Source organism: Flavitalea sp. (assembly GCF_035489435.1).
In the GTDB taxonomy this organism is placed as follows: domain Bacteria; phylum Bacteroidota; class Bacteroidia; order Chitinophagales; family Chitinophagaceae; genus DATHKG01.
The window spans coordinates 1-52,611 of record NZ_DATHKG010000034.1 but is presented as its reverse complement, the minus strand read 5'-3'; the positions used below and the strand labels follow the sequence as shown (position 1 = coordinate 52,611).

48 protein-coding genes are annotated in these 52,611 nt (G+C 39.8%); 43 read left to right on the top strand and 5 right to left on the bottom strand.

Annotated elements, in window-relative coordinates; genetic code table 11:
- Positions 1-21: 21 nt before the first annotated feature.
- Together VK664_RS06140 and VK664_RS06135 are read right to left on the bottom strand one after the other, a co-directional pair.
- Positions 22-1,290: an IS4 family transposase gene (locus VK664_RS06140; protein WP_461397745.1), complete on the bottom strand. Its 1,269-nt coding sequence runs from the start codon at positions 1,288-1,290 to the stop codon at positions 22-24.
- Positions 1,291-1,455: 165 nt separating this feature from the next.
- Positions 1,456-2,631 (bottom strand): acyltransferase family protein, encoded by a 1,176-nt coding sequence (locus tag VK664_RS06135; protein ID WP_461397744.1) that lies wholly within the window; start codon positions 2,629-2,631, stop codon positions 1,456-1,458.
- Positions 2,632-3,048: 417 nt separating this feature from the next.
- Between VK664_RS06135 and VK664_RS06130 the strand changes: the two genes are divergently transcribed.
- Entirely contained in the window at positions 3,049-4,590 is a 1,542-nt protein-coding gene (locus tag VK664_RS06130; RefSeq protein ID WP_461397743.1) for a Fic family protein, read from the top strand.
- On the opposite strand, the gene VK664_RS06125 is transcribed toward VK664_RS06130, so the two are convergent.
- Positions 4,571-6,010: a hypothetical protein gene (locus VK664_RS06125; RefSeq protein ID WP_461397742.1), complete on the bottom strand. Its 1,440-nt coding sequence runs from the start codon at positions 6,008-6,010 to the stop codon at positions 4,571-4,573. The two genes, VK664_RS06130 and VK664_RS06125, sit on opposite strands and share 20 nt — an antisense overlap.
- Before the next feature lie 180 nt (positions 6,011-6,190).
- Here VK664_RS06125 and VK664_RS06120 point away from each other — a divergent pair, with 180 nt between their 5' ends.
- Positions 6,191-7,609: a glycosyltransferase family 87 protein gene (locus VK664_RS06120; RefSeq protein WP_461397741.1), complete on the top strand. Its 1,419-nt coding sequence runs from the start codon at positions 6,191-6,193 to the stop codon at positions 7,607-7,609.
- Positions 7,610-7,631: 22 nt separating this feature from the next.
- Here VK664_RS06120 and VK664_RS06115 read toward each other — a convergent pair whose 3' ends face one another.
- Both VK664_RS06115 and VK664_RS06110 read right to left on the bottom strand, forming a co-directional pair.
- Positions 7,632-8,435, bottom strand: a complete 804-nt coding sequence (locus tag VK664_RS06115; RefSeq protein WP_461397740.1) for an FkbM family methyltransferase — start codon at positions 8,433-8,435, stop codon at positions 7,632-7,634.
- A gap of 157 nt (positions 8,436-8,592) precedes the next feature.
- On the bottom strand, positions 8,593-9,420 hold the full coding sequence (locus VK664_RS06110; RefSeq protein ID WP_461397739.1) for an alpha-1,2-fucosyltransferase: 828 nt from the start codon (positions 9,418-9,420) through the stop codon (positions 8,593-8,595).
- Positions 9,421-10,261: 841 nt separating this feature from the next.
- On the opposite strand from VK664_RS06110, the gene VK664_RS06105 reads away from it, so the two are divergent.
- The 41 genes from VK664_RS06105 to VK664_RS05905 all read left to right on the top strand — a co-directional run bounded on the left by VK664_RS06105 (position 10,262) and on the right by VK664_RS05905 (position 51,961).
- Positions 10,262-11,281 carry a Gfo/Idh/MocA family protein gene (locus VK664_RS06105; protein WP_461397738.1) on the top strand — a complete coding sequence of 340 codons (1,020 nt, stop codon included), beginning with the start codon at positions 10,262-10,264 and terminating at the stop codon, positions 11,279-11,281.
- Between the two features lie 31 nt (positions 11,282-11,312).
- Entirely contained in the window at positions 11,313-11,774 is a 462-nt protein-coding gene (locus VK664_RS06100) for an acyltransferase (protein WP_461397737.1), read from the top strand.
- Between the two features lie 18 nt (positions 11,775-11,792).
- Positions 11,793-12,296 (top strand): transcription termination/antitermination protein NusG, encoded by a 504-nt coding sequence (nusG, locus tag VK664_RS06095; RefSeq protein ID WP_461397736.1) that lies wholly within the window; start codon positions 11,793-11,795, stop codon positions 12,294-12,296.
- 73 nt (positions 12,297-12,369) lie between these two features.
- On the top strand, positions 12,370-13,137 hold the full coding sequence (locus VK664_RS06090) for a polysaccharide biosynthesis/export family protein (protein ID WP_461397735.1): 768 nt from the start codon (positions 12,370-12,372) through the stop codon (positions 13,135-13,137).
- A gap of 21 nt (positions 13,138-13,158) precedes the next feature.
- Entirely contained in the window at positions 13,159-15,528 is a 2,370-nt protein-coding gene (locus tag VK664_RS06085; protein ID WP_461397734.1) for a GumC family protein, read from the top strand.
- Positions 15,529-15,742: 214 nt separating this feature from the next.
- The gene (locus VK664_RS06080; protein WP_461397733.1) at positions 15,743-16,609 is read left to right on the top strand and encodes an ABC transporter permease; all 867 of its coding nucleotides are present in this window, start codon (positions 15,743-15,745) and stop codon (positions 16,607-16,609) included.
- Positions 16,610-16,621: 12 nt separating this feature from the next.
- A complete protein-coding gene (locus VK664_RS06075) occupies positions 16,622-17,941 on the top strand; it encodes an ABC transporter ATP-binding protein (protein ID WP_461397732.1) in 1,320 nt (439 codons plus the stop codon).
- Positions 17,910-18,719 carry a TylF/MycF/NovP-related O-methyltransferase gene (locus VK664_RS06070; RefSeq protein ID WP_461397731.1) on the top strand — a complete coding sequence of 270 codons (810 nt, stop codon included), beginning with the start codon at positions 17,910-17,912 and terminating at the stop codon, positions 18,717-18,719. Before VK664_RS06075 ends, VK664_RS06070 begins: the two co-directional genes overlap by 32 nt.
- Positions 18,720-19,082: 363 nt before the next feature.
- Entirely contained in the window at positions 19,083-19,721 is a 639-nt protein-coding gene (locus VK664_RS06065; protein WP_461397730.1) for a CmcI family methyltransferase, read from the top strand.
- A gap of 1 nt (position 19,722) precedes the next feature.
- The gene (locus tag VK664_RS06060) at positions 19,723-20,409 is read left to right on the top strand and encodes a class I SAM-dependent methyltransferase (protein ID WP_461397729.1); all 687 of its coding nucleotides are present in this window, start codon (positions 19,723-19,725) and stop codon (positions 20,407-20,409) included.
- Between the two features lie 6 nt (positions 20,410-20,415).
- Positions 20,416-21,297 carry a glycosyltransferase family 2 protein gene (locus VK664_RS06055; protein WP_461397728.1) on the top strand — a complete coding sequence of 294 codons (882 nt, stop codon included), beginning with the start codon at positions 20,416-20,418 and terminating at the stop codon, positions 21,295-21,297.
- A gap of 76 nt (positions 21,298-21,373) precedes the next feature.
- On the top strand, positions 21,374-22,363 hold the full coding sequence (locus tag VK664_RS06050) for a GDP-L-fucose synthase family protein (RefSeq protein WP_461397727.1): 990 nt from the start codon (positions 21,374-21,376) through the stop codon (positions 22,361-22,363).
- On the top strand, positions 22,360-23,535 hold the full coding sequence (locus tag VK664_RS06045; protein ID WP_461397726.1) for a DegT/DnrJ/EryC1/StrS family aminotransferase: 1,176 nt from the start codon (positions 22,360-22,362) through the stop codon (positions 23,533-23,535). Before VK664_RS06050 ends, VK664_RS06045 begins: the two co-directional genes overlap by 4 nt.
- A gap of 5 nt (positions 23,536-23,540) precedes the next feature.
- Positions 23,541-24,410: an alpha-1,2-fucosyltransferase gene (locus VK664_RS06040; RefSeq protein ID WP_461397725.1), complete on the top strand. Its 870-nt coding sequence runs from the start codon at positions 23,541-23,543 to the stop codon at positions 24,408-24,410.
- Positions 24,411-24,464: 54 nt separating this feature from the next.
- Complete coding sequence (locus VK664_RS06035) at positions 24,465-25,538, top strand: glycosyltransferase family 2 protein (protein ID WP_461397724.1); 1,074 nt, start codon at positions 24,465-24,467, stop codon at positions 25,536-25,538.
- Between the two features lie 50 nt (positions 25,539-25,588).
- Positions 25,589-26,431, top strand: a complete 843-nt coding sequence (locus VK664_RS06030; RefSeq protein WP_461397723.1) for a glycosyltransferase family 2 protein — start codon at positions 25,589-25,591, stop codon at positions 26,429-26,431.
- A gap of 25 nt (positions 26,432-26,456) precedes the next feature.
- Positions 26,457-27,395, top strand: a complete 939-nt coding sequence (locus VK664_RS06025; RefSeq protein ID WP_461397722.1) for an NAD-dependent epimerase/dehydratase family protein — start codon at positions 26,457-26,459, stop codon at positions 27,393-27,395.
- Positions 27,396-27,420: 25 nt separating this feature from the next.
- A complete protein-coding gene (locus VK664_RS06020; RefSeq protein WP_461397721.1) occupies positions 27,421-28,302 on the top strand; it encodes a glycosyltransferase family A protein in 882 nt (293 codons plus the stop codon).
- On the top strand, positions 28,299-29,138 hold the full coding sequence (locus VK664_RS06015; protein ID WP_461397720.1) for a DUF5672 family protein: 840 nt from the start codon (positions 28,299-28,301) through the stop codon (positions 29,136-29,138). Before VK664_RS06020 ends, VK664_RS06015 begins: the two co-directional genes overlap by 4 nt.
- 9 nt (positions 29,139-29,147) lie before the next feature.
- A complete protein-coding gene (locus VK664_RS06010; protein ID WP_461397719.1) occupies positions 29,148-30,038 on the top strand; it encodes a glycosyltransferase family 2 protein in 891 nt (296 codons plus the stop codon).
- 46 nt (positions 30,039-30,084) lie between these two features.
- The gene (locus VK664_RS06005) at positions 30,085-30,930 is read left to right on the top strand and encodes a glycosyltransferase family 2 protein (protein WP_461397718.1); all 846 of its coding nucleotides are present in this window, start codon (positions 30,085-30,087) and stop codon (positions 30,928-30,930) included.
- A gap of 91 nt (positions 30,931-31,021) precedes the next feature.
- On the top strand, positions 31,022-32,041 hold the full coding sequence (locus tag VK664_RS06000) for a glycosyltransferase (RefSeq protein WP_461397717.1): 1,020 nt from the start codon (positions 31,022-31,024) through the stop codon (positions 32,039-32,041).
- Between the two features lie 33 nt (positions 32,042-32,074).
- The gene (locus tag VK664_RS05995; protein WP_461397716.1) at positions 32,075-32,839 is read left to right on the top strand and encodes a class I SAM-dependent methyltransferase; all 765 of its coding nucleotides are present in this window, start codon (positions 32,075-32,077) and stop codon (positions 32,837-32,839) included.
- A gap of 38 nt (positions 32,840-32,877) precedes the next feature.
- Positions 32,878-33,882, top strand: a complete 1,005-nt coding sequence (locus VK664_RS05990) for a glycosyltransferase family 2 protein (RefSeq protein ID WP_461397715.1) — start codon at positions 32,878-32,880, stop codon at positions 33,880-33,882.
- Positions 33,883-34,413: a dTDP-4-dehydrorhamnose 3,5-epimerase gene (gene rfbC, locus VK664_RS05985; RefSeq protein ID WP_461397714.1), complete on the top strand. Its 531-nt coding sequence runs from the start codon at positions 33,883-33,885 to the stop codon at positions 34,411-34,413.
- Complete coding sequence (locus tag VK664_RS05980; protein WP_461397713.1) at positions 34,410-35,333, top strand: NAD-dependent epimerase/dehydratase family protein; 924 nt, start codon at positions 34,410-34,412, stop codon at positions 35,331-35,333. The genes rfbC and VK664_RS05980 overlap by 4 nt, the downstream gene beginning before the upstream one ends.
- A complete protein-coding gene (locus VK664_RS05975; protein ID WP_461397712.1) occupies positions 35,330-36,559 on the top strand; it encodes a class I SAM-dependent methyltransferase in 1,230 nt (409 codons plus the stop codon). The genes VK664_RS05980 and VK664_RS05975 overlap by 4 nt, the downstream gene beginning before the upstream one ends.
- Entirely contained in the window at positions 36,559-37,788 is a 1,230-nt protein-coding gene (locus tag VK664_RS05970; RefSeq protein WP_461397711.1) for a glycosyltransferase, read from the top strand. The genes VK664_RS05975 and VK664_RS05970 overlap by 1 nt, the downstream gene beginning before the upstream one ends.
- Positions 37,789-37,821: 33 nt before the next feature.
- Positions 37,822-38,952 carry a glycosyltransferase gene (locus tag VK664_RS05965; protein WP_461397710.1) on the top strand — a complete coding sequence of 377 codons (1,131 nt, stop codon included), beginning with the start codon at positions 37,822-37,824 and terminating at the stop codon, positions 38,950-38,952.
- The gene (locus VK664_RS05960; protein ID WP_461397709.1) at positions 38,949-39,488 is read left to right on the top strand and encodes an acyltransferase; all 540 of its coding nucleotides are present in this window, start codon (positions 38,949-38,951) and stop codon (positions 39,486-39,488) included. The genes VK664_RS05965 and VK664_RS05960 overlap by 4 nt, the downstream gene beginning before the upstream one ends.
- On the top strand, positions 39,481-40,710 hold the full coding sequence (locus VK664_RS05955) for a glycosyltransferase family 4 protein (RefSeq protein WP_461397708.1): 1,230 nt from the start codon (positions 39,481-39,483) through the stop codon (positions 40,708-40,710). Before VK664_RS05960 ends, VK664_RS05955 begins: the two co-directional genes overlap by 8 nt.
- Positions 40,711-40,718: 8 nt before the next feature.
- Complete coding sequence (locus tag VK664_RS05950) at positions 40,719-42,347, top strand: hypothetical protein (RefSeq protein ID WP_461397707.1); 1,629 nt, start codon at positions 40,719-40,721, stop codon at positions 42,345-42,347.
- A 2-nt stretch (positions 42,348-42,349) separates the two neighbouring features.
- On the top strand, positions 42,350-43,486 hold the full coding sequence (locus tag VK664_RS05945) for a glycosyltransferase family 4 protein (RefSeq protein WP_461397706.1): 1,137 nt from the start codon (positions 42,350-42,352) through the stop codon (positions 43,484-43,486).
- Positions 43,464-44,786 (top strand): O-antigen polysaccharide polymerase Wzy, encoded by a 1,323-nt coding sequence (gene wzy / locus VK664_RS05940; RefSeq protein WP_461397705.1) that lies wholly within the window; start codon positions 43,464-43,466, stop codon positions 44,784-44,786. Before VK664_RS05945 ends, wzy begins: the two co-directional genes overlap by 23 nt.
- Positions 44,773-45,852: a glycosyltransferase gene (locus tag VK664_RS05935; protein WP_461397704.1), complete on the top strand. Its 1,080-nt coding sequence runs from the start codon at positions 44,773-44,775 to the stop codon at positions 45,850-45,852. Before wzy ends, VK664_RS05935 begins: the two co-directional genes overlap by 14 nt.
- Positions 45,853-46,078: 226 nt before the next feature.
- Positions 46,079-46,657 carry a WcaF family extracellular polysaccharide biosynthesis acetyltransferase gene (locus VK664_RS05930; protein ID WP_461397703.1) on the top strand — a complete coding sequence of 193 codons (579 nt, stop codon included), beginning with the start codon at positions 46,079-46,081 and terminating at the stop codon, positions 46,655-46,657.
- A gap of 61 nt (positions 46,658-46,718) precedes the next feature.
- Entirely contained in the window at positions 46,719-47,546 is an 828-nt protein-coding gene (locus tag VK664_RS05925) for a glycosyltransferase family 2 protein (protein WP_461397702.1), read from the top strand.
- Positions 47,547-47,705: 159 nt separating this feature from the next.
- A complete protein-coding gene (gmd, locus tag VK664_RS05920) occupies positions 47,706-48,821 on the top strand; it encodes a GDP-mannose 4,6-dehydratase (RefSeq protein WP_461397701.1) in 1,116 nt (371 codons plus the stop codon).
- 131 nt (positions 48,822-48,952) lie between these two features.
- A complete protein-coding gene (locus VK664_RS05915) occupies positions 48,953-49,891 on the top strand; it encodes a GDP-L-fucose synthase family protein (protein ID WP_461397700.1) in 939 nt (312 codons plus the stop codon).
- A gap of 396 nt (positions 49,892-50,287) precedes the next feature.
- Positions 50,288-51,028, top strand: a complete 741-nt coding sequence (locus tag VK664_RS05910) for a tyrosine-protein phosphatase (RefSeq protein WP_461397699.1) — start codon at positions 50,288-50,290, stop codon at positions 51,026-51,028.
- Positions 51,029-51,073: 45 nt separating this feature from the next.
- On the top strand, positions 51,074-51,961 hold the full coding sequence (locus tag VK664_RS05905; protein ID WP_461397698.1) for a MerR family transcriptional regulator: 888 nt from the start codon (positions 51,074-51,076) through the stop codon (positions 51,959-51,961).
- Positions 51,962-52,611: the final 650 nt, after the last annotated feature.

Genomic DNA, 52,611 nt, shown 5'->3' with positions numbered 1-52,611 from the left:
TCAATGTCGTTTAGTTAAGCCCTAAAGCTGTTTATATTCCATAGATGGTGGTTTCTTCTGTTTATGCTTTCGTTTAAACTTTCGTCCCGGTCTCACTATCTCGCATGTCCTTAATAATACATCATCCATCGCCGCAAGAGCAGCTTTAATTTTGGGTTTTATCCAGAGAGCATTCCAACACTCTTTGCAAAACGCCAGGGCATTTGTCCTGTTAATTTTTCTGTTATGTTTGCGATGTTTTGCGGTTGCTGACTCTTTTCTAACTCGTTGTTCTATTGGATGGGCCAGTATTGCACACATCGTCATCATAAAGACTTTTGCATAAATGTCTTGTTTGATATTTCTTGCTGTTTTACCAGAGAACGCCTCCCATGCGACTCTTTGTTTATATAATTTATAGGCCTCCTCAACATTCCAACGTAAACCATAAAGTTCTTTAAAATCGCTGTACGGGTACTTCTTCTTATCTATCAAAGAGGTGCACAACACTTCTTTTTCACCTGTCTCTAATTCAATCACAACAAGCCTGCAGGTGACAGACGGCTCAGATACCAGGTATTCCTTTTGTAAGTGTCTATCTTTTGGTGGCAGCGTAAACGTAACCACTTTATCGGTCTCTCCATTCATTATCATTTCCTGACTTTCCTTCCATCGGCCAGCTTTCAGTCGAATACAAAATTCTATTCTGCGCTGCTGTAAGGTAAACATCAGTGCCAGACTGGGGTATGCCCGGTCAAGTAACAATAAATCCCCTTCCAAAAACTTTACCCGTGATAAATGCTGCTGCAGCATCTGTTGTTCAGAAGCAGTATACTTATCGATGATAGCATCTACTGTTAATAGGTTCAGTACATCATAAACAATCGAAGTTCTCGCCAGACTGCGTTCCGACTCTCCGTTTGGACCCATCTCATATACACCAAACTCCTCCCGATTTGTCGGATGATTTGGCAGTATTACGACACTGCCATCACCAGCCAACAACCGGTGACCATTCCATTGCAGGTAAGGGGCGTCTTCGTAGAAACTTCTACAACCCTCCTGATTTAAATCCAAAAATGCTTCCGGTATTAGTTTCGCCCGCGCCTGGCTGAGTGCGCCTTTAGTCACCGTTTGAATACTGAAGTCTTTATCCAAAATTTTTGCATAAAACCTGTTCAGTTCCCTTTGAAGTGAGCTCCGCATGCCCTGGCTTATTAAAACAAGTAAATTTTTAAAGGAGAGTTTTCGATCCCGGGTAAATCCTTTCTCGCCGTCTTTGGAACGGCTCTTGTATTGATCTTCATCAATCAGTTGATTTATATTGTTAAGAGATGTTACCCTATAATCCTATCGCTTTTTTCAATGAGCAATAAAATTACTAACTAGAACCCATATATAAACACTTTTCAAAGATCTTTGCTTAACTAAACGACATTGACTCATAATTCATATCTCTCTTAAAGTTTCTCTTGATCAGACCCGGATATATATCTTTTTCCTGTCGAGGAGGTATACGATGGACCAGTAAAAAAGGATCATACAGATCGCATACATTAAAGAGCCGTTTTTAAGATTTTCCGAGACGGGCTTGCATATATGTTCATAGAACCAGGGAAGCGCACTGGTATAAATATTCTTACCGGTTGCAGGATCCACATGGTCCACCCAACGCATTAATCCCAGGATGCGGGGCAGAAAGCCACTCAATATAAATATGAACAAAGGATTTTTTCCGAACACATCAAAGAACCGGCTCCAGGCGCCTTTGGCATTTTTAAATTCTATCAGGTAGATAAAGATCGACAGCACAGTCATTGCCAGGCCGGAAGTATAAATCACGAAAGAACTTGTCCATATTTTTTTGTTCATCGGGAACACCAGGTTCCAGCAAAGCCCGGTGAAGATGAGAATCGATCCGGCAACGAAAAGGTTCGACAACATCTCGTAGGTTTTACCTTTCTGCTGAATGTAATTACCAACGAAATATCCAAAGATCACCTGTACTATGGAAGTTAGTGTGCTAACAAGTCCCTCGGGATCAAAAGGCACCCCTTCACCTTTATAGATATGCGAAGTGCCGAGAACGGCTTTGTCAATAGCTGTTCCAAAGAACCCGTTTAGACTGTATTGATCGCCCGGTGTACCAAGAAACATGCAAAGCATCCAGTATCCAAGCAATATAGCCATGCTTGCAACAAAGGCTCCTCTTAATTTAAAAAAGTAAACAACCAGTGAGGCAAATAAATAACTGAGCGCTATCCTTTGTAGTACGCCCAGGATCCGAATGCCATTGTTTGGATTTTCCGGATCTACCCAGTGTTTGAATACCAGTGATTCACCACTCCAGCGAACAAAGGGTGACCAGTTAAGAAATAAACCTATAGCAAATATGAGTACTGCTCTTGTGATTACTTTTTTTAGAAAGGCGGCTGTTCCTGCCTGCTCCATCCTTGGCATCACAAAAGCCATGGCGTTTCCTACCGCGAATAAGAAAAATGGAAAAACCAGGTCAGTGGGTGTGACCCCATGCCAGCTGGCATGTTCGAGCGGGCTGTAAATATGTCCCCAGCTCCCGGGGTTGTTCACCATTATCATCAGTGCAACGGTGGCACCACGAAATACATCAAGCGAATAAAATCTTTCCTTCATCCAACAGGTTTAATATTAGGTCAGTTCCTTGTAATGGACTTGCCATTAATTATTGAACTTACCATTCATTTTTGAACTTATCATTCATTATTGAGCTTATCATTCATTATTGAACTTACTATTCATTGAGCTTATCATTAATTATTGAACTTACCATTCATTATCTGGCTTGCCATTCTGTATCTGGCTTGCCATTCAGTATTGGGCTTATCTCTTATTTGCGGGCTTTCCCCTCCGAAGTAGAGACAGAGTTGGGAAGCACAATTAAGTATTTTGGCATCTTCCACACCTTTGTCTCAACGAAGGAGGGTAATCATATTTCATAAATATGCCATTTTGTAATTGTTTTTCATGAAAAATAATTGTTTTTCATAAGCTTTTTATTAACTTCGCCCATAATCAAAATTCATAAGAATCGTGCCTGATAATAACTTTTCACAACTTATATCTGTTTTTCATGGAAAAACGGCTCCGGAACAAGGCTACCTGGTGGGATATGGTGCAATCTTAAGATATTACGACTTAAGAATACCATTGCCGGAGATCCTGGCGCTGATCAGCCTGAAACACAAGCAGTACAAAACGGAAGACTGGATGGTATTTACTCCCCGGCATATGCCCGAAGATTCCCTGGCAGAACACCTGACCTTTGCGCTTAAGTATGAAGGAATAGATCTCGGACTCCTAAAAAAGTTATTTGAGAAACTCCAGGGAAACGAAATCACGGAAATGGTTGCCGCTGAACCAACCGGTCAGTACAGCCGGAAAATCTGGTTTTTGTATGAATGGCTGATCGACACAAAGCTTGATCTTCCCGATCTCAGTTCAGGCAACTATGTAGATCTTGTTGATGAAACGATCCAATATGCATCGGGAGCTTCGCAGGAAGTCTCCAAAAGGCACAGGGTGAGGAACAATCTTCCGGGAACCAGGGATTTTTGCCCGATGATAAGAAAGACAGCACTGCTCGATGAGTATATGAAACTGGATCTGCCGCAGCGGATAAAAAATATTATCGGTAAGATACATCCGGATGTAATGGCAAGAACGGCAGCATTTCTATTACTGAAGGATTCAAAAGCGTCCTATGCCATTGAAGGTGAAAGACCACCACAAAACCGCGCACAGCGATGGGGCAGGGCAATTGGCCAGGCGGGGGAGAGAATGATAAATAAAGAAGAACTGGTTCGGTTACAGCAGATCGTTATAGATAATCCCAGGTTTACAAAAATGGGATGGAGGGAGCAGGAGGGATTTATTGGTGAGCACGACAGGAGAACCGGAACGCCTATCCCGGATCATATCTCGGCGAAATGGAAGGACCTGGAAATATTGATCGACGGACTTATAGCGACCGATCAGAAGTTAGAAAAAGATACGGAATATGATGCAGTACTGGCAGCGGCGACGGTCGCGTTCGGATTCGTATTTATTCATCCGTTCGTGGATGGCAATGGACGGATACATCGTTACCTGATTCACCATGTATTGCTAAGAAAAGAATATGTATCGAGGGGAATTATCTTTCCTGTTTCTGCAATTATTCTTCAACGCCTTGATGAATACAGGAAGGTTCTCGAGAATTTTTCAGCGCCAAGACTTGACCTGATAGACTGGAAGCCTGATGAAAATAATAATGTTGAAATACAGAATGAAACCATTGATCTCTACCGGTATTTTGATGCAACAAAACAAGCAGAGTTTTTATACAATTGCGTACGGCAAACTATAGAAGAAACCATCCCGGAAGAAGTGGAGTACCTCGAAAAATATGATCTCATCAAAAACTATCTCGATGATCATTTCGAAATGCCCGATAAGATGGTTGCGCTGCTTGTGCGTTTCCTGGAGCAGGGCAAGGGTAAGTTATCAGAAAGAGCGAGGACAAAAGAATTTGCAGCGCTGACAGATGATGAGGTTAAAAGAATAGAGGAGAAGTTTAAAGAGGTGTTTTATTGATTTGTAATGGGGGGTTAAAGTCCTGGTTTCCTGTGTAAAGAATTGTTTTATTGAAGTACTCGCCAATATGAATATCATTATCAAAACCCGAATAACGAATTGATGCCGGCCTGTTTTGGAGGGAGGGAACGGTGCATGTGTCGCCAATACATGTCTTCAGCAACTGGTACCTGTTTTTCATTTCCATATCATAGCCGGAGGCAGCGCCTGACATTAAATCCTTTGAGGTCCTGGTGAAGTTGTTCTCAAATAGTAGTGAGGCAAGTATAAGACAAAAAACAGCCGGGTATTTATATTTATAATATAGATTAAGTTTTTTGAACAAGGGGAACTGTTGATTCTTTGGCATATAAAATAACGCCAGGTATAACAATCCTGATAAAAAAACAAATATGATCATGTTTGTCAATCTTAATGAGACAACATGACTTGGTGAATAGTAACTGCTCACAAAACCTATCAGGAACATTGAGGTGAGACAGTAAAAGATAACCTGGCCAGCTGAAGGCAGCCTGATTGCAGGAGCCTGGAATTGTTTCGGCCATAAAGATAACACTGACCTGGCTGCAAGAATGGTACAAACCCAGAATACGGGATTAATAAGACTTTTTCCGACATGATAAATTGCCAAACGGATCGAGAACCAAAATGATTTGATAAACTGTCCGCTCCCTGGCTTAACTGTTGACACATACCGGTAATTAAATGATGGTGCCGCCAAAAGATAATACCATAGAGGGAGAGATAAAACAAGGCAGATAAGAGGTATGGTAAATCCTTTCTTTTTCGGAAAGCGAAACATAAGGATTAGCCCGTTAAGAATACTCGTGATAAGGGCCAGCGGCTCATTAAATCCATGCAAAACTATAAACAGCAGAATATAGGCGGCAGCCGGTCCTGCCCCGGTATTCCGATTATATAACCTGAAAATATTTGCTATCCATAACACAAAAATAATTGTCGCTACCTGGTATGCAACTAGTGATGAAAACCAGTAAATACCTTCACCGGGACCAGGCATCACGTTTAAATAAACGGTAGTGAAGCATGCACTCAAAAAATAATTATCCCTTTTGTTGCTCTTCTCCCCAAATATCGTGTGCAATAAAAAAGCAAAGACGAGAATGAAAACAATGATAAATAATATCGGAATTAGTTTATACAGCCAGAAATTCCCGAAGGTCAAAGGACTTAAGCTCGTTATTGTCAACAGCATAAACCGCGCGGAAACGGTGTCATAAAGCATTTTTTGAGCCTGGATAAAACCATCCTTTCTTACCATCGATGTTATCCAGTAGTCGTCGCCGAGGGGATGGTTAAAGACAGAGATGATAATAAATGGTGCAATGAGAATAACAAGAATCAGTATGTCTGCATAGGATTTGTTTCTGTTTCGTGCAATCTTGTGCCTATCTAACATAGATTTTATTATCAACTGAAGTTTTCAAAGGTATATTAAACATAGTGGTAATAGAAAATTTCTGAACCTGCTGCCAGGCGGCAGTTTTCGTATATCTTTATTAAGGTATCATAATTGAAAATCTTTATCTGGAACCCGGCTTATTTAAAAAAAGATATTTTGTCAAAAGCCACCCGAAACATGTTAATACTGCTGACGGCAGTTTTTATATTAATTACAATCGCAAAATCATTTCATTATTCTATTGAATACGGCGGCTCCGATCTCCGGTGCCGGGTGGTGGGGTCAAGACTATTAGCGACCGGACACTCGCCTTATTTTTATAAATGGAAAGCAGGGGATAGTGAGCTTCTTTTGGATCCAAACGCCAACCCGAACCGTATTGTAAACGGAAACGTAGCTACACCGGCTGTTTTGTACTCGATCTATCCTTTGTCAAAGCTGTCTTATCCAACTATTCGTTTTATCTGGACCATCCTCCAGATTTTGGCAGGGTTTGCTGTGGTTTTTTTGGTCATTAAGAGGTCTCCAGGATCGGAAGCCCCAGGATCGGAATCTCTGGGATCGGAATCTCAGGACTTGAAATTTCCAGGATTGAAATCTACTGAACAATTTTTCGCCTTTGTGATTGTAGTTCTTGGGCTGTTTTGCTCTGAAGCTTTTTTATATCATGTGGAGCGCGGACAGGTTTATGTATTTTTTGCATTGTTTTTTGCGCTGAGCTATTATTTGTTTAATGCTTCTTTCCGGCATCATGAATTTGTATCTGGTTTTGTTGGAGGCATTTTTGTTCTGTTCCGGCCGATCGCTGCGGTTATAGGATTAGGGTTTTTAATCAACGGCAAATTTAAATGGCTGTATGGGTTTGCTACCGGCCTGGTAGTCGGATGCTTATTGTTTGTCGCTCCTCGCCCAGCCCTCTGGCAGGAATATTTTTCAGCGATGAAGGCTTATAATAATGAGATGCTGGTTAAAAAGGAAATTCTTGTCAAAAAGGAAATGATTGCCAATAAGGAAATGCTTGTCAAACCGGATACAATCGGAAAGTTCGATAGCGTCATTTCAAGCGCAATAATTAACAGACAAACATCGGCGGCATCATTGCCGGCAGAAATTGAAGGGTCGGTAAATCTTCAGGAAATAAAGACATTTAATATTGATGGTTTGCAGACCGTACAAACATATTTGAGAAAACTGAACATAGAAATTAGTAATCTTCATTCGGTTCTTTTATATGCAATTCTTATTTGTCTTTTGACCCTGACGTACTTCAGGGTAAGCAAAACAGGTTTTTCTTCTACAAAAGTATATCTGTTTGCTTTCCTGGCTTATATTTTGGCTGAACTTTGCATGATTGCACCGCGAAGCGGGTATAATATTATTGAGTGGATGTTTCCTTTAGGTTTAATCTATATTTCAATAAAGAATTCAGCGATTTTGGTGATTGGTTTATTGACAGCAGTTGTTGTGTTGCATGGGTTTCCAATAATTCTGCCTTATCAATCGGCTATAGCTGAAAGTGTAATGATTTGGGCGTTGACTTGTGCGATATTTCGAAGAAGAAATATGACAGGTCTCCATTTATCAAAATCTGACTAAAGTATGGGCATGTTCTATGACGTTAACCCGCAAATATATACCAATCGTCAAATGCGCTGATTTTTTCAAGAGTGCGCTTGTACCCGTTCGCAGTTAATAAATCGAAAATATTGGATCGCATACTTGAAAAATTGTGTTCAACCGTTATCACAGCGAATTTGTACTTCGAAAAATCAAAAGCATTCAAGATTTCGAATTCCGAACCTTCTGTGTCGATAGACAGGTAATCTATCACCCTGGGTGCATTGTTTGTTTCCAACAGATCATTTAACGATATTGTTTTGACACGGTATTCCGTTCTCTCTGACCTTTCCTTCGAGAAGTAATCTGTTTCTGCATAGTCTTTTATCGTAGACAGCTCAGCAATTTCTGTCTCAAAGAAAACAAGCTCTTGTCCGGTGGATGTCCAAACACACCTGTCATCAATTATGCATTTTCTGTTCTGCCTCAACTCATGATGCCATCCTTTCCCTGGTTCTGCCACAATTCCAGTCCATTGGTATTTTTGTTCAAGTAAATATGTGTTGCTCAGGCTGATTCCGTTAGTAGCGCCGAATTCGACAAAAAAGCCATTTTGTTTTTCATTAAGGGTGTAGAGCACAAATAAATCCTGAAATAATTGAGCATGTGATATCGTTAATTTGTCTGAAGCGAATCGCAGGAAATCAAAAGCCGGATCTTCGCTAACATTTTTTGCCAGCATGAAAGAGATTCGATCCAGGGACGAAATTACTTGTTCAAATTTTTTCACATCAACCTCGCTGGATAGGTCGATTCCAACTTGCTTAAAACCTTTTTTAATTATTTTTTGTAAAAGTGATGACATCAATTTTATTTTATGGTTGTGCTTTTAAGTGGTTTACGCTAAAGCTTTTTCAACAGGTACCGTAAGCAAAGAAACAACATGTCACTTCACAACCTTCTGGCTCACTAATCCTTAAAATATACCTGCATTTAAATTGTTGTTTGTTTTTTTATTTAGTTTATAAATCACGTTGCACCTGAAAATCGGATGAGGTGACTTGCTTGTTCATGTCTGTAAGTTTATAGAGAGGTACCTGGCCGTAAAATGATGCCCACATACTGTAAGTACTCGGAGGACCTAGAATAAAATCACATTTTGAGAGGCAGTAAAGATCTAGTATCTGATGATTAGGGCCAAATGTAATTTTTAAATTTTTATTTTGAAAGGTCGAGTGATTTAAAGTATCGTTTGAGCATATTAAAAATCTTATAGACCTGCCGGAAAATAATCTCACCATTTGATCCATCACTTTCTCATATTCTGTGAACTCATAATAATACAGACCATTTAAAAATTCTTTATAGTCTCCCCGACGAATATGTACTCCGATAATCAACTCATCCTGGTCTTGAAACTTTGCTTTGAAGAACTCATTAACTTGTTTTTGGTAAACTGGTTTTGGCCTAAAAAAACTTCTGATTCTATCCTGGTGTTTTAAGACCAATCTATTTGTGCGATATGGCCATCCCGACACAAAATAAAAGAGTGAAGGTTTGAATATTTGAATATTCTCCAAATCAGTGAATTCTTCCGGTTGTATTTTTTTTACGCCAATTATTTTATTATTAATTCCCAGTATGAAAAGTCTCTTGGTTATTCTTCCGCAGAATTCGTAAATAAGTTTTGTAACCGGCAAGGAAGATTTTTTTAAAATAAAGTCTTCCTTATGCTTATAAAATGCTGGGTTATAAATAAACACTTTGTTTTCAATGCCGTATGCCACAAAATTCGCATATACAAACAAAAGATTCGCGAGTTGCCCTGGTTGGTCGGAAATAATAATCATAACAATAAGTGCCTTACAAAATGAAATTTAATGGGCTTTTTAATAATTATTAAGATTTTCGTGAAGAAAAATAAAATTTCCACCCGAAAAAGCTTTCTGAGACAGTCTCAGGGCTGCTTGTGAAGTGAGCACATGGAAAGTCACTTCTCAGAGTTAAAAGTATGATGGCGCCAGCACAGAAGTTGGGGAGGAGGGTTCAATTTCTCAGTTTTATAGCATGTACACAGCATACTTCAAAATAAGAATGGCCTACTTCGCTCAACGAAAAATGATAATATTTCAGGGGTTACTTCCGAATCTAACCATTTTCATGGAAAAGCAATTTATGGTCGGTTTTAATATAAACAATCCTAATCCAGGGAGACACGAAATCACCTTTTTCTGAACTATTTATAAACTACCTAACCATTGACCAGAAACGGCCTGACTTTTGCTTATTGCAGGTTTTTTGGGACTGAGAAGACACTCATATGCATTGATTTACAGATTTGAAGAATTTTAGTGAAGATCGGGGGCGTGCCTTTGACATTAAAATTCACTTATATTTGCACCCTGTAAAATCCAAGGTAACAGAATATGGGATGAAGCAGTAATTAGAATAGATACACATATCCTGTTAATACTATTTAGAATCACATATGTTTAATGTTAACCAGTATAACTGGGTTATTTTTAAGGCATTATAAAGAGGGTTTAAGAAGATTTCTTGGCAAGGGAAACTACTTATACCCTTTCATTTTATCAGGCTGGCATGGTGCCGGTTTTTTAATTGGATGGAATACAATCAGTTACAACATTTTTATGTGACTGGCATGGCGAAGCTATGAGTTCCAGGCAAAATATGACAAAGAACAAAATTCGTTTTGGAATAATCGGTTGTGGACGGATTTCTCAGACACATGCCCGGTATATGCATGAGTGGGGAGAGTTGGTTGCAGTTTGCGACATCATCAAAGATAGAGCTACCACCCTTGGAGAAGTTTATTCGACCAGGGTTTTTGATAATCACCATGAAATGCTGGCATCAGTGCCTGATTTGGATCTCATTTCAGTCTGTACTCCTAATGGTCTACATGCATCTCACTCTATTGATGCTCTTAAATGTGGCTTTCACGTTTTATGTGAAAAGCCGATGGCGTTAACTACCGAAGATTGCCAGGCAATGATCGACGTTTCACATGCCTTTGATCGCAAATTGTTTATTGTCAAGCAAAATCGATACAATCCACCAGTGGTTGCCTTGAAATCACTCATAGATCAAGGTCGCCTTGGCAAAATATATAGCCTACAGCTTAATTGTTTTTGGAATCGCAATGCAGCTTATTATAAAGACACCTGGAAGGGGTCCATCAATCTCGATGGCGGCACTTTATTTACGCAGTTTAGCCACTTTATTGATCTCCTCTACTGGTTGATAGGCGATATTAAACAGGCACAGGGAATGACCGGAAATTTTGGTCATCAAGGATTGATTGACTTTGAGGATACAGGGGTGATTGTGTTGCAATTTGAACAGGGGGCTATTGCGACTATTAATTATACAGTGAATGCCTATAAGAAAAATATGGAAGGTTCACTTACTATATTTGGTGAAAAGGGCACCGTGAAAATCGGGGGGCAATATCTTAATGAATTGGAATACCAGGAAATTGAAGGTTTCGAAATTACTAACCTACCACCGGGAAACGGTGCCAATAATTATCAGACATATCAAGGCTCTATGAGCAATCATGATAAAGTTTTCGAAAATATAATTAGTGTTTTAAACGAACAGTGTGAGATGACCACCACGCCCAATGAGGGGCTTAAAACCGTTGAGATCATAAGACGGATATACAGTTCAGTAACAAACGTAAAATAGATAGAACACTCGGGCAGAAATTTATTTGATAATGGAGCCGGAAATAAAACAAGCAGGAATCATTAACGTAAAATTTGGGACAGGCGTGAAAGTGGTAGAGCCTGTGAATCTGTATAACTGCAGTATCGGCGATTTTTCATTCGTCGGTCCATTTACCGAAATACAAACCGGGGTACAAATAGGTAAAAATTGCCGGATCCAATCCCATAGTATGATCTGTGAAGGGGTTATTATTGGTAATAATTGCTTTGTCGGACATGGGGTGATGTTTGTAAACGATACGTTTTCGGGCGGTTCACCTGCTAATGGTAATCGCTCAAAATGGAGGGATTCACGCATTGGCAACAACGTATCTATAGGATCTAATGCCACCATTCTTCCTGTTTCAATCTGCGATAACGTAGTAATTGGGGCTGGCGCAGTCGTAACTAAAAACATTGACATTTCCGGGAAGTATGTTGGAAATCCCGCGGAATTGATGCCTAAGTACTAAGCTGTTCACATTACCGTTATGACAGAAAAGAAAAAATGGTTTGCTATCTATACTCGCCATCGTTGGGAAAAGAAAGTGCATCGTTTACTACAGGAGAAAGGGATCGAAACCTATTGTCCATTGAATAAAATTGAACGTAAATGGAGTGACCGGCTAAAGACAGTTGAGGAACCCTTGTTCAAATCTTATGTTTTCGTCAAAGTTACAGAAGATGAAAAAACGGCTGTTCGCATGACCAACGGAGTTGTAAACTTTGTATATTGGTTGGGAAAGCCGGCTGTCTTAAAGGACAGAGAAATAGACACCATCAAAAAGTTTTTAAATGAGCACGATAATGTGGAGGTTGAACGTTTTGAAATTCTACCCAACAAAAAAGTTCAGATAAACAGCGGTGTTTTTATGGACAAAGAAGCAACTGTCATCAGCGTGTCTAAGAATATGGTCCGTGTAATGATTGAAAGCCTTGGTTTCGCGCTTATTGCCAAGATCGACCGAATCCGAATTTCCGCTATTAAAAAATAAATGATTTTTTCATACTGTTATTATTCGTTTATCTGATATGTCTTGCAAAAACGTTTGGAAATTATTAAGCTTAATGTTCTGGATCACAATGATCTCTGCAGTTGTTTCCTGCGGCACGGAAAAAAGGCTAAGACAGGAACAAAAATATTTGAATGTTGGACGGTTGGATACGGCGGCAAACCTGCAGGTAAAGTATTTGGAATCAAGCATCGAGAAAGGTGACATGCTTGCTATCACAGTGTATAGTGATAATCCTGAAGCTACGGCTATATATAACCAGGCACAAGAGTCAGCTGGCTCCGGAACCAGCGCTCCAGGTTACCTGGTCGACCAGGAAGGCAATATCAGATTCCAGGGTTTGGGTGTAATCCACGTTGAAGGGCTGACAAAGCTTCAGCTAATGCGACTGATGGACGAAAAATTAAAAGAATTTTTAGTACAACCCTACACTGACATTAGGTTTCTGAACTTCAGGGTCAACGTGATCGGCGAAGTTGCAAAGCCAGGTCCAATTACCACCCCTGAAGGAAGGTTAAGCATTTTGGAAGTGATAGGTCTTGCAGGCGATTTAACAGTGTATGGGAGGCGTGATAATGTTCTAATAATCAGAGAGAAAGAAGGAAAGCGAGAGTTCGGACGAATAAATCTGAGAGATGCAAATATTTTTCAGTCGCCGTACTTTTATCTTGAACAAAACGATGTCATTTTGGTAGAAGCGAATAAAAGAAAGCCAAGTGGGAACGAACTTGGTTTTACCCGAAATCTAACCATTGCAGCCACTATTGCAGGTCTGGTTTCTACACTAGTGGTCTTGTACACCCTTATCATCCAGAATAACTAAGTAAACCCAGACTTAAAGAAAATGATGAGTTCCACTGAGAACCAAAATATCAAAATAACGACCAAGGATTTTATCTTCAGGTATATCAGGTATCTTCCGTTGTTTGCACTTTCAATTACGATTGCGCTAATAATCGCTTTTCTATATTTACGATATACTGTACCTGTCTACAATGCCAGAGCAACATTTTTGATAAAGATATCGGCACAGTCAGGTACGAACTCAGAACTGGATAACATGTTTTTTAACAGCGCGAGGAGTAATGTCTCTAATGAGATCGAATTACTTAGATCTTTAAACCTTGCGAAAAGAGTTGCGGCATCATTAAACCTCCAGAACAGAAGCTATATCCAGGGTAATGTAAAGACTAGTTTAAATTATCCTTACAGCCCCATTCAGCTAGACGTGATAAAACTTAAAGATTCCCTTACTCCAATCGGAATCAATATATATGTTCATGATCCCAGTGAATTCAGTATGGACAATGCGGAAGGTAAAAGATATCATTTCGGAGAGCCTTTCGAAACCGGATCGGGCACCTTCAGAATTCTCAATAATGATTCATCGGCCTTAAATCTTCCATATAGAGAACAAATTCTAACCTGGGAGCCATTGGAAAATGCTGCTTTTTTTGTGTTAGGCGGATTGAATATCTCCCCGGTACGGGATGGATCGAATATTCTGGCCTTGACATACATGTCGCCTTATCCACTTCTCGGAAAAGCGATTTTGAATCAATTGATGGTTGAATATCAAAAGCTGAATGTAGAAGATAAAAGGCAAATGGCCTCTCAGACCATTTCTTTTATCAATGAGCGGCTCAAAATTATTACTAAAGAGCTCGGTGATGTCGAAAAAGATCTTCAGAAATATAAACAGGACAAGGGAATAGCTAATCTCCAGTCGCAGTCTGAGTTGTATATAGGTGGACAGATAGATATTGAAAATAATATCAGGGAACAGGAGGTACGGAAAAACATACTTAAATATTTGCAGGAATATATTGCAAACGATAGTAATCAAAATACTGTTGTACCCACTACACTGGGGATTAGTGAACCGACCTTATTGCAGCAAGTCGGTCAGTATAACGAATTGCAGCTAAGGCGTGAGGCTAGTTTGCGAACAACAACTGCCAGTAACCCGGCAATTAAAACTATTGATGTACAGGCACAAAAATTGCGTTCCAATCTCCTCGAAACCATCAGAAACCTTCTTTCAATCTCGGACCTGGAAATCTCTAATCTTAGACAGCGTAATCAACAATATAATGCCAGCATCGCCTCCGTCCCTATCCGGGAAAAGGAGCTGCTTGAAATTTCAAGGCAACAAGGAATCAAGCAGACGCTATACCTTTTTTTGTTCCAGACCAGGGAAGAAATGTTGATTTCCCAGGCAGCTACGGTTTCAAATTCCCAGGTAGTTGACGAGGCTATCGCAAGTGGGATGGCGGTAACTCCAAAGCCATTAAATGCCAAAGTATTAGCGATGTTTTTCGGCTTGCTAATCCCAGTCGGATTTATCTATGTGAAAGAGTTATTAAATGATAAGATAGGATCAAGGGCAGATATCAATAAAGTTACCAGTGCACCTATTTTTGGAGAAGTGGGACACGCTGTTACAAAAAGCACGTTGCTCGTTCAAAAAAATCGACGAGATGTGGTCACAGAACAGTTCCGGATGATCAGGTCTAACATGAGATACCTGATCAACAATGTCGAACGTCCTGTTATTCTCGTGACTTCTACTTTTAGTGGTGAGGGTAAGTCTTTTATCAGTGTAAACGCCGCCGCCGTTATGGCACTGGCAGGCAGAAAAACCGTAGTACTTGAATTCGATATTCGTAAACCCAAAATAATGAAGGGACTCGGGCTACCAAAATCCCAGGGTATTACCACATTTCTTGTGGGCAATATACCCGTTGAGTCACTTGCTGTGCCGGTGCCGGACGTCGAAAATCTATTTGTTATTCCTTGCGGTCCGGTACCTCCAAACCCCTCTGAAATATTGCTGAATCCTAAACTGGCAGATCTGTTTACATATGTCAGGGCAAATTTCGAAGTAGTGATAGTAGATACTCCGCCCATCGGTCTTGTCAGTGATGCATTCACTTTGAGTCAGCATGTTGATGCCAGCCTGTACATTGTAAGGATGGGGTATACGCTTAAGAAACAGATTCATTTCATCGAAGAATTGTATGTTAAGCAAAAACTGCCCAATATGGGTCTGCTGGTAAATGATATTAAAGCTACCTCGCATTATTATAGTTATGGCAATTACGGCGGTTATGGCTACGGTTATGGCGGAAAAAGCGGATACTTCGATGTTAACAATAGTCATTCTTCGTGGCTACGTCGATTGCTTCGACGGTTAAAAATTAAGCGTGATTAACACTATATTGTTTGGACTAAAATTTAATGTTTACTTAAGCGGCAATAAGTGACTCTTGTCTGTCTGCTTTCACGGATAATATCGGCAGAGGAATTCCTAAGCCAGAGTGTTCAGGAAAGCCTCAGTAACAGATTTAAAGTAAAGTTTAAGTAAGGAAATATATATAATTGAAGACCTGGTTCCGGTCTTATCAATAAGCTTCTTAAGAAATAAAATGAATTCTACTGCAGACGTTACAAACAGCGATTCGTGGGATCTCGAGATAACCTCAAAATCCAACATTTTTGATTTGCATTTAAAGGATGTCTGGAACTACCGGGATCTTTTGTTACTATTTGTAAAAAGGGATTTTATCTCCGTTTATAAACAAACAATACTTGGGCCGCTGTGGTTTATTATTCAGCCACTGTTTACCACGTTGATTTACAGTTTTATTTTTGGACGGCTGGCCAGAATAGGTACAAATGATATCCCTGGTCCTTTATTTTATTTGGCAGGCGCTATCGCGTGGAATTATTTTGCCGAATGTCTTTCCAAAACAAGTACTGTTTTTCGCGATAGTGCCGGGATACTCGGAAAGGTTTATTTTCCCAGACTTATTATGCCTCTGAGTATTGTACTTTCTAATTTGATAAAATTTGGAGTTCAGTTTTTTCTTTTTCTCGTTATTTGGGCATGGTATATGTTCCAGGGGCAGACTGCCGGGCCCAATATGTATATCCTACTTTTCCCTGTAATTATTCTGCTTATGGCCTTACAGGGTCTTGGTTTTGGATTAATAATTACTGCCCTGACTACAAAGTACCGGGATTTGGCTTTCCTGGTAGCCTTTGGTATGCAGTTGGCCATGTATGCTACACCGGTGATTTATCCTTTGTCGGCAGTGCCTGAAAAATATAAACAGATTCTAATGTTGAATCCATTGGCAGGGCTCATCGAAACATTCAGATATGGCTTTTTTGATAAAGGCGAATTTTATTCATTTGCATTTGCATATAGTGCGATTGTTACATTCGTCATTTTATTGATTGGGATCTTCGTTTTTAATAAGGTAGAGCGAAGTTTCGTAGATACAATTTAAACCTGCTTTAACATGTCAATTGTAATTAGAGCTGAAAATATTTCAAAGGCATATCAGCTCGGAGAATTTAGTACGGGAACGATGACGAGTGACATTCACAGATGGTGGGTAAAGATGAGAGGCGGCGAGGACCCTTTCCTGAAAATTGGCGAATCAAATGATAGGACTATTCAAGGGGAGAGTGATGTTGTTTGGAGCCTGAAAGACATAAATTTCGAGATTGAACAGGGTACTGCAGTCGGAATAATTGGTAGAAATGGGGCTGGCAAAAGCACATTATTGAAAATCCTAAGCCAGGTTACAACACCTACCACGGGATCAATAAAAGTTAAGGGCCGAATAGCCAGCCTTTTGGAAGTTGGTACCGGGTTTCATCCGGAACTAAGTGGGCGGGAAAATATTTTTCTGAATGGCGCGATCCTGGGTATGAAAAAAAGAGAAATCAAATCGAGGTTTGATGAAATCGTAGCCTTCAGCGGGGTGGAACGATATATTGACACTCCTGTTAAAAGGTATTCTTCAGGGATGTACGTGAGATTAGCTTTCGCTGTGGCAGCTCATCTTGAAAGCGAAATATTAATCGTCGATGAAGTTTTAGCGGTAGGGGATTCGGAATTTCAAAAGAAATGTTTAGGAAAGATGAACGATGTGAGTAAAACCCAGGGAAGAACGGTTTTATTCGTCAGTCACAGTATGGATTCTGTACTGAGACTATGTAATCATGCGATCCTTTTGAAAAACGGAACTGTGCAAACATATGGGAGGACTGACAAAGTGGTGAATCATTATCTCCAATCTGACTTTGGTTCGACCGGTGCAAAGAAATGGGACCTGGCTAATGCTCCAGGTGATGATGTTGTACGTTTACTTGAAGTATTTGCTCATGGGCCCGACCTTGAAAAGGAGGATAACCTTGACATAACACAGCCTGTCGGGATAACTATGAAGTATATGGTATTAAAGGACGGAGCGGTTTTTACCCACGGTATAAATTTATTCAATAACCAAGGTGTCAACATCCTTAATTCTCACGACATAACATCAGAAATACGGGTTCACAAACGCAATAGGGATACATATACTTCCACCGTTTGGCTCCCTGGCAATTTTTTATCAGAAGGTGTTATAATTGTGGGTGTCGCTATTTTTACTCAGGAACCCTTTTATATACATTTTCAGGAACTGGATGCAATTGCTTTCAACGTTTTTGACAAAATCAATGGTGACTCAGCACGGGGTAATTATGCAGGAGGATTTCCAGGAATAGTCCGCCCCATTCTCACCTGGCAAACTTCGATATATGAAACAAACGATAAAGAAAGTATTACCTAGAAAGGTTCTGGAGCTTCTCAGATCATTTGCAAAACCTGAAGCAAAAAGTGAAATTGATTTGACTAAATATCATTTACTTGAAAAGTCGTCAGTCACTTATGCACAAGACTTGTTGTATACTTTCCATAACGCTGATTTTATGAAAGACCAGCATTTTCTTGAGTCCTATGAATTAGGTAAACAAACGGACGGCGGTCATTTGTTAAAGGACTATGACATACACTGGAGAACTCACGTATTATGCTGGGCCGCCCATCATGCTGCACAACTTGAAGGGGATTTTGTTGACTGCGGAGTTAGCACTGGAATCTTTGCCAGGTCAGTCATAAACTTCGTTAATTTCCAGGATCTGGATAAAAGATATTACTTGCTAGATACTTTCGAGGGAATGGATGAAAAGTATAGCACTCCGCTCGAGATGGAAAGGCATAGGGCACTTGGATACGGAAAACAAATCGGTCTGCATGAACAGGTAAAACAAATCTTTAAAGATTTCAACGTTAAAATAATCAAAGGTGCCGTACCTGAAACCTTGAAACAGGTGGATACTCATAAAGTTTGCTATCTGTCAATTGACATGAACTGTGTTCAACCTGAAGCTGAAGCATTGGAATTTTTTTGGGATAAGATGGTTAGCGGCGGCATGATAATATTGGATGATTATGGTTACGCAAACGCGCATAACGACCAAAAACACGCTCATGATGCTTTTGCCAAATCCAAAGGCGTGATGGTTCTTACCTTGCCTACCTGCCAGGGTCTAATTATTAAACCTTGAAGTAACAAGTGTACGAATTGTATACCTGGAATATAATTCGCGAGCAAATTTCGGATTCATTGCCTCAAAAGTCGAATGCTTGAAATTCAAAGAGGTGGATACAAATAAAGTCTGTTCTATGAATGGACATGATTTGTGAACAACCGAGGCATTTGCCTCGGAATTCCTTTGGAAAAGATGTTAAGTGGTGGTTTTATAGTAATTGTTTATCGTGGAATTGCAAAGGCTCAAAAGATTAATAAGACGGTCAGGATGATTTTGCCTGATCAAAACATGCTTCTGACATTGCTGATGTGTCAGGGCCGATTATTAAATCCAACGAAACCAGAGAAAATATTTTATAAAGAAAATCTATCAATTTAGATGTTTAAAAAGAAACGAACCTCAGTAGATGACCAAGTTATCTTCAATGTCGATACTGTCTGTGAAGGACATCATAAAGTAACATATCGCGGTATAAAAGCGATCCGATGTCCATTCGACTACGTAATATATCAAATGATTATTAGTGAATTAAGGCCGGACCTTGTAATTGAAATAGGAACCAATATTGGAGGAGGCGCATTATATATTGCCGATTTAATGAATAATATTGGACATGGTATAATTCATACAATTGATATCAAAAACCAATCTGACCCGGTTCTAGCTGAGAATCCCAGGATTAAAACTTTTACTGAAGGATGGGACAAGTATGATATACAAAATGCGGTTGGCTTTGAAAAGATTCTTGTAATAGAGGATGCTTCCCATATGTACGAAGACACTCTTGCAGCGCTTATTAAGTTTGCTCCTCTAGTAACGCGTGATTCTTATCTCATTGTAGAAGATGGTATCATAGACGAATTAGGGATGAAAGAGCAATACAATGGCGGACCACTAAAAGCTATTGCGGAGTTTTTAAAGACGAACAAAAATTTTGTGGTTGACAGGAAATGGTGTGACTTATTTGGCAAAAACGCAACTTTCAATGTAAATGGTTATCTAAGAAGAATTAACTGATATGATTAAAAGAGTACAACGCGTATTAAAAAAATTATTGGGATTTAAGCCTACTAAATTTGACGCAACTGGCGAAAGAGTGGACATTGTCTTCAATAATGAGATAGACTTTGAGACCTTAGACATGTATCAAAAATCTCATTTCAGAAGGTACGAATTTGCGACCAAATTATTGAATGATAACGAGGCTTGCGGTGATTTTGCATGTGGTACCGGGTATGGTAGCGTGATGCTTTCAAAAAAGGCAAAGAATGTAATTGGGGCAGATCTGAATGATCAGGTTATTAAGGCTGTGAAGAAACGCTATCGCAGGGTGAATAATGTTGAATTTATACATGCAAACTTGCTGAATCTTAAATACGAACACTACTTCGATAAAATTTTCTCGTTTGAAACAGTTGAACATTTTTCTGAAAATGACATCTTAAGTGTATTGAAAATTTTCCATCGTGCGCTTAAGCCAGGGGGGAGCTTTGTATTTTCAACACCCTATTTACAGGAAAAAAGCGATGCAGCCATTAAATTAGGACATCATCAAACCTTTTATATTGATGAGCAAAAAATAGAGCAATGGCTAGTAGCGACGGGATTTACTCTAAAAGAATACTATTATCAAAATTATGATACACATGATATTGAAGTAGATCTAAGTCATAGAGATTTCATCATATGTGTAGCCGTGAAATAATATATAATGCCTAAGGTTTCTATCTGTATTCCAACGTATATGCAGGAGATCTATCTGCGAAAGACATTGGACTCCATACTTATTCAGGATTATGAGGACTTCGAGCTTATTATTACAGATGACTCGCCCGATGATACAATTGAACAACTATTGAGTAACTACAACTTTGATGGCAAGCTAAAGTATTATCGAAATAGTTATAGTCTCGGATCGCCTGAGAATTGGAATGAAGCGGTTAGAAAGGCATCAGGTGAGTATATAAAAATGTTGCATCATGACGACTTCTTTACATACTCTTATAGTTTACGTGAGTTTGTGAAATTGCTGGAATCAAGTAATGAAGTAAATTTTGCTTTCAGCGCATCTTCTGTCGTAAGGGTCAATGAAAATAAAACATGGATTCATAAAGCAAGTCCAACCCAACTGGAAGCATTGCGGACGAACCCTAAAATTTTATTCTTTGGAAATATAATTGGAGCCCCAAGCGCCACTATTTACAGAAATTTGCCCCAGACTGAATATGATACATCTTTGAAATGGGTCGTGGATTTCGATTTTTACATTAGATTTCTTTTAAAGACACGAACTTTTAATTTTACGGATCAACCTTTAATAAGTACGATTAGTGGCGCCAATCATAATGTTACAAACATCTGTGAGAATAACGCAGAGGTTGAACTGTTTGAATATTTGTTGCTATACAATAAAATAAAAAAGTCACCTTTTATTATTCAAAATGACCATTTTACATTTTTCAGACAACTATTTGCTAAATATAATATTGAATCACTACGGGACTTGCGCCTGATAAAACAAGGAATGCCAGTGCCTTTCCTGTTGAAAATTTTTCTTCATATGAAACAATTACGAAATGCAATCAGGGCCTGAATCAGAAACCATAAATGGAAAATTATAATTTGCTGTTCTCATTGGCAAGGCGAAAATTATGTTTAATGCTCATCGGATGCTCAAACGTATGGTTGCGGTTGCTTTTGGTTTCGAAAAAATGAACATGAGTAAGTATAAAAATTCAAAAATCTTTGTTTGTGGTCACAATGGCATGGTGGGTTCGGCAACTATGCGCTTATTGAAAAAAAAGAATTTCGCCAATATAATTACAGTTTCCAGCAAGGAGCTTGATCTTACAAATCAATTGGCTGTCCGTTCCTTTTTTGAATCGCAGAAGATTGAGCTGGTTATCTTATCTGCGGCAAAAGTTGGCGGAATCCAGGCTAATATCGACAACCCAGGTGTTTTTTTATTCGATAACCTGATGATTCAAAACAACGTAATTGATGCGGCATACCGAAACGGTGTTGAGAAACTCGTTTTTCTCGGGAGTTCATGCATCTACCCGAAGGAGTGTAATCAGCCGATGAAAGAAGAGTATCTTTTAACCGGGAAATTGGAGCCTACGAACGAAGGCTATGCTATTGCCAAGATTGCTGGAATCAAAATGCTTGAAGCGTATCATAAGCAGTATGGGTTCAAAAGTATCAGTTTGATGCCGTGCAATCTTTATGGACCTAACGATTCATTCGATCTCAAACATTCTCACGTACTTTCTGCATTAGTTAAGCGGTTTACCGATGCCCGGGACAACAATGACAAGGAAATAGTTTTATGGGGAACAGGAATTGCCCGAAGAGAGTTTATGCATGTCGACGACATTGCAGAAGCGATTTTTTTTATGCTGCAGAACTATGATAATACCGAGTTTATAAATATTGGTTGGGGTGTTGATGTGAGTATTAAAGAGTTGGCTGCAATAATTGCACAAAAAGTAAACTACAAGGGAAGTATTCTGTGGGACGACACAAAGCCAGATGGAATGTTGCGAAAATGCATGGATGTGACCAAAATGAAAGAAATCGGTTTTTTTCCGAGTATCCCTTTGGATAAGGGAATAGACCAGATGATTGATATATATCAAAAAATTAAGACTACCGCATGATCCCTTTAATGAAAAATGCTTTTTTGCATGAACATGAAACCAAGAAGGCCTTAGCTGAATTTATACTCCAGACTGACCGTTTAAGTATGGACAAGGAATGCGCTGCGTTTGAGCAGAAATTTTCGCGTTACCAGGGACGAAAAGAGTCTGTATTATTTAATAGTGGGGGGAGTGCTAATCTAGCGATGTTGCAGGCCTTAAAAAATCTGGGAAAATTAAGTGATGGCGACAGAATTGGATTCTCCGCCCTCACCTGGAGCACGAACACCATGCCTATCATACAGATGAATATGATTCCGGTGGCTATTGATTGTGATCCTTATTGCCTTAACGTTACGTCGAAAAATCTCGAAACGACTTTAGCCAAAACCGATATTAAGGCGTTGTTTTTGACAAATGTTCTTGGATTTACCGGCGACATTGACAATATAAAGACTATTTGTGAAGATCGGGATATACTGTTTATCGAGGATAATTGTGAATCGTTAGGAACTGAGTTGCCCAGCGGTAAAGCCGGAAATTATGGATTATGCGCAAGCTTTTCTTTTTTCATAGCTCACCATATGAGTACTATCGAAGGTGGCATGCTTTGTACAGATAACGAAGAGTTAGCGGAAATGCTTCGGATAGTGAGGGCGAACGGTTGGGACAGAAATCTAAATGCGATTCAACAGGTGAGGTTAAGAAGGAAACATAATGTTCATTCTGAATTTGAAGCCAAATATACCTTCTATGATCTTGGCTTTAATTTTCGACCAACTGAAATCACTGGCTTTTTAGGTCAATACCAATTACAGTTTCTGGATGATAATATTAAGAAGCGCGAACAAAACTACCTCCGCCTGGAAAAGATATTTAAAGAGAATGAAGATATTCTTGAATTAAAACACGACCACATTACATGTTTATCAACGTTTGCATTGCCCGTGGTTTGTAAGACTCCTGAACTTCGTGACCATTACCTGGCACGATTCTCTGGTGCCGGAATTGAGATCAGACCGATGATAGCAGGTAACATCCAGCGCCAACCGTTCTATAAGAAATACGTTAAGGAGCTATATGATTTACCTGGCACCGACTTTTTGCATGATAACGGGTTTTACTGTGGTAATTATCCGGAACTGACCGAGACGGATCTACAAACTATCAGCAGCTGTCTGTACAAATATTAAAAGGTATGATAGCAGTACAACTCGCAGGCGGCCTTGGCAATCAACTATTCCAATATGCTATGGGACGATCTATCGCCACCCGGAACAGGACAGAATTAAAGCTGGATATTACCTTCTTTGAAAATTATGAGTGGCACGAATACAGTTTAGAGCCTTTTTCAATAGATGCTCCAATCGCTGGCAAAGTGGAATTGGATAGGTTAAAAAAAAGGCAGGAAAGTTTCGTTGAACGGTTTAAAAGAAAATATTTGGGTGGGCATCCTATTGTGGTGCAAGAGAAAAATTTACTCTTTGATGCGGCATATCTGGCCATTAAGTCCCCTGGTTATCTTTTTGGATACTGGCAATGTGAAAAATATTTCAGCGAATTTGAATCTCTTGTTCGCAAAGAGCTCCAAATAAAGATTGACCCTTCGCCTCCCAACCTGGCTTTACTTAACGAGATTAAGTCAAAAGAGGCTATAAGTCTTCATATCAGGCGCGGAAATTTTGTTACTGTAGATTTTGTCAACAAGGCTCATGGAACATGCTCGATGGACTATTATCAGGCTGCTATTCAGTTGACGGCTGAAAAATGCAAAAACCCCGAATATTATATTTTCTCAGATGATATTCCCTGGGTAAAACAAAATTTACAGATTAATTATCCCCATGTTTTTGTAGACATAAACGATGCAAAAACAGATTATGAGGATTTACGGCTAATGTATTCCTGCAAACACCACATCATAGCTAATAGTACTTTCAGCTGGTGGGGCGCATGGCTAAATAAGTCAAAGGATAAATTGGTAATAGCTCCTGAAAGGTGGTTTGCCGATGAAGTGCGAAATGAGGAAGCAAAAGATATTATCCCCAAAGAGTGGCGAAGATTGTAAACGTTACTGTGGTAAAAATCCGGGACTTGTTTCAAATCAAATGGATTATTTATAGTGGTTAAGGTCTCTGTTATAATGCCGGTGTTTAATGCAGAACATTACATCAGGGAAGCTATTGACAGTATCTTGCAACAGACTTTTACCGATTTTGAATTCCTGATTTTCAACGACGGTTCAACAGATAAAAGTGCTGAGATTATTACAACTTATAAAGATCACAGGATAAGGTTTTTTAATTTTAATGAAAATTCGGGTTATGTAGCGCACCTCAACAGAGGTATTGACATTGCTAAAGGCCAGTATATTGCGCGAATGGATGCAGACGACATCAGTGCCCCGGAAAGGCTTGAGAAGCAGGTTAATTTTCTTGACAAAAATCCGGATATTGGCCTCTGTGGAACCTGGTACGATATTATCGGAGATTGTACACAGATTATCAAAGTTTCCTCTGATCATGATGATTTAAAAATTCAACTCATTGAAAACTCTACTTTTGGACATCCGAGCGTTATAATGCGAGCGAGCATCCTTCACAAGTATGGTAAGCATTATGAAATCGATTATATGCCCGCCGAAGATTTTAAAATGTGGGTAGACCTAAGCCTTATAACCAAAATTGCTAACCTCGATGATGTTTTGCTTCATTATCGTGTGCATGCCGATCAGATCAGCCATTACAAAAAGGAAGTTCAAAATCGCAAGATTCAAGAAGTCAGACAATTGCAGATCGAGAGATTGATAGGTAAAAGCTTAACGGATGAAGAAATCAAAATCGTTTATTTCCTATTTGGTTCTCCCAACCCTACTGGTTATGATACCAGGTTTACTTATAATGCGTTCCGTTTTGCAAATCGCCTGATCCGGGAAAATTCAGAACGCAAAATCTATCAACCTTTTAAGTTCCATAAGTTTATCGTTGATCGTGTAAAATATCTGATGTACATGACCGATTTTAACTCATCTCTACTTTTTAACGATGCGAAGAGATTAATATTGGACGGTACTTCCCGCAAGGCAAAACTTATATTCTATATTAAGTGTTTGCTTGGCTGGTCATCTCCTTCCAAAGGGTCGAAATACAGGCATTTCATGTCAGGTGTTCTGCACTCAATTCGATCTTTTAAATAATTTTATAAACCGGGCATTGAGAATATTTTATTTTAAACTATTGGCGGTATATGGCAAATGAACTTATTTCGGTTATTGTACCTTGTTATAACGTTGGCGCTTATTTAGATGAAACGTTAGAATCAGTATTGAACCAGTCTTATGAAAATTGGGAATGTATCGTGGTTAATGATGGTTCACCCGATAATACCGCGGAGGTCGGATTGAAATGGGAGCAAAAAGACAAGAGATTTATTTATTTGGAATTAGAAAACGGGGGTGTAGAGCGGGCTCGGAATAAAGGTATTGAAATAGCAAAGGGTGAATTTATTTTACCGTTGGATGGAGATGATAAATTAGCACCCACCTTCCTTGAAAAGACATTAAAAGTCTTCACAGATGCACCCGATACTATGCTTGTCTATTGCCTCGTAGAACAATTTGGCGATAAGCAAGGTATACTGCATATGAAAGACTTTAACCTCCATAATCTTGCAGTACTTAATATGATTGTCTGTACCGCTCTTTACCGGAAATCAGAATGGGTACGCACGGGAGGGTATGACGAGAAAGTAAAATATCACCTTGAGGACTGGGAGTTTTGGATTAATATGTTAAAAGACGGCGGAACTGTAGTGCGGATTGACGAACCTTTATTTTTTTATCGAATCCGGCCTTTTTCAGGTATCAGATCGGTAAATGAAGAAAAGCTAAAATATATGAGGAGATACATTTCCACAAAACACGCTGCCTTTTACCAGGAATATGTAGGTGATATCATTTCAGTTTATTGGGAAAGGGAATACATCAAAGATGCCATTGCTGACCTTACTTTGCGGCGCCGGTTAAAAAAGTTTTCCCGTTCGCCGGTAACCAGTATAAAAAAAGCGATGCGTGAGATTATAAACGGATAAATTCCATAAATAGGCAAAAAACATTATGAAAAAAATTTTAGTAACTGGTGGAGCTGGAAATATAGCAAGTTCCCTGGTCAGGAAGCTTGCAGCAGATAGCAATAATGAAATTGTTATAGTAGATAATCTCCTTACCGGAAGCATGAAGAAGGTGCCGGTTCTGCCAGGAGTAACTTTTGTGAAATGTGATGTAAATGATCTCGCTGACATCAGTGGAGTTTTTTATCGGAATGCTTTCGATTATGTATTTCACTATGCAGCCGTGGTAGGAGTGCAAAGAACACTGAATAATCCCCTGATGGTATTAAATGATATCAAGGGTATTGAAAATGTATTGAAATTGTCCAAAAATACCGGCGTAAAGCGAGTATTTTATTCAAGTTCCTCGGAAGTATATGGTGAACCATTTGAAATTCCGCAAAATGAATTTACGACTCCTTTAAACAGTCGCCTGCCCTATGCAATCGTTAAAAATCTTGGCGAAGCCTATTGCCGATCGTTTGCGTTTGAATATGGCTTGCATTTTACGATTTTTCGCTTCTTCAATACCTATGGGCCAAGTCAGAGTGAAGACTTTGTTATACCGAGATTTATAAAGTCGGCGCTTCAGAATCAAGACATAGAAATTTATGGCGATGGCAATCAAACCAGAACCTTCTGTTATATTGATGATAATATTGATGCCTGTATTACATGTATTCGGGACGGCCTTTTTATAGATGATGTGGTTAACATTGGAAGCGACAACGAAATTTCGATCCTGGAGCTTGCTAAAACGGTCATTCGGATTACAGGCTCACAATCCAAAATTAATTTTTTGCCTGCTCTTAAGGAAGGTGATATGAGCAGGCGGTGCCCTGATAATGCTAAAATGAAAGAAATTATAAATCGTCCATTGATATCGTTGGAAGATGGTATTTCAAGATTAGTCCGCTCCTATAGTAATGAATTAGTAACGAGTTAATAAAGTAATAGATTTTCTGCACCAAATGTTTACGAATGCGATAACGGTAATAGTCCCAAATTTTAATCATGGACGCTATCTTAAGCAGCGAATTGACTCTATATTAAATCAAACTTTTCAGGATTTTGAAATCATTATTCTTGACGATCATTCTACAGACGACAGTGTAGTTATTATAGAGAGTTATAGAAATCATCCCAAGATCTCGGAGATTATCTACAATGAAAAAAATAGTGGCAGCCCGTTTGCACAGTGGACTAAAGGGATCAATCTTGCAAAAAGTAAATACCTTTGGATCGCGGAAAGCGATGACTTTTCCGATCCGCTCTTTCTCGAGAAAATGATAGGGCTGATTTCAAGTGATCAACGAATCGGAATCGCCTATTGTAACTCTAACTGGGTAGATGCCTATGGAGTTGCGGGACCGTCACTATCCTTATTCAATGAGTCTTATCAGAGGTCGGGAAGAGAAGAACTTGTTACACTATTAGACCATAATACTGTCCAGAACGTTAGTTCAGCTTTGATTCTCACAGAACATGCGAAAAAGGCAACATTTAATCTTGACAAATACAAGGCCTGCGGCGATTGGTTGTTTTATATTCGAATTCTGCAAATCTCTGATATAGCCTATACACCAAGTTTACTCAACAATTTTCGCTGGTATCATAGTAATACGTCCCACAATGCTCAAAAAGAAGGACGATGGATCGTTGAAGGGATTGATATTATATCTCAAATAAATCCCGGAATCATACAAATCTCTGCAGGACATTATCGGGCTATACTTGCATTATGGTATGTGAAAGTCAAAAATGCATCTATGATTACTTCATTAACTAAGGCAAAGTGCTATGTTAAACTTTTATTGATTTTAAGTAAAGTTGTAATCACACGCGGCATATGAAGCATTCAAAAGTGATATTGATTATTGTTCACAAAAGCGAACCATCAGATTTTGAATTAAACTCACTTGCCCAATGTTATAAGATACTTGGTAAGCATCCGATAAAATTAATTGCACCTGCAGGCCTTGATATGGCAAATTACAAAAGAGTTAATTCAAATATCGAAGTCGACTTCATTGACCCCAGGTGGCAATCGAATTATGCAATGTTTAATCGGCTAAAAATCCTGCCATTCATATACAAACGTTACAGGGTTTTTGATTACATTCTTTTTTACGAGTTGGATGCCTGGGTTTTTCGGGACGAGTTAGACTATTGGTGCGATCAGGCTTTTGATTATATCGGCGCTCCCTGGTTTGAAGGTTGGCAACATGCTACCGAAAATTCCCCTTTTATCGGCATTGGAAATGGTGGATTTTCTCTCAGAAAAGTTTCAAGTCACCTTAAGGTATTGAATACTTTTTCATACATAATCCCAATAAAGACACTAGGTTCTAACTTCTTAAAAAACCCTGGTTTTAAAGAGCTTATCACTTTGGCAAAGCGACTCACTATTGCAAACAATACTTACCATATTTTTAATACATTTAGTGAAAATGAAGATTACTTCTGGGGGAGTTTCATTGCAAAAAAATTCCAGTGGTTTCACGTGCCCGATTTAAATACCGCTCTCAGATTCTCAGTTGAAATTAATCCTCATCTGTTCATCAAAACGATGGGCGATTTACCTTTTGGTTGTCATGGCTGGTACAAGTATAATGTTGACTTTTGGCGCAACTATATTCAGTTAAGTTTTGTAGATAAAATCTTTCCTAATGAGGAAGTTATTCAATAGTCAATTGTAATGAATTACCCAAAAATATCAGTAATTACGCCTTCCTATAACCAGGGGCAGTTCCTTGAAGAAACTATTATCTCTGTAATTGGCCAGGGATATCCAAATCTCGAGTATATCGTTATGGATGGAGGAAGTAGTGACAACAGTAAAGAAATATTGCAGAAATATAATGATCAGATTACATTCTGGGTTAGCGAAAAAGACACCGGGCAAAGCAACGCAATAAACAAGGGCTTCAGGATGGCAACCGGTGAAATACTCTGCTGGTTAAATAGCGATGACATGTTTATGCCCAATGCATTGTTTTATATGTCAATGATCGCTGATGTTAGCAAACGATCTGTTTATTTTGGGAATTGCATCCATTTTAAAAATTCAAATGGCAATCTGACGACCTATGGCAGCAATGCTATAGCATCTGCAACGAATCATTTGCTAAGGCACCTGGATTATATCATTCAACCCTCAAGTTTTTGGACGCGGGCCGCCTGGCTATCAACTGGTCCTTTAAAAGAAGAGTTCCATTTTGCTTTCGACTGGGAGTGGTTTTTGCGGGCTGAACAAAATGGAGTAGATTTTGTGCCATTGCAGGAATGCCTTTCTATGTACCGGATTCATGCGGAACATAAAACAGGCAGCGGTGGCGAGGCACGGCAAAAGGAAATTATATCGATCTCCCACATTTTTGCACCTCAACGGGTACCATTGCTTCAACATCTTCAAAATGAATCGTGGAATTTCAAAGGCATACATTTTAAATTTTTACGGGTACTGATGCGAATTTTAAGGGTTCCTTATTCCGATAACCGGCTTTTAAAATTATACAGATGGAATAAATACCGCAGTTTCCAACCAACCGATATGGACGAATCAAGATCAATGCTTTTTCTGCAATAGAAGCTTACCGTTCAAACCGTTTGGATAAATTAACATACCAGAAGATATGCTACCCAAGATATCGATAATAACACCGTCCTATAACCAGGGCAGGTATATAGAGCAGACCATAACCTCTGTGTTAACTCAGAATTATCCCAATCTGGAATATATTATTATTGATGGCGGAAGTTCTGATGAAACGATAGAAATAATTAAACGGTATCAGCATCAACTAACATATTGGGTATCGGAGAAAGACAATGGACAAGGCGATGCGATCAACAAGGGCCTTAGAAAGGCAAGTGGTGATATTGTAGCCTGGCTTAACAGTGACGATTGGTATGAAAAAGATGCACTTATTACAGTGGGAAATTGTTGGCTAAAAAATCAACCATTTGACGTCTTTCAGGGTGAAGCAAGGTTTTACTTCGAAGATGATGAGGGTAAAAATTTTGTTACTACGTATAACGAAGGAGCGACATTAGAACGTTTACTGAAATATTGGAGCTACGATAAAGATTGTAACCCTCCTCAACCCTCTGTATTTATACGGCGCTCGCTTTTTGAACAACTTGGTCTGCTTGATACGCATTTTCATTATGCCATGGATTACGATCTATGGCTGAAGATGGTGACAACCGGCCACAAATTTTACTATGAGCCCAAGCTACTTTCAAATTATAGGTTTCATAATACTTCCAAGTCGGGTACGAAGCTTGATTTCAAACATTTTCACAAGGAGTGGCACGAAGTGTTCGAGAAAAACATCTTAAAAATCCCTTTTTGGAAACGTGTGAAATACTATTGGAGTTATACTGGATTTTATTATGGATACAGTAAGTTGCTCTGGCCGAAGCGAATATTCAGGTTACTTCTTAGAGGCAACATCAAAGAATCAAAATTTTCGTGACAATAGTTTAGCCACTGATAGTCTGTGCTAATTAAGCTCATATCCGGTAAACGAATTGTTCCGGAAGATCAGTATGGTAATTGAAAGTAAAGTGAATAGCAAGATTAGTATTATCATAAATAACTATAACTACGGCAGGTTTCTTGAAGAGGCTGTAAATAGCGTCCTTAACCAAACCCATCAGCCATATGAAATAATAGTTGTGGACGATGGATCCACGGACAACTCCCGGGAAGTCCTTGATAAGTACAGTACAAAACTAAAAGTCATTTATAAAGCAAATGGAGGCCAGGCTTCTGCATTTAACCGGGGATATGCCGAGGCAACAGGTGATTGGTTATGGTTTGTTGACGCCGATGATTTTCTTGTTCCTGAAGCTGTTCAGACAGTAAACGAGGCGGTTACTGATAACGGGAGTGAACTGAATGAAATCTCAAAAATCCACTCACCACTATATATTGTAAAAAGTGATGGTCGGCGAACAGGTACGCTATACCCCAATTCAAAACTTTCTTCGGGATTTTTAGTCGATGAAGTAGTCTCGAAAGGTGACTACAAGTGGCCCCCTACAACCGGGAATGTTTTCCATCGTAGCATGTTGAAAAAGTGCATGCCTATTCCTGAAGATGAATATAGGATTTGTGCGGATTTTTTTTTGTGCAGCTTTGCGCCTTTTAGTGGCCTTATTGTCCAGACTGCTTCGCCCGTTGGCTGTTATAGGATTCATCAGGAAAATAGTTTTTATGGCGTCGGATTTGCAAAGGAGAAATTGAAAAAAAATGGTGAGATACTTTTGTTAGTAGCCAGGCGCACTGCTCAGTTGGTCCGACAAAACACAGGTCACAAAAACTATCAGTATCCCTTTAATCGCAGATCTCTTGAAACCGTAGTTATTGCAAAACGTTTTGGTAGCCTGACAGTGCCTCCTGCATTATCCGGAATAGGCCTCCACAAGTTGTGGTTGAACGCTGAAGAGATCAAAGCGGCTTCGCTCAAAAATAAGATCGTAGCTTTTTCCTATTGGATATTGCTTAATGCTGCGCCACGGAAATTAACAGCTTACTTTATTAAAAGAGGAATGCGCAAATTAAATGACAGCCGCGAAGCATAATTTATACTTTCAAGAAACAAGTAGTAGACTATAATGGCAATATTTACCAAACATTCTATATATAAGGTGGTAACACCTTTTGTGAAAGGCATTTTGTCTCATTCCACGACCCGCAACCTCGTGGATAATGTAATTACGAAACATTCCATTCAGTATCTTGAAATAGGAGGTGCAGTCCCTGTCGAAGATTACCTGGTGGTTCATCTCTCTCCGGTAGAGATTTATGGCATACCGCGTAAACGAAACATTGGAATTCATTATAATTATGATTTTGCCAACCATGCCTTTCAAAAAGAAACAAAACAGCTGAGCAATGCATTTACGCTCAACTATAACCTGATGAACGGCATCCCTGTCAGTGATAATTCAATGAAAGGGATTAATATGAGTCATTTTTTAGAGCATTTTACCAGGATGGACGGACTCAAAATTCTCAGGGAATGCAAAAGAATTTTAGCTCCTGGCGGTGCACTACGTATTAGTTGTCCCGATCTCAGAAAATATGCTGCAGCTTATCTGAGCAAGGACGATGACTATTTCAACCATCCCCTCGTAAGCCGATTCGTCAATTATGAAGGGTTAACTTCCTACGGTGATTTATTCATTCACAAAGCCTATGATGGACATAATGGACATAAATGGTTCTACGATGCAGAAAGTGCCATCAAACTTTGCCTGGAGGCAGGCTTCAAATCGGGTGTTGAAAAGAAAGTTCATGAAACCAGTCTGCCACATGTCAATACTATTGAACCACTATACCGCGAAAAGGAAAGTTTCTATATAGAAGCCTACAACTAATGTTGATTTGAATCGGAAGTTGAGAAAGAAGGCTTCAAATGAAAGAAAAAATATCAGTAATCATTCCTTGTTACAACCGTTCAACCCTGATTGGTGAAACCCTGGAAAATATGTTATCCCAGAGTTTACCGCCTTACGAGGTTATCGTCGTTGATGATGGTTCTACTGACGGGTCTGCAAATATCATTGCAAATTTTGGATCCAGGGTAAAGCTTATCCGGCAGGATAATCAGGGCCCGGGAGTCGCAAGAAATACCGGGTTTAAGGCGGCCACAGGCGATTTTATCCAGTTTATGGATAGTGATGATCTTGCCAGTAAGCAGAAACTCGAAATCCAGCTTCGGGCGTTGGAAGCTTCAGACGCTGATTTTGCATATTGCCCCTGGGTTCGTTGTAATATTGAGAATAACAAAATCAAATTCCTGGATCATGTCCTGCAAACACGCGCTGTACCCGGAAAAAATACTATGCTTGAATGGTATCTGTCGGGATGGAGTCTTGTATTTCAAAATTGTTTGTTCAAACGATCTTTAATTGTAGATACAGGAGGGTATAGATCTGATCTTATGCCTTCAGAAGACAGTGAATATTTTGTCAGGATTCTGTTGTCCGGAGCGAAACCTGTTCATACCCCGGAATGTCTGATTTTTTATCGCGAGCATAATATCAATAAGATCACTGCATCAGGTACAAGTTCATCTCAAAGAGCAAATGACTGGACAAGGTATCTTAATATAACAGGTGGATTGCTTGGCAACAAGATCAGTGATATGCATTTCAGCACTAAGGTGGCGTTGGCATCTCATGTCAGAAAGCATATCAGGTTTTGTGCGAAACATGGTTATGATATTCCTGATGAGAGTAGTCCATACAACCAGATTAAGCTTCCTTTCAAGGATGTCTTGCTTTCGTTTTTTGAGTATTACCAAAAAATACATAAAAAACTTATCGGTTCGCAAGACTACAATTCTGCGTTTCAACCGACTAAGCCGAATGAACATCACTACAATATGATTAAGGAAATTGGCTATAATCCGAAGTAAATGAATTTTCAAAAATTAGATATTGCAGGAGCTTTTCTCCTGACGGACAAAGTATTCCAGGATAACCGGGGCATCTTCACGGAAACGTGGGAACAAAAACAGCTTCTGGAGTATGGTATCAAATTTTCCCCTTCTAATTCGTGTTTGTCGTATAATATCCAGGAGGGAACTTTGCGTGGTTTGCATTATCAGCAAAACCCCCATCATCAGTCCAAACTGGTTACATGTGCAGCAGGAAAACTTTACGATGTAATATTAGATCTTAGAAAAGATTCCGCAACTTATATGAAATGGCAGTCCATGGAATTATCTGCATTCGATGGCAAATCAATTTATATTCCGGGCGGGTGTGCACACGGATTTGTCGCACTGAACAGTAATACCGTAGTGTCCTATCTTATTTCCGGGCATTATCATCCCGGAGCTGCAGGTTGTATCAGATGGAACGATCCCGTCTTTCAAATTTCATGGCCGTTAACCAATCCTATTCTTTCTGATAAAGATAAATTTGCCCCCGACTACTTAGCATGAAGAAAATTCTAATAATGGGAGGTTCGGGTTTCATTGGCAGAGCTGTAATTGAAGCTTATATAGAGAGGGGAATTGAAGTGCATGCTACCTTTCATAAAAGTAAGCCTTCTGAAAACGGCAAGGTAGTTTGGCACCAGATTGATTTGCTGGATGCTAATGGTGTTAATGATCTATTCGCCATTGTGCAACCAGAGTTCCTTATTCAGCTTGCGTGGTGCACTGGCCAGGGTAGTTATTGGAAGGATGAGGCAAACCTGGACTGGCTTGCAGCAAACCTTCTGATCGCAAAAAGCTTTGTCAGAAATGGAGGTAACAGGTGTTTGTTCGCGGGTACCAGCGCGGAATATGATTGGAGTTCCAATCAACCGCTCGACGAGTATGAAACGAACCTGGAACCTTTATTGTTATATGGAGGCTCAAAACTGGGGCTCTATTGGGCACTGAAAAAATATTTCGAACAACATTCAGTTTCTTTTCTCTGGGCAAGGTTTTTCAATCCATTTGGAGAGGGTGAAGATCCCAGGAGACTTATCCCTAAAACTTGTCTGCGTTTACTTGGTGGCGAAAATCTTGTTTTTGATGCCGCAATGTCTTTGCGGGATTTTTTGCATGTTAAAGATGTTGGTAACGCAATAGCTCACCTGCTTGATTCAAATCTTACAGGGCCGGTAAATGTTGCAAGCGGGCAGGCAATATCGGTAAGGGAAGTGATAAGTACTATTGCAGAGATTTATGAACGGTCCGGGCAGATCAGTTTTGACTCAGGTGATCCTGTTTCAAATAAACCGGATGCAGTAGTTGCGAATACCAGGAGACTCAATTTGGAATCCGGTTGGAAGAGTAATAAAACATTTAAAGATAGAATTACTGAAACCTGCGAATGGTGGATGATCGAGTACAAAATTTTACAAAGAAAATGAAAAACATCAGTTGTATGAATTGCGGCTCTGCCGCCCTTGAACGATTTATTGATCTGGGTGATCAGCCGAACGGCAATCACTTTCCGGCAGAATCTGAAAAGGATAGAGAACTTAAGTTTCCTTTCGCTATGGACGTTTGTACTGACTGCTGGCAGGTTCAATTGGAAGAGTTTCCCTCCATGGAGTTTATGTTTTCTAACCATCCTTATATAACAGGCGTAAATATGCCCGTGATAAGTCATTTCAAATCGATGGTAGAAAGAACAATATTTAAATATGAACTGGAGAAAAATTCGCTTGTAATAGATATAGGTGCTAATGACGGAACCCTGCTAAATATTTTTCGTGATAAAGGTATGCGGGTTTTAGGTGTGGATCCGGGAGCAAGAACAGGTAAGCTCTGTCGTGCGAACGGTATTACTGTATGTGAAACTTTTTGGAACAGTGATACCGGAAATTCCATCAAAGCGCTTAATATAAAACCGGATTTGATCACGGCAACCGCAGTATTTTATCATATTCCGGATTTACATGATTTCATAAAAGGTCTCAAAACCGTAATGACAGAAAAAACAGTTTTTCTTACACAATGTGTGTATATGAAGGACGTATTGGAAAAACTGGAATTTGATCATTTCTATCATGAACATACGATGATGCACTGCATCACTCCACTCAAACGTGCATTCGAGCAACACGGATTGCGACTACTGGATGTGGATTATTACGATGTACATGGCGGGTCATTTGTATTATATGTTGGATTGGAGAACAGTATTCATGCAACATCATCATCTATTGCCGAAGCATTGCAGGCAGAGGAAAAAGCTGGCATCAATAAGATCGAAACCTACCATGCCTTTACCAAAAAAGTTGAATCCAATCGGACTGATCTGATCGCTCTTTTGAATAAACTAAAAAATGAAGGCAAATCCATCTACGCTTTAGGCGCACCATTAAAAGGCAGTACATTGCTTAATTATTGTAACATCGGTCCGGAGCTTGTAGAGCTTGCTACTGAAGTAAATCAGTTTAAAATCGGAAAATTAACACCCGGCACACACATACCAATTGTTGAGGAGAGTTCTTTAATTAACCAACCGGATTATTATTTGCTGCTTAGCTGGAATTTCCTGGATTTTTTCCGTCAGAAATATGCTTCATACTTAAAAAGTGGCGGCAAATTTATCATACCTCACCCCATTGTCAAGGTTATTGAAAAATAATGGATATCGTTCTGAAAGGTAAGCGTCTATTGATTTGCGAAGAAGCGCTGACAAATTATAAGGGGCATTTTTACAGTTGGATCAAAGCAATTAGAAGGATTCATCTCGATGCCTGCGCGGAGGTAATAGTGGCGGGTAATGTCAACGTTAATGATGGAATTCAGAAGGAATTCCAGGTGCATAAAGTATATACTCATAATAACTGGTCTGGTATCTATGACTATAAGCAGAGCTGGCGCCGGTATGCCGCCGTGTTTATGCATAATTACCGGATTTACAACCAGACCCGTAAACTGCTTAAAGAAACTGGTCCGGTTGATTGTGTGATTCTAACTGCAGTGCGAATCCACCAGTTGCTGGCCTGGCAAAGACTATGCAAAAAACGGCTTGGTAAAGATTTTCAAAGGGTTGTGATATTTATCCTCACAAGCGAGGCGATTTACGATGAAAATTATACCGGGTTTCATTTTAAGAAATCTTCTCTTCTTATTAAAAAGGTACTTCAGGGTTTCAAAGAATATGTTGACAAGGGGCAGGTAATTCTTGCAGGAGATAGCCATATTACCTGCAAAGAATATGAGTTGCTCTCTGGTGTGCCTTTTCGTGTCTTCCCCAGCCCGGCAGCGGGCCTTGAGGCTTCTGCAAGGACAATTGGAAAATTACCAAAAGCTGATACCAAAATAACTTTTGTAATTCTTGGTGTTTCCGTAATTGATAAAGGCATAGATCTTTTACAAAAAGCAATCCTTAAGTTGTTAAATGAAGATCCGGATCTCGAAGCGCGCTTTATTATCCAATGGTCTACCCCAACCATCGATTATGATGGTCGGCCAGTTCCTATTGATCCAGCTTTGCGAAAAGCCAACCAGGTACAAATATTGGAGCAGGTATTGGATGAGAATGAATACCGCGATTATTTACAAATGGCTGATTTTGTGGTGCTGCCTTATCGTCGTGTAGTCTATTTTAACCGGTTATCAGGGGTTGCTATTGAAGCAGCCTGCGCGGGCATACCAATGATTGTAACAGAAAACACCTGGCTAGCCTGGGCAATGAACGAATTTGGCGCCGGGGTCACCATAAAGGATGGTAGTTCGGAAGACCTTGCGGATAAGATAAATTATTGTTTAAATAACCATATCAGGCTAAAGCAACTTGCCATTGAAAGACAAGATGCTGCATTGAAATATAATGCTACAGAAAGTTACCTGCAGGCCGTTTGGTCGTGACCGTTAAAGTTTTTGGATCGGCTTGCAAATAGTATGAATCTTTTCATTTATAATCCTTTTAGTTTTGGTGGTAATTATGATTACATAAGGGCACTGACTAAAGCTTATATCCGGCATCAGGAAATAGAAAATGTCACGGTGATAATGCCGGTTAATGCAAAGGATGAACCTGGATATCTCCGCATTTTGTTAACCGATCAGGCCGGGTGGGAAAATAGAATAATAAAAAAGTTTTATTTTTTATACCGTAGCATTGTCAACCCCCTCAGGTTTTATCGCTATCTCCGATCTCAGAAAAATGGAATTGTTCTTTTTAATGATTATGATCAGCTTTCTTCATTTCTATGGGTTCCATTGTTCAAAAGCCTTAGGAGTAAGTTTATCTTCAGCGTTATCCTTCATGATCCAGACCGTGATAATTACCTGCCGTCCAAAAGTTTTTCCAAATTTTCCATGAAACGTGTCATGTCTCTGATGGATGTGGCATTTTATCACGGCATGTTACCTCAAAAGGAATATTATACGGGTAAGTTTGATAAGGTTGCGGTACCTCACGGCATCTATGACGTAGTAACAGAGGATGAGGTGGTTGAGAATTTTATCCTGAAGCAAAAATCTTCGCACTTCCTTCTAAGCATAATCGGAAACATCCGTGAGGAGAAGAATTATGAATTGGTCATTAGGTCGCTCATACACCTACCTGAATTCAAACTGATAATAGCGGGTGCCAAAGCGAACTCTGAAGTGCCTGTTGAAAGCTATCGCCAACTTGTTACTGCCTTAGGACTTTCAAGTCGCGTAATCTTCATTGAAAAGTTCCTCAGCGAACCTGAGTTACATGCCGTTATCAAGACTTCAGACATTATTCTACTTTATTACTCAACATCATTTACTTCTCAAAGCGGCATTCTTAATCTCATCGCACCTTATAAAAAGAAGATCCTTGTCGCAGATACCCCAAGCGCGTTAACCCACGATGTGAGACGGTTTTCGCTTGGAGAGGTTGTACCGGCTGATAACCCGGATTTATTTATCGAGGGCGTTAAAACGTTATGGGCAAAGGATATGAATGAATCAGCATGGGATGATTATATTAGCGAAGCCAGTTGGTCGACTAACGTTGATATTGCAATTAAAACCTTTAAACAAAAACTCCGGAATTGAATTCACGCTTAATCGGTGGTGCGGTTTTAAACTATTGTTTTAACAATTTAATTACTCATATTCCTGTGCATTTCCTGCGCAGAGGATTTTTGAGGATATTTAACAAGAAGATTCACCCGACGGCGGTAATACTCATGCACACGCGGATACTGAACTTTTGGAAGATCAGTATTGCTGATCATGTTGTCATAAACCAATATTGCGTACTCGATTGCCGGGTACATAGAATATCTGTCGGAAGACATACAGATATCGGCCCTTATACCAGGATCTGGACGTTGGGCCACGATCCTGATTCTTCAACACATGCTTTATATGGAAATGATGTTATAATTGGTCACCATGTCTGGATAGCCTCAGGGGTGACAATATTGCCAAATGTGGTTTTAGCGGATGGTACCGTAGTAGCAGCCTCATCCCTGGTTCACAAGAGCACTCAAGTCAATGACATTATTGGTGGAAATCCGGCAAGATTTTTAAGAAAGCGAAACAATGATTTGACCTATGAACTAAAATTCAAACCAATTCTTGAATAAACATTCTATCATTCTCTCTCATTCCGGCAAACAACATTCCTACTATGTTGCCAAAGCACTACTTGATCTGGGATATCTTCAGAAATTTTATACCAGCAGCTATATCAGTTCAAAATGGTTGCAGGGGTTGATCAATAGTCTCGATCTTACCTTCTGGTCGCGTAGGTTCGAAAGCGGACTTGGTGGACAATATGTCGATTCAAACTGGAAATATGAAATTGGTGAACTCGTTGCCAGGAAACTGAACAGCAACAGCAAGGCTGTAAATGAATTGGTCTATAAACGGGATGTTTCATTCGACCGTGATATCAGTAAACGCCTTTTGAGAAAAAAATATGAATGTTTTTGGGGTTTCCAGGGTAGTAGTCTTGAATCTATAAAAATAGCAAATCAAATGAATGCGCATTCGATTTGCGAAATGACCATCGCACATTTGCCTTATGCCCAAAGGGTATTGAATGAGGAAGCAAAGCTCCACCCTGAGTGGGAAGATAGTATTGACTTTACTTCATTCCCTGTCCACTACGAGAAAAGGCTCATTGAAGAGCCTTATGAAGCAAAGTCCGTAATCGCAATATCCGACTTTCTTAAAAAAACCCTGGTTGAAGGGGGGATTGAACCCGCAAAGATAAAGGTGATACCACTTGGTTTTGATATTTCGGCAATCAGGTATGTTCCGGAAACAGTGTCCTTGAAAAACAGGCCGCTCCGGTTATTATATGCGGGAAGAATCACTCAAAGAAAAGGGATGAAATATCTTTTAGAAGCTATTAAATCTTTTTCGGTCCGGGACGTTGAATTACATATTATCGGCAATATCCATGGTACAGGAAACGCGTTCAACCAGTATAAAGAATTCTATCACTTTAAACCTGGCGTCACTCAGCAGGTCTTATTTGGGATGTATTCAAAATATGATGCACTGGTTTTTCCAAGCGTACTGGAAGGTTTTGGACTGGTGACGGTTGAGGCAATGGGGGCAGGCTTGCCTGTAATTACAACACCAAATACCAACGCAACCGAACTTGTTGTAAATGGTGAGAACGGGTTTGTTATACCTATCCGTGATACTGAAGCTATAATACATGCAATACGAACAATGAGGAACCTGACTGATGAAAAATATATTTCTATGCGGGCTTGTGCCAGGGCAACAGCATTGAAATACACATGGGATGTGCATCGCTTAAAAATATCTGAAATGTTAACCGAATTAAACTAAACAGTCAGATGCGGCAAGTAATATTCTTTGTTTGTTTCCTGTGTTGCCTGCAGGCTGGGTTGGGACAAAATCTCAAAATCAGCTATTCCAGTCCTTATGGAATCTCGGCAATGAGTTATGGAAACAACACACTGATCGACTTCAATAAGCAATTGGGGCGGCCATTTGGACCGGAAGTATTTAAGCTCATAACTAAGGATAAGAAGGTTGTCTCTGAATGGTCGCAGATCTATGGCCAAAGCTGGGATGACAAAAAAAAAGAGTATTCAGTTGCTTTGAAGTGGGGAACAGCATCTGTAAGATATTTGCAGGTTGGTGATACGCTGAACGTCACAATTACACTGACAAATAAAACGGATTATGATACCTTATGCGGAATGAGTTTCTGTCCACTAACTCTAAATGTCGGCAAAAGACCCCTGAATTTCCAGCCATCTTTTCCATATTACAGTAATAATATAAATTCCCCAGCTGCAATAAGTGCCCAATTGGGGACTTTTGATATTGTTGTTGAGAACCCGGAGCGGAACAAGAAAGTATATATGGGTTGGCTTGAAGAGAACAATACTAACGGCGCCTTATATCGGATATGGCATGGAAACATTCCATTCAACGGTATGACGGATTTTAATCCTGAAGTCGAGCTAAGGCTTCCACCCGGGAAAAGCTTCACTTATACAATGGCGATAAAATTCGTAAAGCCAAATCTTAGCCTTAACACGGTTGCTTCAAAAGCTTTTCAAAATTATCGTGTAAATCAACCGTCTACACTCACCTGGAAAGATCGAAGACCTATCGCGGAACTTTTTCTTGGGTCATATGGGCCAAAGAAACAGAGAAACCCCAGGAATTGGGTTATGTACAATTCAGATGAGGTCGACATCATCACGAAAAATGGAAATCAGCAATTCAGGTTAAATGCGTTAAAATATGCAAGAAACAGCCTTAGATATTTAAAAAATATCAATTCACAGGGGGTGATTGTCTGGGATATCGAGGGCCAGGAATTTCCGCATCCTCTTACTTATATAGGCTCTCCGGAATTAATTTCAAAGCTGGCTCCGGAAATGAACGAAGTAGCCGATGAGTTTTTTGCAGTTTTCAAAAAAGAAGGCTACAAAACGGGGATTTGTATTCGTCCCGATTCTGTCGTGTTTAAAGGGAATTGGATTGATCATGTACCGGTCTCAAACCCTGCAATAACATTAATTAATAAAATAAATTACGCCAGAAAGCGGTGGGGGTGTACCATCTTTTATGTGGATTCAAACGTGGATCCCTTGTCACGACTGATGAACGCAGAAGTATTTCGGGCGGTTCATGAAGCGATACCGGATGTACTCTTAATTCCGGAGCACGAAAACATTCAATATTTCAATTATAGTGCGCCATATACTGATTTGAAGGCTGAACAGTCTTTGTTGGTTGACAAAGCTATCAAAGATGTTAATCCTGCTGCGTTTAAAGTGATTACTATTTCAGAAGGGCTCAGAGGAACTCCCGCTCAGAACCTGAAGCAACTTACCCAGTCGGTCGAAGAAGGCAACATTCTCCTATTCCGGGGCTGGTATCCAGATGAGCCTACTCATTCACTGATAAAAAAAGCCTGGGAAACTGGTTCAAAAAACCGGAAGTAATTATGCAGGATTTTAAACCGCGGCTGACATTTTATACCAACATGCCGACACCTTATCAGCTGGATTTTTTTGATGCTTTGAATAGAATATTCAATCTCCATGTTGTATATTTTACAGTAAGAGAAGCGGATAGGCAGTGGAATCTAAGCACTTCTCAAAAGGATTATAAGATCACGGTATTACGCAATGGATGGATGGCGAAATTTGTACAGAAGAAGGTCTCGTCTTTTCACTATGATCCCAATATCAACGAAATAATAAACGCTGACCCCGCAAAATACATTGTCGTTAACGGAACTTATTGGTCCCCTAACGTGAGACTGGCGATCACTAAAAATTTTGCAAAGGGGAAATTTGTTGCCTATTGGTCAGAGCCTGTGTTTCCTGTCAATAATAGAATCAAATACTTATTAAAACAACTGGCACTCAGGCCGGTTTTGAAATATACCAGTTGCATATTAGCAATAGGTAAAAATGCCGAAACCGGATACCGGGGGTATAAATATAATAAACCTATATTTCAACTGCCATATAACATCAACATAGGATTATTTGAATTAAAAAATCTTGACACATCCATCGTTGATAAATTGAAATCAACCTACCGAAACCAAAATGAATACATTTTCTTGAGTTCGGGTTCATTGATTTTCAGAAAAGGAATGGATACGTTAATAAAGGCATTTAAAAATGTTCCCAAAGAACTAAATGCAAAGTTGCTGATAATAGGGGACGGACCCAGCCGCGCAAACCTCGAAGAGTTAGCGGGATCAGGCTCTGACGTAGTGTTATTGGGATTCCAGGATAAAGAAATGATTCCATATTGGTTTAACCTTGCAGATGCCTTCGTATTCGCAAGCAGGTATGACGGATGGGGACTGGTAATAAATGAGGCATTAGCCGCAAAGAAGCCGGTGATTGCTAGTAAAGAAACCGGAGCAGCAGTTGACAAGCTCGATATTCATAATGCATTTATTCTGGACGCCGAAAATGTCGAAGCTTATACCCAGGCCATGATCAGGTTATGTTCTGAACCAGATTTAACTTCCAGGTTTGTGGAAAAAACTAACCATATCCGGGAAGATTTATCTTCTGAGTTGAACGCAAAAAAACTATATGACATTTGTTCAAATTCTTAACGAGTACACTGTCTTAATAGCCGCGTTAATGGTCCTGGTCTTTTTCATTGGCCTGAGACTCGGATATGTACGCGGGGGTTGGAACCGACATTTGGTTTATCTGTGGAGCCTGATTGTCTATGCAATCTACGTGCTCATAACCCCATTGTTTTTTTATTTCGATCAACAATATTTAATAATAGGGACTGACATCAGAGATTATTATGGAATTGGTTTTGCATTTAATGTAGCGGGAGTTGTATGTTTTATATTGGGTTACTGGATTGCTAATATTAATAAAAAGGATCTGTGGCAGGAACCTCCGGTATATGATATAAAAAATCCCCATAAAATTATTACCATACTATTTTATTCCTTGTATGCGATTGTGCTATTTAATCTGGCGATCGGAGGTGCAAATATCCAGCAGGTATTTATTGGTAATGAAGTGGTAGGATTGGGCGCGAGCGGCGGAAGTTATTTCTTGCAGAACTTTACTGACTCACTTATCTGCGTGATAGTTATCGCTTACTTTTATGATATACCAGGCAGAATATTATTGTTTTGGATCGCTATCTCTTTTTTCCTTTTTTCGATATTAGGGTTTCGATACCGGATAGTGTTATCGCTTTTTGGGATATTATTTGTGTATCTGTACAAGAACGAAGTAAGTGTCAAAAGGATAGCTGTAGGCGGTTTGCTTGCACTATTATTCTTTTATGGTATTATGTTTTCTACTGAAAACAGGCGAACGCTTATCATGAAGACTTACAACGAATTAAACTTTGATCCACTCAGTTATGAGTACGGCAAGTTTTTCGATCAAACCCGCGGCGCATTGCCGGATATGGCTGTCTACAAACTCTATGACAATCCAAACAGAAATCCCCAGCATGATTATGGTCTCACCATGTTCGGCTATGTATTTATCAGGATGATTCCAAGAGCAATATATCCTGATAAAGATAGATTCTATCCGCCACCGCAATTGGCAACTACTTTACAGGCATACGATGCCTGGTGGGCAAGATTTAGTGGCGAAGCAACTTTAAGTGTAGCCGCTTTTTATATCGCCTTTGGCTGGTTGGGTGTAGTGTTTGGTCATTTTTTTTGGGGTGTATTTTTAAGAAGATTCGCAAACACAATCAGAAGACAGGACAAACTGCAGGTAGCATCTTATATCGTTGTAGCGTTGGCAACTTTTCAATGGATAACAAGGGGATATTTCCCGCAGGTGATTGATCATTTTGTGTATATGATGATACCGATTTGGATAATTCGATTTCTTTCCCGCAAATCAAAATTGAGTGAGATTCATTAATATAGTAGATTCAGTTTCTGACCTGAATTTTGGTGTGTGGAATGCCGCTATTATTAATGCAGGGCTTTTAAAATTGCAAGGTATCAGATCTGAACTTTGGCATCCCGGCACTTATAATAGTCATAGCAAGAATGAAAATGTCACTTTCATTCAGGTAGTTGATGGGTCTGAAAACACTTTAAGGAATTTGATTGAAGAAAGGTCTTTGGCACCCGGAGAAGATGTTATCATTACAAGCGGTGTATGGCAATATCCAACAAGGTGGGGAGCATTATTAAAAAAGATGGGATACCATTGGATTTTTGTTCCCCAGGGAATGTTGGAACCATGGCCATTGCGTCACAAATGGCTCAAAAAAATGGTGTATTTCAACCTGGTAGAAAAACGATTAATTGAAAAAGCTGATTTAATCCGCGCGGTATCGGTGCCGGAATGGGAAAATCTGAAGAAAAAATTTCCAGGGAAAAAAATTGTATTTGTTCCAAATGGGGTCTTTATTGATAACCAGGAAAAAATCAAACCGCAAAGTCAAAAAAAAATCGGCTATTTATTTCTTTCAAGACTACATTCAAAAAAAAATGTCTCAGGTCTGGTAACAGCCTGGACAGCAAGCTCACTCAACAACAATGAATATTTTGAATTAGTAATTGCTGGTCCTGATCAGGGCGAATTACAAAAGATCCAACCACTAATCGCGATGAGCAAAAATATCCGGTATGTTGGCACTGTTTCCGGCCATGCAAAGGCAGACCTTTTTATTTCTTGCAGATACTTTATTTTACCTTCATTTAGCGAAGGCCTGCCGTCTTCGTTACTCGAAGCAATGTCATATGGGCTCATTCCAATAATAACCGATGGATGCAATCTTCCCGATGTTTTTGAATACAATCTTGGTCTGAGGACAACAACAAAAACTGCAGATATTGTTTCATCTTTGGAAGATAGCAGCCAGATGGACGAAGAGCTGATTCAAATCAGAAGTAAAGGCTGTCGTAAATTAATTTCTGAAAAATATTCGCTGGAAGCAATAACAAATATCCAGGTTCAGTTATTTCAAACATATTAAAATCCTTTTTTGCTGTCTGTTTTAAATCTTTTCGTGCAATTCATTTTTAGTACAGACTGATATGTTTATAATCCTTGTGGAACCTTTACAATTAATAAAACTCAGAATTGGAAATATGTATCCAGGTTATTGATTGGCCCTTGTACATGATATCATCAAAGGAATTCGGCAAATGGCAGCAAGTTTTTTTACTTTTGTCAAAACTGACACAGTAGAATAATCGATCATGAACACCGTCGACAACTCACTATATAATAACGACTGGTACGGAAATAAGATTGGTGCCAGCAGGTCGCAACAGATATTGTGGTACTTCTTTAACGTCGTGTTTTTCATCAACCCATTAAACCCCTCTTCCGCCCTAAAAAAATTTATACTCAAATTATTTGGTGCAAAGATCGGCAGGGGAGTGGTGATAAAGCCAGGGGTCAATATCAAGTATCCCTGGAAACTTTTTATTGGTGATTATAGCTGGATCGGCGAAAAGGTCTGGATCGATAATCTCGCCAATGTAGTTATCGGTAAAAGTGTTTGTATTTCCCAGGGTGCAATGCTCCTGACAGGCAATCATAACTATGCTGCAAAAGAATTTGACCTGATGGTTCTCGCCATATCCATTGAAGACGGAGTATGGCTGGGGGCTAAATCTGTTGTTTGTCCGGGAATAACCTGCAAGACACATTCGGTGTTATCTGTTCAAAGCGTTGCTACAAAAAATCTTGAAGCCTTCACCATCTACCAGGGCAATCCTGCGGTAGCTATTAAGGATCGTATAATTCAAGGCAAGAAGGAATACAAAGCCTGATCTCGTCCTGGAAATCCATAATTTCTAAGTCTCAGCTACAGTACCAGAATCAACCAACCCCTTGATCCGGGCGGAAGCCACCAACCCCTTGTCCTGTATCGAAGCCAAACAACTCTCTATCAAAGTGCCAAAACCAACGATCTCGATAATCACCGCCTGCTATAATTCAGGCACCACCATAAATGATACACTCGAAAGTGTCAGGAACCAGTCTTACGGGCAGATGGGAAAAATCGAGCACCTGATCATTGATGGCAACTCCACAGATGATACACTGGAAAAAGTCAGCCGTTTTGATCATGTAGCCCAATGTATATCGGCAAAAGACCAGGGTATTTATGACGCCATGAACAAAGGCATCATTCTTGCAAAAGGCGAAGTGATCGGGATACTAAATTCGGACGATGTATATGCATCAAAGATGGTAATTGAGCATGTAATGAAGGCCTTTGAGGATCCCGAAATCGACGCAGTATACGGTGATTTACAATATGTTGCGGCAAATGATATAAATAAAATTGTTCGTTATTGGCGTTCGGGCTATTTTAGCGCAAGGAATTTCTATTTTGGATGGATGCCTCCGCATCCTACTTTCTTTGTCAGAAGCTCCGTTTATAAGCAGACCGGCACCTTTAATATTACTCTACGATCAGCCGCCGATTATGAAATCATGCTCCGAATTTTACTGAAGCATAAGTTGCAAGCCCGCTATATTCCTGAAGTTCTGGTCAAAATGCGTACAGGAGGAATCAGTAACGCATCTTTCCAAAACCGCCTTAAAGCAAACCGCGAAGACCGGCAAGCATGGCGACTAAACGGTATCAGGCCATATTTTTTTACTACCTATTTAAAACCAATCAGGAAAATCTTCCAGTTCATTAATAAATAATATTGCTGGCAGGAAAGTAAAATTGATTCTTTAAGTCGGTTAATATAAAGCAGCGCCGTTTCGGTTAACTTATTGCAAGCCCGGTTCGATAAAATTAAATAAAGTCCGTTCGGTTAACAACATATCACAACCAGATAAATTAAATCATAAAGATAAATTATGTCAAAAATAGCATTGGTTACCGGGGTTACTGGCCAGGATGGCGCATATCTCACAGAACTCCTATTGTCAAAAGGCTACCAGGTTCATGGTGTCAAAAGACGTAGTTCCCTTTTTAATACAGACCGTATTGACCACCTCTACCAGGATCCTCACGAAAAAAACATTCAACTTACACTTCATTACGGTGACCTGACGGATTCAACCAACCTGATCCGGATCATCCAGGAAGTTCAGCCAGATGAGATTTATAATCTTGCCGCGATGAGCCACGTAGCTGTAAGTTTCGAAACACCCGAATACACAGCAAATGCAGATGGTATCGGTACCCTCCGTTTGTTGGAGGCTATCAGGTTGCTGGGGCTCACAAAAAAGACAAAAATTTACCAGGCTTCTACCTCAGAATTATATGGTAAGGTGCAGGAAATTCCCCAGTCTGAAAGAACGCCTTTTTATCCACGTTCTCCCTATGCAGTTGCAAAAATGTACGCATACTGGATCACGGTTAACTACCGCGAAGCCTATGGAATGTTTGCTGTAAATGGGATTTTGTTCAACCACGAATCTCCATTACGCGGTGAAACTTTTGTTACCCGTAAAATCACCCGCGGTGTTGCAAAAATCGCCCTGGGGTTCCAGGATAAGATCTTTCTCGGTAACCTTGACGCAAAACGCGACTGGGGTCATGCAAAGGACTATGTTGAAGCTATGTGGCTGATCTTACAACAGGATATACCTGAAGATTATGTGATCGCCACAGGTGTTACTACCTCTGTGCGTGATTTTATCATCAAAGCATTCAGACGAGTGGGCATTGAACTGGAATTCAAAGGGAAAAATGAAAAGGAAATAGGTATCGTTGTCGAAAGCAATAATCCAGACTACCCGGTGGAAATCGGGAAAACAGTTGTAGCTGTGGATCCAAGATATTATCGTCCAACAGAAGTAGATTTGCTGATTGGTGATCCTACTAAATCACAAACACAATTGGGCTGGAAACCTAAATACGATCTCGACGGACTTATTGAAGAAATGGTTGAACATGATGTAGAGCTTTTCAAACGCGAAAAGTTATTGCATGAATCAGGCTTCTCTATCAAGAACCAATACGAATAGTTCAAGGGACAAATACTAATGGTTGAATTGACCAATGCGATAGTTGAAGGAACAAATACGAATAGTTCAGGGTCTGGTTAGTGTAAACGGAATCAAAACGAATAACCGATTAGAATATCAATAGCTGCAAGATGCAAAAAACGGATAAAATTTATATTGCGGGTCACCGCGGAATGGTTGGTTCAGCGATATTGCGCAAGCTGCAGAAAGAAGGATTCAATAATTTCCTTCTAAGAACTTCATCTGAACTTGACCTGAGAAATCAACAGGAAGCCAACGATTTTTTTGCACAGGAAAAACCGGATTTTGTTTTCCTGGCAGCGGCAAAAGTGGGCGGCATCATGGCGAATAATATCTATCGCGGAATGTTCATTTACGAAAATCTCATGATTCAAAGCAATGTGATTCATGCAGCTCATGTAAACAATGTTAAGAAGCTGATGTTCCTCGGTTCTTCCTGTATCTATCCAAAACTGGCACCACAACCACTTAAGGAAGAATACCTGTTAACCGGTGAACTCGAAGAAACAAATGAACCTTACGCGATTGCAAAAATTGCAGGAATCAAGATGTGTGATGCATACCGGTCACAATACGGCTCTAATTTTATTTCGGTAATGCCGACAAATCTATATGGGCCGAATGATAATTATGATCTTGAAAAATCGCATGTTTTGCCGGCGCTCATCAGGAAGTTTCATGAAGCTAAGGAAGAAAATAAACCTAATGTATCGATCTGGGGTTCAGGCAAACCCAGGCGTGAGTTTCTCCATTCAGATGACCTAGCAGATGCATGTTTCTTCCTGATGCAGAATTACGATGAACCAGGCCTGGTAAATGTTGGTACCGGCGAGGACATTGAGATCAGGGAACTGGCGCTACTCGTAAAAGATATAATCGGGTATGAAGGTGAAATGGTGCTCGACAGTTCAAGGCCGGATGGTACTCCCCGTAAATTAATGGATGTTTCAAAGCTCACCAAAGCCGGTTGGAAGGCAAAGGTCGGTTTGCGTGAAGGGATAGAGGCAGTGTACAAAGAGTTTGCATCAAAATATCAGCCGCAGGACTAACAAAAATCATGAGATTTATCATCAAATGCCGGTTAGGAAAAACGAGTAAAAACTTGTTTCCAATTGAAAACTAGTTTCCAGGTGAAAACTTGTTTCCATTGTCCACAAACACCGATCAAATCTAACAATCAGCTTAACCGTCAAAAACGGTTCCTGATCCAATATTTTTAGTAGATCCCCGTTAGGTGGTTACTGACCAATCATACAGGCAACAACATTGCATAATGTTGTTGTGCCGGCATCATTGGGAATGTAAATTGCTACGGGGATTTTTTTATTGTCTGATGTCACTAAAATTTTTCCAGATACAAGCCAGTTGGGACCAAACGCAGGCTGGTTGGGCCATGATCCGTACCACTATAATTTGTACTACAAATTATCTAATATTGTACCCCTATGTTCTCTATTTTCAAAAAAAGCGGTTCGAACAGAATAGATCTGAGTGATATTGCAACCGATATGCATTCTCATTTTATCCCGGCGATAGATGACGGATGCGACAATGTAGAAAGTTCTGTAATCCTAATCAAAGGGCTGATGGATTTGGGTTATACACGGATAGTCACTACTCCGCATATTATTTCCGACATGTACAAAAATGATCCCGAGATCATTGGAGCCGGACACAAAGTGCTCCAAAAAGGATTACAGAATCATGGGCTTGATATCACTACCCGCGCGGCTGCAGAATATTATATGGATGAATATTTTGAAAGTCTGCTGCTTGCCGATGCCCCTTTACTGACGATCAAAGACAAAATGGTGCTTGTAGAAATTTCATTTTCAAGTGCTCCATTGAATTTTAAAGAGATGCTTTTCGCTATGCAAATGAAAGGCTATCAACCTGTGCTCGCCCATCCTGAACGTTATCTCTACCTGGCTGGTGATAAATTGCTTTATGATCATCTCAAGGATATGGGAATTTTATTCCAGATGAACATCCTGTCACTCGCAAATTATTACGGTAAAACAGCCACTGAACTGGCTCATTACCTGATAAAAAAAGGCTATATAGATATGATTGGTACCGATATGCACCATCATCGCCACCTCGAGGTTTTAAGGTCCTCTTCCCAGATCATGGGGCCTGTAAAAGCCTTGCTGGATACCGGGAAAATACTCAATCCCTTACTTTAACAGCTAATTTCCAAACAATTACCCGCAGCAGTTGTAAATAATCTGATGAACGCGTTTACCATAAAAGACCTGGAGAATCTGTCAGGTGTCAAGGCTCACACCATCCGGATGTGGGAGCAACGCTATTCATTCCTGAAACCACAACGTACTGCCACAAATATCCGGTACTACAGCTGCGAAGAGTTAAAATCAATCCTGAACATCGCCCTCCTCAATAAATACGGTTTCAAGATCTCGCATATCGACCGGATGTGCCAGAAGGAGATGCGCGAAAAGCTTATCACTTTGTCGCACGGCGAGGCCCGGCAGGAAAGGATCCTCAACGAGCTGCTCCACTACATGGTGGACCTGGACATGCATCTTTTCGAAAAACTTCTGAACGAACAGGTTGCCGTCCGCGGAATCGACAAAACTATTACGCAGGTTATATTTCCTTTCCTCGAAAAAGTGGGCATTCTCTGGATCACTAACAATATCAATCCCGCCCAGGAGCACCTGGTCGGCAATATCATCCGGCAAAAAATTGTAGCAGGAATTGAAGCCTGCAAACCGGATGTCTGTGCACAAAGTCCCCAGAAAACAGTTCTATTATTTCTGCCGGAAGGCGAGCACCACGAGCTTGGTTTGCTGTATACGCATTACCTGTTAAAAAATCGCGGCATTTCGGTCCTTTACCTCGGAGCAAATGTGCCCGCCAGGGATGTGGAATTTGTCTGTGATCTGAAGAAGCCAGATTACCTGTACACACATCTTACATGTATAGCTGACAGTTTTGAAATGGCTAAGTTTCTGACAGTAATTTCAAAGGCTGCCCCGGATTCGCAGCTGGTTATTTCCGGAAATCTTATTCAGGGTTATAATCGCAGGATACCGGCGAATGTGCATTTGAAGAAATCTTTGCCGCAGGTTTTGGAGTTTATCAATTCTGTTTAGCGTTTTTATTATCTGTTTTTGCTTCAGTTGTGTTATTGTCAGTTGTGTTATTGTCAATTGACAGCGCTTTCATATTTACACGGCACTCTCATATTTACATTGTTGATTTTGCGCGTTCATGGCGTTCACTCGGTTCTTCACTTGGCCGGATGGGCCTGAGGTTGGTTTGATTTGCCACTGTGATTCCTCGTTAATACCATTGTTCATGTCCCGCACGTGCGGGATTGTCTCCGATCAGCTTTTTGTTCCCTGATCGGCTTTTTTAGGTATGCTTGTAGTGCTGGTTGCGTTATTGGTTATATGTTGACGTTGCGCGTTCATGGCGTTCACTCGGTTCTTCCCTTCGCCGGATGGGCCTTTCGGTTAGTTTGATTTGCCACTGTGATTCCTGGTTAATACGTTTCGTTTTGCCGTTTTCTGCTGTTGTCTCCGATCGGCTTTTTGTTCCCTGATCGGCTTTTTTAGGTATTCATGTTGTGCCAGGGGTCGTTGGGCCCTGATCGGGTTCAGTAACTCCGAACAGGTCTCATGTATGAGAATGGTTTCTGCAAATGTGTAAATTTAAGTTGAAGCTTCTTTCATAAACACATTAAAACAGAAACCATGAAACAAAGTAAAACTTTAGATTTTAGCGGTACAACTATATTTTG

Coding starts and splice junctions, on each gene's coding strand:
- VK664_RS06070 (WP_461397731.1), top strand. CDS start 17,910: ATGAAACAAACGATAAAGAAAGTATTACCTAGAAAGGTTCTGGAGCTT.
- VK664_RS05910 (WP_461397699.1), top strand. CDS start 50,288: ATGTTCTCTATTTTCAAAAAAAGCGGTTCGAACAGAATAGATCTGAGT.
- VK664_RS06030 (WP_461397723.1), top strand. CDS start 25,589: ATGGCAAATGAACTTATTTCGGTTATTGTACCTTGTTATAACGTTGGC.
- VK664_RS06005 (WP_461397718.1), top strand. CDS start 30,085: ATGCTACCCAAGATATCGATAATAACACCGTCCTATAACCAGGGCAGG.
- VK664_RS05995 (WP_461397716.1), top strand. CDS start 32,075: ATGGCAATATTTACCAAACATTCTATATATAAGGTGGTAACACCTTTT.
- VK664_RS06055 (WP_461397728.1), top strand. CDS start 20,416: ATGCCTAAGGTTTCTATCTGTATTCCAACGTATATGCAGGAGATCTAT.
- rfbC (WP_461397714.1), top strand. CDS start 33,883: ATGAATTTTCAAAAATTAGATATTGCAGGAGCTTTTCTCCTGACGGAC.
- VK664_RS06040 (WP_461397725.1), top strand. CDS start 23,541: ATGATAGCAGTACAACTCGCAGGCGGCCTTGGCAATCAACTATTCCAA.
- VK664_RS05915 (WP_461397700.1), top strand. CDS start 48,953: ATGCAAAAAACGGATAAAATTTATATTGCGGGTCACCGCGGAATGGTT.
- VK664_RS06080 (WP_461397733.1), top strand. CDS start 15,743: ATGAATTCTACTGCAGACGTTACAAACAGCGATTCGTGGGATCTCGAG.
- VK664_RS06110 (WP_461397739.1), bottom strand. CDS start 9,420: ATGATTATTATTTCCGACCAACCAGGGCAACTCGCGAATCTTTTGTTT.
- VK664_RS05975 (WP_461397712.1), top strand. CDS start 35,330: ATGAAAAACATCAGTTGTATGAATTGCGGCTCTGCCGCCCTTGAACGA.
- VK664_RS06010 (WP_461397719.1), top strand. CDS start 29,148: ATGAATTACCCAAAAATATCAGTAATTACGCCTTCCTATAACCAGGGG.
- VK664_RS05970 (WP_461397711.1), top strand. CDS start 36,559: ATGGATATCGTTCTGAAAGGTAAGCGTCTATTGATTTGCGAAGAAGCG.
- VK664_RS06075 (WP_461397732.1), top strand. CDS start 16,622: ATGTCAATTGTAATTAGAGCTGAAAATATTTCAAAGGCATATCAGCTC.
- VK664_RS06015 (WP_461397720.1), top strand. CDS start 28,299: ATGAAGCATTCAAAAGTGATATTGATTATTGTTCACAAAAGCGAACCA.
- VK664_RS06135 (WP_461397744.1), bottom strand. CDS start 2,631: ATGAAGGAAAGATTTTATTCGCTTGATGTATTTCGTGGTGCCACCGTT.
- VK664_RS06105 (WP_461397738.1), top strand. CDS start 10,262: ATGACAAAGAACAAAATTCGTTTTGGAATAATCGGTTGTGGACGGATT.
- VK664_RS05945 (WP_461397706.1), top strand. CDS start 42,350: ATGCAGGATTTTAAACCGCGGCTGACATTTTATACCAACATGCCGACA.
- VK664_RS06115 (WP_461397740.1), bottom strand. CDS start 8,435: ATGTCATCACTTTTACAAAAAATAATTAAAAAAGGTTTTAAGCAAGTT.
- VK664_RS05965 (WP_461397710.1), top strand. CDS start 37,822: ATGAATCTTTTCATTTATAATCCTTTTAGTTTTGGTGGTAATTATGAT.
- wzy (WP_461397705.1), top strand. CDS start 43,464: ATGACATTTGTTCAAATTCTTAACGAGTACACTGTCTTAATAGCCGCG.
- VK664_RS05990 (WP_461397715.1), top strand. CDS start 32,878: ATGAAAGAAAAAATATCAGTAATCATTCCTTGTTACAACCGTTCAACC.
- VK664_RS06120 (WP_461397741.1), top strand. CDS start 6,191: ATGTTAATACTGCTGACGGCAGTTTTTATATTAATTACAATCGCAAAA.
- gmd (WP_461397701.1), top strand. CDS start 47,706: ATGTCAAAAATAGCATTGGTTACCGGGGTTACTGGCCAGGATGGCGCA.
- VK664_RS06020 (WP_461397721.1), top strand. CDS start 27,421: ATGTTTACGAATGCGATAACGGTAATAGTCCCAAATTTTAATCATGGA.
- VK664_RS06060 (WP_461397729.1), top strand. CDS start 19,723: ATGATTAAAAGAGTACAACGCGTATTAAAAAAATTATTGGGATTTAAG.
- VK664_RS06090 (WP_461397735.1), top strand. CDS start 12,370: ATGTTCTGGATCACAATGATCTCTGCAGTTGTTTCCTGCGGCACGGAA.
- VK664_RS06045 (WP_461397726.1), top strand. CDS start 22,360: ATGATCCCTTTAATGAAAAATGCTTTTTTGCATGAACATGAAACCAAG.
- VK664_RS05905 (WP_461397698.1), top strand. CDS start 51,074: ATGAACGCGTTTACCATAAAAGACCTGGAGAATCTGTCAGGTGTCAAG.
- VK664_RS06065 (WP_461397730.1), top strand. CDS start 19,083: ATGTTTAAAAAGAAACGAACCTCAGTAGATGACCAAGTTATCTTCAAT.
- nusG (WP_461397736.1), top strand. CDS start 11,793: ATGACAGAAAAGAAAAAATGGTTTGCTATCTATACTCGCCATCGTTGG.
- VK664_RS06025 (WP_461397722.1), top strand. CDS start 26,457: ATGAAAAAAATTTTAGTAACTGGTGGAGCTGGAAATATAGCAAGTTCC.
- VK664_RS05980 (WP_461397713.1), top strand. CDS start 34,410: ATGAAGAAAATTCTAATAATGGGAGGTTCGGGTTTCATTGGCAGAGCT.
- VK664_RS05950 (WP_461397707.1), top strand. CDS start 40,719: ATGCGGCAAGTAATATTCTTTGTTTGTTTCCTGTGTTGCCTGCAGGCT.
- VK664_RS06125 (WP_461397742.1), bottom strand. CDS start 6,010: ATGTTAGATAGGCACAAGATTGCACGAAACAGAAACAAATCCTATGCA.
- VK664_RS05930 (WP_461397703.1), top strand. CDS start 46,079: ATGAACACCGTCGACAACTCACTATATAATAACGACTGGTACGGAAAT.
- VK664_RS06085 (WP_461397734.1), top strand. CDS start 13,159: ATGATGAGTTCCACTGAGAACCAAAATATCAAAATAACGACCAAGGAT.
- VK664_RS06050 (WP_461397727.1), top strand. CDS start 21,374: ATGCTCAAACGTATGGTTGCGGTTGCTTTTGGTTTCGAAAAAATGAAC.
- VK664_RS06100 (WP_461397737.1), top strand. CDS start 11,313: ATGGAGCCGGAAATAAAACAAGCAGGAATCATTAACGTAAAATTTGGG.